The 57671-nt window shown below is 63.7% G+C and carries 55 protein-coding genes and 1 riboswitch (1 of these 56 running past the window's edge); of the genes, 19 read left to right on the top strand and 36 right to left on the bottom strand.

The window, feature by feature from the left end:
- From cobA to G474_RS0112935, 15 genes are all read right to left on the bottom strand, one after another.
- Window positions 1–560, bottom strand: the 5' portion of a protein-coding gene (gene cobA / locus G474_RS20750) for a uroporphyrinogen-III C-methyltransferase (protein ID WP_043464365.1). 184 nt of this gene lie to the left of the window's left edge; only the first 560 of its 744 coding nucleotides appear in the window; it begins with the start codon at window positions 558–560; its stop codon lies beyond the left edge, outside the window.
- Window positions 557–958 carry a (2Fe-2S) ferredoxin domain-containing protein gene (locus G474_RS20745; protein WP_051282278.1) on the bottom strand — a complete coding sequence of 134 codons (402 nt, stop codon included), beginning with the start codon at window positions 956–958 and terminating at the stop codon, window positions 557–559. Before G474_RS20745 ends, cobA begins: the two co-directional genes overlap by 4 nt.
- Window positions 955–1950, bottom strand: a complete 996-nt coding sequence (gene cobJ / locus G474_RS20740) for a precorrin-3B C(17)-methyltransferase (protein WP_084513755.1) — start codon at window positions 1948–1950, stop codon at window positions 955–957. The genes G474_RS20745 and cobJ overlap by 4 nt, the downstream gene beginning before the upstream one ends.
- Window positions 1951–1991: 41 nt before the next feature.
- Window positions 1992–2384 carry a cobalamin biosynthesis protein gene (locus tag G474_RS0112990; RefSeq protein ID WP_026687359.1) on the bottom strand — a complete coding sequence of 131 codons (393 nt, stop codon included), beginning with the start codon at window positions 2382–2384 and terminating at the stop codon, window positions 1992–1994.
- A gap of 340 nt (window positions 2385–2724) precedes the next feature.
- On the bottom strand, window positions 2725–3498 hold the full coding sequence (locus G474_RS0112985; RefSeq protein ID WP_026687358.1) for a cobalamin biosynthesis central domain-containing protein: 774 nt from the start codon (window positions 3496–3498) through the stop codon (window positions 2725–2727).
- A gap of 44 nt (window positions 3499–3542) precedes the next feature.
- A complete protein-coding gene (cobI, locus tag G474_RS0112980; RefSeq protein WP_026687357.1) occupies window positions 3543–4334 on the bottom strand; it encodes a precorrin-2 C(20)-methyltransferase in 792 nt (263 codons plus the stop codon).
- A 2-nt stretch (window positions 4335–4336) separates the two neighbouring features.
- Window positions 4337–5629: a bifunctional cobalt-precorrin-7 (C(5))-methyltransferase/cobalt-precorrin-6B (C(15))-methyltransferase gene (locus G474_RS0112975; RefSeq protein WP_026687356.1), complete on the bottom strand. Its 1293-nt coding sequence runs from the start codon at window positions 5627–5629 to the stop codon at window positions 4337–4339.
- On the bottom strand, window positions 5622–6818 hold the full coding sequence (locus G474_RS0112970; protein ID WP_051282277.1) for a cobalt-precorrin-5B (C(1))-methyltransferase: 1197 nt from the start codon (window positions 6816–6818) through the stop codon (window positions 5622–5624). The genes G474_RS0112975 and G474_RS0112970 overlap by 8 nt, the downstream gene beginning before the upstream one ends.
- Window positions 6808–7488, bottom strand: coding sequence for a precorrin-8X methylmutase (locus tag G474_RS0112965; RefSeq protein ID WP_026687354.1), 681 nt, complete (start codon window positions 7486–7488; stop codon window positions 6808–6810). The genes G474_RS0112970 and G474_RS0112965 overlap by 11 nt, the downstream gene beginning before the upstream one ends.
- 3 nt (window positions 7489–7491) lie before the next feature.
- Complete coding sequence (locus G474_RS20735) at window positions 7492–8481, bottom strand: sirohydrochlorin chelatase (protein ID WP_043464362.1); 990 nt, start codon at window positions 8479–8481, stop codon at window positions 7492–7494.
- A 4-nt stretch (window positions 8482–8485) separates the two neighbouring features.
- A complete protein-coding gene (cobM, locus tag G474_RS0112955) occupies window positions 8486–9265 on the bottom strand; it encodes a precorrin-4 C(11)-methyltransferase (protein ID WP_026687353.1) in 780 nt (259 codons plus the stop codon).
- Complete coding sequence (locus G474_RS0112950) at window positions 9262–10122, bottom strand: energy-coupling factor ABC transporter ATP-binding protein (RefSeq protein WP_026687352.1); 861 nt, start codon at window positions 10120–10122, stop codon at window positions 9262–9264. Before G474_RS0112950 ends, cobM begins: the two co-directional genes overlap by 4 nt.
- Window positions 10119–10856, bottom strand: coding sequence for a CbiQ family ECF transporter T component (locus G474_RS0112945; RefSeq protein WP_026687351.1), 738 nt, complete (start codon window positions 10854–10856; stop codon window positions 10119–10121). Before G474_RS0112945 ends, G474_RS0112950 begins: the two co-directional genes overlap by 4 nt.
- Window positions 10846–11181, bottom strand: coding sequence for an energy-coupling factor ABC transporter substrate-binding protein (locus tag G474_RS0112940; RefSeq protein WP_026687444.1), 336 nt, complete (start codon window positions 11179–11181; stop codon window positions 10846–10848). The genes G474_RS0112945 and G474_RS0112940 overlap by 11 nt, the downstream gene beginning before the upstream one ends.
- The gene (locus G474_RS0112935) at window positions 11178–11855 is read right to left on the bottom strand and encodes an energy-coupling factor ABC transporter permease (RefSeq protein WP_026687350.1); all 678 of its coding nucleotides are present in this window, start codon (window positions 11853–11855) and stop codon (window positions 11178–11180) included. The genes G474_RS0112940 and G474_RS0112935 overlap by 4 nt, the downstream gene beginning before the upstream one ends.
- Before the next feature lie 120 nt (window positions 11856–11975).
- Window positions 11976–12191, bottom strand: a riboswitch (cobalamin riboswitch).
- Window positions 12192–12334: 143 nt separating this feature from the next.
- On the opposite strand from G474_RS0112935, the gene G474_RS0112930 reads away from it, so the two are divergent.
- Both G474_RS0112930 and G474_RS0112925 read left to right on the top strand, forming a co-directional pair.
- On the top strand, window positions 12335–13837 hold the full coding sequence (locus tag G474_RS0112930) for a DUF898 family protein (RefSeq protein WP_051282276.1): 1503 nt from the start codon (window positions 12335–12337) through the stop codon (window positions 13835–13837).
- 2 nt (window positions 13838–13839) lie between these two features.
- Window positions 13840–14850, top strand: coding sequence for a M48 family metallopeptidase (locus G474_RS0112925; RefSeq protein WP_026687348.1), 1011 nt, complete (start codon window positions 13840–13842; stop codon window positions 14848–14850).
- On the opposite strand, the gene G474_RS20730 is transcribed toward G474_RS0112925, so the two are convergent.
- Window positions 14797–15729 (bottom strand): LysR family transcriptional regulator, encoded by a 933-nt coding sequence (locus G474_RS20730; protein ID WP_245589361.1) that lies wholly within the window; start codon window positions 15727–15729, stop codon window positions 14797–14799. The two genes, G474_RS0112925 and G474_RS20730, sit on opposite strands and share 54 nt — an antisense overlap.
- A gap of 107 nt (window positions 15730–15836) precedes the next feature.
- Here G474_RS20730 and G474_RS0112915 point away from each other — a divergent pair, with 107 nt between their 5' ends.
- Window positions 15837–16565, top strand: coding sequence for a DUF554 domain-containing protein (locus tag G474_RS0112915; protein WP_026687347.1), 729 nt, complete (start codon window positions 15837–15839; stop codon window positions 16563–16565).
- 33 nt (window positions 16566–16598) lie between these two features.
- Here the strand turns inward: G474_RS0112915 and dtd are convergent, their stop codons facing one another.
- Complete coding sequence (dtd, locus tag G474_RS0112910; RefSeq protein WP_026687346.1) at window positions 16599–17051, bottom strand: D-aminoacyl-tRNA deacylase; 453 nt, start codon at window positions 17049–17051, stop codon at window positions 16599–16601.
- A gap of 213 nt (window positions 17052–17264) precedes the next feature.
- On the opposite strand from dtd, the gene G474_RS0112905 reads away from it, so the two are divergent.
- The 10 genes from G474_RS0112905 to G474_RS20720 all read left to right on the top strand — a co-directional run bounded on the left by G474_RS0112905 (window position 17265) and on the right by G474_RS20720 (window position 27338).
- Complete coding sequence (locus tag G474_RS0112905) at window positions 17265–17525, top strand: hypothetical protein (protein ID WP_026687345.1); 261 nt, start codon at window positions 17265–17267, stop codon at window positions 17523–17525.
- Between the two features lie 8 nt (window positions 17526–17533).
- Entirely contained in the window at window positions 17534–17980 is a 447-nt protein-coding gene (locus G474_RS0112900) for a lysozyme inhibitor LprI family protein (protein WP_026687344.1), read from the top strand.
- Window positions 17981–18184: 204 nt separating this feature from the next.
- Window positions 18185–19447 (top strand): sensor domain-containing diguanylate cyclase, encoded by a 1263-nt coding sequence (locus tag G474_RS0112895; protein WP_026687343.1) that lies wholly within the window; start codon window positions 18185–18187, stop codon window positions 19445–19447.
- Window positions 19434–19979 carry a YfiR family protein gene (locus tag G474_RS0112890; protein WP_026687342.1) on the top strand — a complete coding sequence of 182 codons (546 nt, stop codon included), beginning with the start codon at window positions 19434–19436 and terminating at the stop codon, window positions 19977–19979. Before G474_RS0112895 ends, G474_RS0112890 begins: the two co-directional genes overlap by 14 nt.
- Window positions 19976–22360 (top strand): TonB-dependent receptor plug domain-containing protein, encoded by a 2385-nt coding sequence (locus tag G474_RS20725; RefSeq protein ID WP_051282275.1) that lies wholly within the window; start codon window positions 19976–19978, stop codon window positions 22358–22360. The genes G474_RS0112890 and G474_RS20725 overlap by 4 nt, the downstream gene beginning before the upstream one ends.
- 94 nt (window positions 22361–22454) lie before the next feature.
- Complete coding sequence (locus tag G474_RS0112880) at window positions 22455–23627, top strand: glycosyltransferase family 4 protein (RefSeq protein ID WP_026687341.1); 1173 nt, start codon at window positions 22455–22457, stop codon at window positions 23625–23627.
- Window positions 23628–23633: 6 nt separating this feature from the next.
- On the top strand, window positions 23634–24395 hold the full coding sequence (locus G474_RS22845) for a class I SAM-dependent methyltransferase (protein ID WP_084513752.1): 762 nt from the start codon (window positions 23634–23636) through the stop codon (window positions 24393–24395).
- Between the two features lie 9 nt (window positions 24396–24404).
- On the top strand, window positions 24405–25391 hold the full coding sequence (galE, locus tag G474_RS0112870) for a UDP-glucose 4-epimerase GalE (protein WP_026687339.1): 987 nt from the start codon (window positions 24405–24407) through the stop codon (window positions 25389–25391).
- A 52-nt stretch (window positions 25392–25443) separates the two neighbouring features.
- The gene (locus G474_RS24455; RefSeq protein ID WP_026687338.1) at window positions 25444–26484 is read left to right on the top strand and encodes a glycosyltransferase family 4 protein; all 1041 of its coding nucleotides are present in this window, start codon (window positions 25444–25446) and stop codon (window positions 26482–26484) included.
- Entirely contained in the window at window positions 26481–27338 is an 858-nt protein-coding gene (locus G474_RS20720; RefSeq protein ID WP_043464358.1) for a glycosyltransferase family protein, read from the top strand. The genes G474_RS24455 and G474_RS20720 overlap by 4 nt, the downstream gene beginning before the upstream one ends.
- Here the strand turns inward: G474_RS20720 and G474_RS22840 are convergent.
- Window positions 27321–28313: a glycosyltransferase family 2 protein gene (locus G474_RS22840; protein WP_169729523.1), complete on the bottom strand. Its 993-nt coding sequence runs from the start codon at window positions 28311–28313 to the stop codon at window positions 27321–27323. The genes G474_RS20720 and G474_RS22840 overlap by 18 nt on opposite strands.
- Window positions 28314–28317: 4 nt before the next feature.
- Here G474_RS22840 and G474_RS22835 point away from each other — a divergent pair, with 4 nt between their 5' ends.
- Window positions 28318–29100, top strand: a complete 783-nt coding sequence (locus G474_RS22835; protein ID WP_084513750.1) for a methyltransferase domain-containing protein — start codon at window positions 28318–28320, stop codon at window positions 29098–29100.
- 8 nt (window positions 29101–29108) lie between these two features.
- On the opposite strand, the gene G474_RS0112855 is transcribed toward G474_RS22835, so the two are convergent.
- The 18 genes from G474_RS0112855 to sucC form a co-directional block, all read right to left on the bottom strand.
- Complete coding sequence (locus tag G474_RS0112855) at window positions 29109–29930, bottom strand: FkbM family methyltransferase (protein ID WP_169729522.1); 822 nt, start codon at window positions 29928–29930, stop codon at window positions 29109–29111.
- A gap of 42 nt (window positions 29931–29972) precedes the next feature.
- Entirely contained in the window at window positions 29973–31208 is a 1236-nt protein-coding gene (locus G474_RS20715; RefSeq protein WP_084513749.1) for a lipopolysaccharide biosynthesis protein, read from the bottom strand.
- A 358-nt stretch (window positions 31209–31566) separates the two neighbouring features.
- Window positions 31567–32949 (bottom strand): sulfatase-like hydrolase/transferase, encoded by a 1383-nt coding sequence (locus G474_RS23440; RefSeq protein ID WP_156919254.1) that lies wholly within the window; start codon window positions 32947–32949, stop codon window positions 31567–31569.
- A gap of 158 nt (window positions 32950–33107) precedes the next feature.
- Window positions 33108–33968, bottom strand: coding sequence for a glycosyltransferase family 2 protein (locus tag G474_RS0112835; RefSeq protein WP_026687333.1), 861 nt, complete (start codon window positions 33966–33968; stop codon window positions 33108–33110).
- A 104-nt stretch (window positions 33969–34072) separates the two neighbouring features.
- Window positions 34073–34429, bottom strand: coding sequence for a pilin (locus tag G474_RS24450; RefSeq protein WP_026687332.1), 357 nt, complete (start codon window positions 34427–34429; stop codon window positions 34073–34075).
- A 68-nt stretch (window positions 34430–34497) separates the two neighbouring features.
- Window positions 34498–36333 (bottom strand): hypothetical protein, encoded by a 1836-nt coding sequence (locus G474_RS0112825; RefSeq protein WP_156919253.1) that lies wholly within the window; start codon window positions 36331–36333, stop codon window positions 34498–34500.
- Window positions 36334–36423: 90 nt separating this feature from the next.
- Window positions 36424–36789, bottom strand: coding sequence for a pilin (locus G474_RS24445; protein ID WP_043464352.1), 366 nt, complete (start codon window positions 36787–36789; stop codon window positions 36424–36426).
- 146 nt (window positions 36790–36935) lie between these two features.
- The gene (locus G474_RS0112815) at window positions 36936–38516 is read right to left on the bottom strand and encodes an HD family phosphohydrolase (RefSeq protein WP_026687330.1); all 1581 of its coding nucleotides are present in this window, start codon (window positions 38514–38516) and stop codon (window positions 36936–36938) included.
- A gap of 17 nt (window positions 38517–38533) precedes the next feature.
- The gene (locus tag G474_RS0112810) at window positions 38534–40885 is read right to left on the bottom strand and encodes a GspE/PulE family protein (protein ID WP_026687329.1); all 2352 of its coding nucleotides are present in this window, start codon (window positions 40883–40885) and stop codon (window positions 38534–38536) included.
- Between the two features lie 24 nt (window positions 40886–40909).
- Window positions 40910–41941: a cyclic nucleotide-binding domain-containing protein gene (locus tag G474_RS20705; RefSeq protein WP_026687328.1), complete on the bottom strand. Its 1032-nt coding sequence runs from the start codon at window positions 41939–41941 to the stop codon at window positions 40910–40912.
- Entirely contained in the window at window positions 41938–42714 is a 777-nt protein-coding gene (locus G474_RS0112800) for an MBL fold metallo-hydrolase (protein WP_026687327.1), read from the bottom strand. Before G474_RS0112800 ends, G474_RS20705 begins: the two co-directional genes overlap by 4 nt.
- 4 nt (window positions 42715–42718) lie before the next feature.
- A complete protein-coding gene (locus G474_RS0112795) occupies window positions 42719–44929 on the bottom strand; it encodes a CHASE2 domain-containing protein (protein ID WP_043464349.1) in 2211 nt (736 codons plus the stop codon).
- A gap of 14 nt (window positions 44930–44943) precedes the next feature.
- Window positions 44944–45690, bottom strand: coding sequence for an FHA domain-containing protein (locus G474_RS0112790; RefSeq protein ID WP_026687325.1), 747 nt, complete (start codon window positions 45688–45690; stop codon window positions 44944–44946).
- A 12-nt stretch (window positions 45691–45702) separates the two neighbouring features.
- Window positions 45703–46503 carry a Stp1/IreP family PP2C-type Ser/Thr phosphatase gene (locus G474_RS0112785; RefSeq protein ID WP_211228114.1) on the bottom strand — a complete coding sequence of 267 codons (801 nt, stop codon included), beginning with the start codon at window positions 46501–46503 and terminating at the stop codon, window positions 45703–45705.
- A 9-nt stretch (window positions 46504–46512) separates the two neighbouring features.
- A complete protein-coding gene (locus tag G474_RS0112780) occupies window positions 46513–49029 on the bottom strand; it encodes a CHASE2 domain-containing serine/threonine-protein kinase (RefSeq protein ID WP_026687323.1) in 2517 nt (838 codons plus the stop codon).
- A gap of 1 nt (window position 49030) precedes the next feature.
- Complete coding sequence (locus G474_RS22155; RefSeq protein ID WP_169729521.1) at window positions 49031–49852, bottom strand: CZB domain-containing protein; 822 nt, start codon at window positions 49850–49852, stop codon at window positions 49031–49033.
- Between the two features lie 209 nt (window positions 49853–50061).
- Window positions 50062–50955: a succinate--CoA ligase subunit alpha gene (sucD, locus tag G474_RS0112770; RefSeq protein ID WP_026687322.1), complete on the bottom strand. Its 894-nt coding sequence runs from the start codon at window positions 50953–50955 to the stop codon at window positions 50062–50064.
- 11 nt (window positions 50956–50966) lie between these two features.
- A complete protein-coding gene (sucC, locus tag G474_RS0112765; protein ID WP_342663583.1) occupies window positions 50967–52175 on the bottom strand; it encodes an ADP-forming succinate--CoA ligase subunit beta in 1209 nt (402 codons plus the stop codon).
- A gap of 337 nt (window positions 52176–52512) precedes the next feature.
- Between sucC and G474_RS0112760 the strand changes: the two genes are divergently transcribed.
- From G474_RS0112760 to G474_RS0112740, 5 genes are all read left to right on the top strand, one after another.
- Window positions 52513–52878, top strand: a complete 366-nt coding sequence (locus G474_RS0112760; RefSeq protein WP_026687320.1) for a response regulator — start codon at window positions 52513–52515, stop codon at window positions 52876–52878.
- 7 nt (window positions 52879–52885) lie between these two features.
- Window positions 52886–54157, top strand: a complete 1272-nt coding sequence (locus G474_RS0112755) for a methyl-accepting chemotaxis protein (RefSeq protein WP_026687319.1) — start codon at window positions 52886–52888, stop codon at window positions 54155–54157.
- 9 nt (window positions 54158–54166) lie between these two features.
- Window positions 54167–54472, top strand: a complete 306-nt coding sequence (locus tag G474_RS0112750) for an STAS domain-containing protein (protein ID WP_026687318.1) — start codon at window positions 54167–54169, stop codon at window positions 54470–54472.
- Between the two features lie 14 nt (window positions 54473–54486).
- Complete coding sequence (locus G474_RS0112745; protein WP_026687317.1) at window positions 54487–56718, top strand: chemotaxis protein CheA; 2232 nt, start codon at window positions 54487–54489, stop codon at window positions 56716–56718.
- Window positions 56719–56754: 36 nt separating this feature from the next.
- On the top strand, window positions 56755–57671 hold a 917-nt coding region (locus tag G474_RS0112740; protein ID WP_026687316.1), incomplete at its 3' end, for an MCP four helix bundle domain-containing protein.

Genomic DNA, 57671 nt, shown 5'->3' with positions numbered 1-57671 from the left:
GCCGCGATGGTCTCCAGCCCGGCAATGCCCATGTAGAACACCAGGGTCTGACCGGGCCGGGCCAGGGCCGGCCAGTCCAGGTTCACGCTGTGGTCCTTCAGGTGGCCGGTGACGAAGACGCAGCTCTGGGCGTGGTCTCTATGCGTCAGGGGAAAGCCGAAGGCGGCTCCGGCCCCCAGGGCGGCGGTGATGCCGGGCACGATCTGCACGGGGATGCCGGCCGCCAGCAGCACCTCCATCTCCTCCCCGCCCCGGCCGAAAACGAAGGGGTCACCGCCCTTCAACCGCACCACCCGCTTGCCCTCCCGGGCCAGCCGCAGCAACAGGGCGCTGATTTCCTCCTGGGGCAGGGTGTGGTTGGAAGCCTTCTTGCCCACGTAGATGCGTGCCACTGCCGGGGGAATCATGGCCATGATGTCCTGGCCCACCAGGTTGTCGTGCACCACCACATCGGCGGCCTGGATCAGGCGCAGGGCCTTCAAGGTCAGGAGTTCCGGGTCTCCGGGGCCGGCGCCCACCAGGGCGACGGAACCAGGAAGGAAGGAGGAGGGTGTTGTCATGATGGTGTGGATTCGGTGGGAGGATTCATGGGTTTGACTTCCTGGCCAGGCAAACATTCTGCCGCTGCCGGCCCCTGGTGGAAAACCAGATCGTCCACGGGGCGGCCGTGCTTCAGGTGCTCCTCGACGATGCGCTCCAGGTTGTCGGCGGTGACGTTGTAGTACCAAGTGCCGTCGGGCTGCACGCACATCACCGGGCCGCCCTTGCAGGCGGCGAAGCAATTGACGCGGGAACGCTTGACCCGCAGCTCGCCCTCGGTGAGGCCGGCGGCCTTGAGCTTGTCGCCCAGGGAGTCGAAGAGGGCCTGGCCCTCGCCGTTCTGGGTGCAGCGGGGGCCGGTGCACACCAGCAGGTGGCGGCGGTAGTCGCCGATGCGGGGCTTGCTGACTTCGCTCATGCTTCCGCCTCGGCCTCGGTTTCGTCTGCCGCTTCCGGGCCGGCGGCCAGGGCGGCGGCGATGTAGTCCTCCGGCAGGCGGTATTCCACGGCCAGTTCGGCGGCGCTCTTGCCGCTGTCGCGGATGGCTTCCAGCCAGCCGTTGAGGCCGGTGGACAGGGAGCGGCCGGCCTGCTCGCCGCCCTTGGTGGAACGTTCACCCTCGGCCACGTCGTACTTGTTGGCATAGCCCCGGGGGGTGACCATCAGGCCGTCCCGGATGAAGGTGTTGGAGTTGCCGATGAGCACGGTGGACAGCATGCCGATGTCGGCCTCGGCCATCTTTTCCAGGGTGGTGAATTCCAGGCGCTGCTTGGGGCGGAAGGCGCTCTTGACGATGGCCACCGGGGTCTTGGGATCGCGGTGGCGCAGGAAAATGCGCTGGGCTTCCTGGATCTGGCGGGTGCGGCGACCGCTCTTGGGGTTATACAGGGCCACCACGAAATCGGCGTAGGCCACCGCATCCAGGCGGCGGGCGATGGTGGGCCAGGGGGTGAGCAGGTCGGAGAGGGAGATGGCGCAGAAGTCGTGGGTCAGGGGCGCGCCCACCAGGGCGGCGCAGGTGTTCAGCGCCGAGGCACCCGGCACGATTTCCACCTCGATGTCCGATTCCGGGGTCCAGCCGGCCTGGAACAGCACTTCGAAAGTGGGGCCGGCCATGCCGTACACGCCGGCGTCGCCGGAGGAAATCAGGGCCACCTTCTTGCCCTGCCTGGCCCGGTCCAGGGCTTCGATGGCCCGGTCCAGTTCCTCGGTCATGGACTTCTTGATCACTTCCTTGCCGTCGATCAGGTCGGCCACCAGGCGCACATAGGTGACGTAGCCGATGATGGTGTCGGCTTCGGCGATGGCGGCCCGGGCGCGGCCGGTCATGTGTTCCACGGCGCCGGGGCCCAGGCCCACCAGCATGATCTTACCGGTCTTGGCCGGGGCGTTGGTTTGAATGTCGGTCATGAAATCGTTCCTCGGAAATTCAGTGAATGCAGTTGTGGGGCTCAGGGCAGCAGGGCGATGGAGACGGTGGCGTTGCGCCCGTCCGGACCCCGCAGCTTGTGTTTTTCGATCAGCAGCCGGCTCATGTCGGTGCCGGCGGCCAGCAGGGCGGCGGCTTCCGACACCGACGGGGTGCCGGTGTACTTGCGCACCGTCTCGGAGGGATGGGGAACCGGCACCTGGGCCAGCTCCGCCGCCGGGTAGAAGCGCAAGGTCCAGCCCTGGCGGGCGGCCAGCTCCAGCAGCCCGGCCTCGTCCGCCTTCAGGTCGATGGACGCGGCGGCGGCCACCTGGGCCCAGCAGGCGCCGCAGGCAGCCAGGGCCTCCGCCACAGCCTGCTCCAGGGTGGCAGCGGGCGTGCCCCGGTCGCAGCCGAGTCCCAGGGCAATCTTCATGGGCGGGCTCCGGGATGAGAGGGGAAAGCCCCTGACATGGCAGGGCCCCCACGCCTTTCCCCCTTCGCGAGCGCCGAGCAGCACAGCCGCCCCGGGAGCAGTCGGCTCCCGTTGTCCGAGCCGCAGGCGAGTTCAGGGAGCCGCCCGGGGCGGTGAGCAGCGCAGGGAACCGGGCTGAAAGCCCGGCGCGAGGGCCGGGGTCGCCTTTCTTTGCTTACTTTCTTTGGCGAAGCAAAGAAAGTAAGCCGCCGCTCAACGGCGGAACCCCACCGACAAACAGGGAGCCCCCCTTGCGACGGGGAATAAAACCGGGTGCCAGTGGCCAGGTCGTGCTTGGGGCTCAAGCCTGCTCCTCCGGTGGGCGGTAGGTGACCAGCCGGCCTGCCAGACGGGGCGCCAGTTCTGGCGGCAGGGGGCGGTGGCTGATCCACAGCACGGCGGCGACGCTGTCCAGGTCCACCTCTTCCAGGCGGCTGAACTGCTTGATGTTGGCGGGCACCGGGCCGCTGCGGCCATTGGCGTGGCGCGGCCACCAGTCGGGGCTGCCGGCTTCCTGCACCAGGGCCACCGGCTCGTCGTTCACCACGGCGGCGCTGGCCTTCACCACCTCGTCGTGGGTCGCTTCAAAGGTCCAGCCCAACTCCCGGCCCAGCAGGTCCACGCCCAGGGTCTGGCGGGAGTCGGAGGCGGTGGTGAGCACCGGGGTGGCGCCCAGGCTGGCCGCCAGGATGCCGGCCAGGGCGTTGGCGCCGCCCAGGTGGCCGGAGAGCATGGGAATGGCAAAGCGCCCGGCCTCGTCCACCACCACCACCCCCGGGTCCTGTTCCTTGTCCTTGAGATGGGGGGCGATGAGGCGCACCAGGGCGCCCAGGGAGACGATGGCGACGATGCCGTCGAAGTTGGCGAAGAGGGCAGGAATCTGGTCGCCGGTCTTGCCGTTGTAGCAGGAGGTGGCGCCGGGAGCCGCGGCCTCCGCCTCGGCCCGGAATTTCTCCGGGGCGAACAGGCGGGCGCCGGGCAGGGCCGCCACCACCTTGCCCGCCAGGGCAATGCCGTGGCGGGTGATGGAGACGACGGCGATTCTCTCGTTGGGGAAGGGGAGGTGTTGGAGCATTTGTGGTGAGAGTCGAGAGTAGAGAGTTGTGAGTCGAGCGACATTCAGGACGCCGCTTCGCTCTGCTGTTCGGCCTTGCGCTTGCGGCAGCCCCGGCGCAGTTCGCCGCGCTGGCGCTTGGGGTTCTGCACCAGCATGAGGGAGAGGTAGTTCACCTTCTCGCCCTTGAGGGAGGCCACGTCGCGCACGATGCGCTCGTCGGGGGAACCCACCTTCTCGATGAAGCAGCTGGTGGTCAGCAGCTCGCGCCGCTCCAGGAGTTCCAGCACTTCATCCACCAGGGGCTTCACCTTGAGCAGCACCAGGGTGTCGAACTCGTCCAGCAGGTGGTCGATGACTTCCACCCCGTAGGCGGCGGGGATCACCGCCAGGGTTTCGTCTTCCTCGGCCAGGGTGGTGCCGGTGGTGGCAGCGGCGGCGGCAAAGGAGGAGACGCCGGGGATGGTTTCCACCTCAACTTCCGGCACCAGTTCCCGCACCACCCGGGCCAGGTGGCCGAAGGTGGCGAAGGTGGAGGCATCGCCTTCCACCAGGAACACTAGGTCCCGCCCCTCGGCCAGCAGTTCCACGGTGCGGGCGGCGGCCCGGGCCCAGGCCTTGGTCAGGATCTCCGCGTCCCGGGTCATGGGGAACACCAGTCCCTCGGCGTCGGCGGGTACTTCCAGGCCGCCCCGGGTGACGATGGAGAGGGCGTAGGAGCTTTCCTCGGCTTTCTTCACCGGATAGAGCCAGCGGGCATCGCCGTTGAGCACGGCCCAGGCGCGGCGGGTGATCAGTTCGGGGTCGCCGGGACCCAGGGAGGCGCCGATGAGGCGGCCGTATTTTCTGTCGGTCATGTTTAGCTCTTCTTTGCGGAGACTATCCAGATGGGGTTTTGTGCGGCCATGCGGTGCATGTCCAGGATGGGCTGGCTGCGGGAGGCCTGGAGCTGGGTCACGTCCCAGTTCGCTCCGAATTTCTCCACCGCAGCGGCCAGGGCGGTGGTGGCCGTGGCCAGGTTTTCCAGGGTGACGAAGTTCATCACCAGGCGGCCGTTGGGCTTCAAGCGGGTGAGGATCAGCTCGATGAGGGCCGCCAGTTCGCCGCCGGAGCCGCCGACGAAGACCGCGTCCGGATCGGGCCAGGTCTCCAGCCCTTCCGGGGCCTTGCCATGGCGCAGGGTGTAGTTGGTGGCCTGGAAACGCAGGGCGTTTTCCCGGGCGTTGGCGGCGTCGCCCTCGTTCTTTTCGATGGCATAGACGTGGCCGTGGCGGCACAGGCGGCTGGCCTCCAGGCCGACGGAGCCGGAACCGGCGCCGATGTCCCACACCACGCTGTCGGGTTTGAGACCCAGCTTGGCCAGGGATAAAGCCCGGGCTTCCAGCTTGGTGATGAGGCCCTTCTCGGGCTGACGCTGGACGAAGTCCAGGTCGTCGAAGCCGAAGATGGCGCGCGGGTCGGCCACCTGGCGTTCCACCAGCACCACATTGGGGTCGGGGAAGCTCAGGTTGGCGGCCTGTTCCAGGGAGAGGTCGGGGAACAGTTGCTCGTCTGGCAGGGCCAGCTTGGCCGCCACCGAGAGGCGGACCTCTTCGCCATAGCCCGCCGCCAGCAGGGCCCGGGCCAGGCGGGCCGGGTTGTTGTCCGGGCCGGTGAAGGCGGCCACCTTGGGGTATTCGGCGATGGCCCGGATCAGCTTGTAGAGGCCGTTGTCCGGGGTGGTGCCGAACTGCCATTCGCCCGCATCGGCGGTGTGGCAGGTGGAGATGCGGTAGTCCTGCCAGGGCCGCTGGAAGCGGGCGAAGGCCAGTTGCAGGGTGGAGGGGGCGGGCAGCACGGTGACCGCTTCGGCCCCCAGCTTGCCCACCAGATAGCTGGCCATGCCGTGGCAGAGGGGATCGCCGGTGGCCAGCACGACGGTGTGCAGGCCGTCAGCGGCAGCTTGTTGAATCCAGCCGGGCACCTGGCCCAGCTTGCCGTCCATGTCTTTCAGGCTCACGCCGGCGGTCAGATGGGGCTGCACCAGTGCCAGGGTGCGGCCGGCGCCGACGATGAGGCCGGCGGATTGCAGGCAGTGGCGGGAGGAATCCGGCAGGCCGGCCCAGCCGTCGTCCAGGATGCCGAGGACGGTGCAGTAGGGTTGTTTAGACACTTTCGCCCTCTTCGACGCGACAGATGAACTGGCCTTCGAAATCGCAGACCAGCACGGTGAGTTGGTAGGGGCCCGGGTGGCAGGCCCGCAGGCTCTGCATGGCGTGGATGGCCAGGGCCCGGTGGAAGGGCACGGTGAGGCCCAGCAGGGCCAGGCGCTCAGCGGCGAAGCGGGCCGTTTCGGCGTTGCGGATCTCCTCCACCAGATCGGCGGGGGCGCCCACTTCGGTGGCGCAGGTGGCCAGCAGGTCCCGGTCGATCTCCTGCTTCCAGGCGTGGGTCACGGCCAGGCCCTGGCCCATCTTGGTCAGCTTGCCCACCATGGCGCCGATGTAGACGTGCTGCATCTTGCGCTTGATGGCGCTCTGGAAGGCGGCCTTGACGAAGTCCCCCATCTGCACGAAGCAGGCTTCCTGCAGCTGCGGCAACTGCTTCATGGCGAATTTTTCGGTGCGGCCGCCGGTGGTGAACACCACGCTGGTCTGGCCCTGGCGCGCCGCCACGTCCACCGCCTGGACCACGCTGGCGCGGAAGGCGGCGGTGGAATAGGGGCGCACGATGCCGGTGGTGCCGAGGATGGAGATGCCGCCCAGGATGCCGAGGCGGGCATTGAGGGTCTTCTTCGCCATCTCCTCGCCGCCGGGCACGGAAATGGTCACCTCCAGGCTGTCGCCGGCAGCCAGGATGGAAGCGCCGGCCCGGGCCACGTTGTCGCTGATGTTGCGCCGGGGCACCGGGTTGATGGCCGGGCCGCCCACTTCCAGGCCCAGGCCTTCCTTGGTGACGACGCCGACGCCCGGGCCGCCCTTGAGGATGACCTGGCCGCCGCCACCGGGAATGCGCACCACGTCGGCGGTCATGTGGGCGCCGTGGGTGGCGTCCGGATCGTCGCCCGCATCCTTGATGCTGACAGCGTGGGCCCGCAGGGGCATGCCTTCGCCCTCGACGCGGCCGTCGGTGATCTGGAAGGGCACTTCCTGGCCGTTGGGCAGGCGGCAGAAAATCTGGGCCGGCACCTGGCCCTGGACCAGGCCCTGGGTGGCGGCCACGGCCGCCGCCGCCGAGTTGGCGCCGGTGGTGAAACCGGTGCGGTTGCCCCGTTCCCGCTTGGCCGTGCCCTTGCGGACCTTCTCGGCCGGCGGCGGCGCTTCGCTGTTCACGGGAGCGCTGTTGGCGGCTTCAGGCGGCATTGCGCTGGCGGGCTTCGGCGACGCCGAGGAGGGCGTGGATGGCCGCCACCACCAGGGTGGAGCCGCCCTTGCGGCCACGGATGACGATCCAGGGCACGTCCTGCACCTCGGCCATCAGGTCCTTGGATTCGGCGGCGGAGACGAAGCCCACGGGCATGCCGATGACCAGGGCCGGACGGGCCCCTTCTTCCTTGATCAGGCGCACCACTTCGATGAGGGCCGTGGGGGCGTTGCCGATGCCGACGATGGCCCCGTCCAGCAGGCCCTGGCGATGGGCCTTGCGCATGGCCTGCACGGCCCGGGTGGTGTCCTCGGCCTGGGCCTGGGCGATGACGTCGGCGTCGGAAATGAAGTGGTGGGTGGTGACGCCGAAGTGCTTGAGGCGGCTGGCGGAGAGGCCGACGCAGATCATTTCCACGTCCGCCACGATGGGGGTGCCGCCCTTGAGGATGGCGGCCAGGCCCGCTTCCACCGCTGCCGGATGGAAGTCGGTGAGGCCGTTGAATTCGAAATCGGCGTTGGCGTGGATCATGCGCCGCACCACCGGCCACTGGTCGGCGCTGTAGGCGTGGGGGCCGGCTTCGGCATCGATGATGGCGAAGGAATCGTGCTCGATGGCGCGGCCGGCGGCGGTGAGCTGTTCGGTGACGACGTTGGCGTTGTGGTTCATGGCTTACCCGTGGGAGTGATGATCGTGGGAGTGATTGTGCCCATGGCAATGGCCGTGGGAACTGGCAACGGCGTGATCGTGCTCATGTTTGCCCCCATGTGGATGGCCGCAGCCGCCGTGCTCATGTCCGTGCTCATGTCCGTGCTCGTGGGTGGCGGTGTGGCTGTGGTCGTGCAGGTGCTCGTCCTCGGCGGCCAGGCGATACTTGCAGCCGTCGCATTCGAGTAGGCTGCCCTCCTCCAGCTCCCGCCCTGCCACCCGGGCGTCCAGGAGGTCGAAGATCAGGGGATCGAAGCCGAAATGCCCGGCCTGGGCGAAGGCCACCTGGGGATACTGGCGCTGCAGCCGCTCCACCTGGGCCTTGATGCGCTCCATGAGCACCCCGGTGAACAGATACACGGGGATGATGCAGATCTGCATCATCCCCAGCTTCACCTGGCGCTGCACCACGGTCTCCAGGCGCGGCCAGGTGACGCCGGTGAAGGCCAGGTCCACCAGCTCGTGCTCATGGGCCTCGAAGATCCAGCGGGCCATGCGGGCCAGCTCCCCGTTGGCGCCGGCATCCGAGGAGCCGCGGCCGAGCAGGATCACCCCGGTGTTCTCCGGCGCCGGCACGGCCAGCGCCTTCATCAGCCGGTCGAGCTGGCTCTGTAGCACGGCGAAGATCTCCCGCCCCATGCCCAGGTGCCGGGTCACGTCGAACTGCACTTCCGGATGGCGCTCCCGGGCCCGGCCCAGGGCGGCAGGCAGTTCCATCTTCACGTGCCCGGCGGCGTTCAGGATGAAGGGAATGGTCAGCACCCGGGTGGCGCCCCGGGCCGCTCGATCCAGGCCCTCGTCCAGAAGCACTTCCGCATGTTCGATGAAGCACACCTCGATGCGCCACTCGGGATGGCGTTCCCGCCACTGGGCAGCGAAGTGGAGAATCTCCTTGTTGCCTTCCCGGTTGCGGGAACCGTGGCCGACGAGCAGCAGGGTGGTGTTGAGGTCCATGGTTTTACTCCGATGCCCGCCGGAAGCGGTGTGAAAAGGATGGGTCGTAGAGTTTGGAGCGGGCCAGCTCCGGCCAGTCGGCGGCCCCCAGGGTGGGGCTGGCGATGATCATGGCCTGGGCGGCAATCTTCTCCGCTTGGCACTTTTTCTTGATGTCCGCGATGGTGCCGCGCACGATCTTTTCCTCCCCGGGCCAGGAGGCCTTCTGCACCACCAGGATGGGTGCATCCTCGGCCCAGCCGGCGGCCAGCAGGGCGCGCTGCACCTCGTGCAGCAGGGTGATGGAAAGGAAAATGCAGAGCGTCGTGCGGTGGGCTGCGAGCGCCTCCAGCTCCTCGCCGGGCGGCATGGGGGTGCGGCCGGCGACCCGGGTGAGGATCACCGTCTGGGTCACTTCCGGCAGGGTCAGGGTCTCGCCGGCGGCGGCGGCCGAGGCGAGCGCCGAGGAAACCCCGGGCACCACCGCCCACTCGATGCCAGCGGCAGTGAGGGGGCGGGTCATCTCGATCAGGGCGCCGTAGAGGCCCGGGTCGCCGGTCTGCAGGCGCACCACGGTGGCGTGGCGGGCGGCGGCGTCTAGCAGCCAGGCGGTCATTTCCTCCAGGGTCATGTCCTTGGAGTCGCGGATTTCGCAGCCCGCCGGGGCGTAAAGCGTGGCGGCCTGGTCCACCAGCGAGCCGGCGAACAGGATGGCGCCAGCCGCTTCCAGCAGGCGGCGGCCTTTCACGGTGATGAGTTCCGGGTCGCCGGGACCGGCGCCCACGAACCAGATTTTTCCGGTCATGCAGGATTCCTTTTCAGATCGGGAGCGGCCCCATCCAGGGCCGCCAGCAGGGCGTCCAGGCTGCGGGGCGGTTCGTCGGGCAGGAGGCCCAGGTCCGCCAGGCGCCGGTGCAGGCCCAGCACGGCAGGCAGGGCCTGCCCGGCTGCGGCCAGGAGGGCTTGTTGCCGGGGCAGCTCCCGGGCCGGGAAGGAGGCCAGGCAGCGGCCTTCAGCCAGCAGATGCAGGTCGTCAGCCCAGCGGTAGGCAAAATCCACGTCGTGGGTGCTGAGCAGGATGGTGATGCCCTGCCCGGCCAGCTGCTCCAGGAGGGCCTCGAACTCCCGCCGCATGGGGCCATCCAGGCCCGCCAGGGGTTCGTCCAGGAGCAGCAGCTCGGGCTCCATGGCCAGCACCCCGGCGATGCAGACCCGCTTCTTCTGGCCGAAGCTGAGCTGATGCACGGCCCGCTCCCGGCAGTCGGCCAGGCCCACCGCTCCCAGGGCCGCCTCCACCCGCTGCCGCACCTGGGCCTCGGGCAGGCCCAGGTTGAGAGGACCGAAGGAGATATCTTCGTAGACGCTGGCAGACAGGAGCTGCCGCTCCGGGTTCTGGAACACCAGGCCGACCCGCTGGCGCAGCTGGCGCAGGCCGGCCCGGCCGTAATCCAGGGGGCGGCCCTGGAATTCCACCTGTCCCCGGGCCGGACGCAACAGGCCGACCCCATGCAGCAGCAGGGTGGTCTTGCCGGCCCCGTTGGGCCCCAGCAGGGCATTGCGGCTGCCCGGGCGGATGCTCAGGCTGCACTCCTCCAGCCCCCGGCTGCCATCCTCGTAGCGCTGGCAGACGGCGGCGAAGCGCAGCAAGGCCTCACCGCTCACGCCAGGACTCCCAGCCCCAGCAGCAAGCCCAGGCTGCCGGCGGCCGCCCAGGCCAGCTCCTGCCGGGCCCGTGGAAAGCTCGGGGCGAGAAAACGCAGGGGCCCGTCCCCCAGGCGCAGCAGGGCCGCCTGGTGCAGTTCCAGGGCCCGCAACCAGACCTGGGGCAGCAGCCCCGCCGCCAGCAGGCCCAGGGAACGCAGGCTGCGCCGGGCCCCCGCGTGGCCGAGCCGGGCCGCCTGGGCGGTGCGCCCATCCCGGAACACGGTGGCAAAGACGAACAGCATCCGGTAGCAAAGCACCATCAGGTCGAGCAGCACTTCCGGGCAACGCAGCTGCCGCAGCAGGGCGATCAGATGCGGCAGGGGAGTGCTCAGCACCAAGAACAGCAGGGCGGCCAGGGCCGCCAGGGAACGAGCCCCGAGCCGGGCCGCCGGGTCCAGGGCCTCGGGCAGGAAGCGGGGTGCCAAGCCCCCCGGCCCGCCCAGGGAAAACAGCAGGGAGGCGCAGCCCAGGGCCAGAAACCCCAGGGCCGGCGCCGCCGCCCCCAGGTAATCGGGCAGAGGCACCCGGGCCCCGGCCAGGGTCAGGAGCACCAGCCCCAAGGCCAGTCCCAGGGCCAGCCCGGGGCTCGGCGCCAGATAGGCGCCGAGCAGGGCCGCCAGGGCGAACAGTCCCTTGGCGGCCGGACTGATCCGGCGCCAGGGGCTGGCGTGGGCGCAGCGATCAATCAGCATCGCCGCCCGGCCCCTCCCTGGAGGCGGACTGCCGCTCCCGGCGCTGCTTTTCCCGGGTCACGGAAACCCCCAGCCAGTAGCCGATGACTCCGGCCCCCAGGGCGGCCTGCAGGGCGAACAGCAGGGATTCCACCTCGCCCCCGGCCGGCTCCAGCAGGGGCGAGAACCAGGGGGTGTAATCCGGCGCAATGTCGGTGATGGCGGATTCGGCCTTGCCGTCGGCGCCGGAGAAGGCTTCCTCCCCTTCCGGGGGGGCCGGCACCAGCCACAGGGGCAGGGCCACGCACAGGAAGATCACCGGGAAAATCCAGAATGTGCGCTTCATGCCCGAGCCTCCTGGCCGGGCAGCAACTTCAGGCGGCGCAGTTCCTCGCCGTTGAAGCGGGCCAGGCCGTTGAAGATGGCCACGGTGAGCAATCCTTCGACGATGGCCAGGGGCACCTGGGTCAGGGCGAAGATGCCGGCAAACTTGGCGAAGGAGGCGGCAAAGCCCCCCACCGGGTCGGGGAAGGCCCAGGCCAGCTGCACGGAAGTGGTGAGGTAGGTGGCCAGATCCCCCAGGGCGGCGGCCAGGAACACGCCCAAGGCCAGGGAAGCGCCCAGCCCCCGCAGGGCCCGGAACACCCCGGCGGCCACGAAAGGCCCGACGATGCCCAGGGAGAACAGGTTGGCGCCCAGGGTGGTCAATCCCCCGTGGGCCAGCAACAGGGCCTGGAACAACAGGATCACGAAGCCCACGGGCACCATAGCCAAGGGGCCGAACAGGACCGCCCCCAGCCCGACCCCGGTGGGGTGGGAGCTACTGCCGGTCACCGAAGGCAGCTTCAGGGCGGACAGGATGAAGGCGAAAGCGGCGGCCACCCCGAGCAGCATGCGCTGCTCCGGTTGTTCCCGCAGCCGGCGGCGCAGGGAGATGAGGCCCCAGGCCAGGAATGGCGCAGAGGCCAGGGTCCACCCGGCGGCATGGGCCACGGGCAGGAAACCTTCCATGATGTGCATAAACGTCCCCTCGACGAACTGTCGGAAGACACCAGGCGGGGAAGGGGAAAACTGCTCAGGACGGGGGCGGAATGCAGGCGGGCCGTAGGTCGTCACAAGCCGTCCCTCACCCCGGGGAATGGTGTCACTCGCTTTCGGGCCGGTCTTCTGGCTCATCCTCAACCTTCCCCGCCGGCCTTCCCGTGCGAAGCACAGTGGCGTGATGGCGGGGTCGTCGGACTTACAGCAGCGGGGGCTGCGCCGGAATGGCTGGATATGGCATCCAGGGGCACCGGACTTCCCGTTTCACCTGCAGACCATGAACTGGTCCCAGGCACCCGAAGGGGCGGATTGTATCCCAGCCCCCCGGCCCTCATGCAAGTCGCAACAACGAGGGCCGGGCCCGACCATATGCCGCTCGGGCCCGATGGCCGGCATTGCGCAGGACGCTAACATGAATTTACATTCCCTCCATTGCCCTCCTCCTGGAGCCCCCGGCCTTGAACGCCCCGGACCTGAAAAACCACTACCTGACCCTGGGGCTCCCCGACGGCGCCTCCCCCGACGCCGTCCAGATGGCCTACCGCAAGGCCATGCAGCGCTTTCTCCAGCACCAGCAGCAAGGCCGCCCCCTGCCCGCCGCCGACTTCGACGCCCTGCAGGAAGCCTTTGCCCACCTGAAGGACCCGGTACTGAAAGCCGACTACGACCGGCAGTTGCTGGGGGAACAGCCCCCCGCCGCTGACGACAGCGCCCCGGCGCCCATCGCCCCAATTGCGCCCATTGCACTGGCGCCCACCACCACTAGCGCCGACACCACTGGCGCCGACACCAGCCGGGCAACCCCGGCCGTGGCCCCCGCCCCCCTGCCAGAGGCCGCGCCGGCCATCGCCGGCCTCACCCTGGAACCGCCCCCGCCGCCCCGGGAGCCGCCCCCTGCACCCCGCAGCGGCGTGCCGGAAATCCGCGACCCGGTGCAGCACAACTTCCAGTTCACCGGCTCCGGCGGCGAGTATTTCCGCATCTGGATCGTAAACCTGGCGCTCTCCATCCTCACCCTGGGCATCTACTCGGCCTGGGCCAAGGTGCGCCGGGAGCAGTACTTCCACCGCAACACCCTGCTGGATGGCAGCGGCTTCGACTATCACGGGGACCCCAAGGCCATCCTCAAGGGCCGCGCCATCGCCTGGACCCTGCTGCTCATCCTGAGCGCCACGGAAAACCTGGCGCCCCTGCTCCACCCCATCCTGCTGATCCTGCTCATGCCCGTGGTGCCCTGGCTGATCCAGCGCTCCCTGGTGTTCCGGGCCCGCAACACCTCCTACCGGGGCCTGCGCTTCGACTTCCATGGCAGCTACATGGAAGCCCTCAAGGTCTTCCTCGGCTACGGCCTGCTCACCATGGTGACCTTCGGCCTGGCCCTGCCCGCCTTCATCCGCCGCGTCAAGCTGTTCCAGCTCAACAACCTGTCCTTCGGCGGCCAGCGCTTCAGCAGCGACCCCAGCCTGGGGGCTTTTTACGGCATCTTCCTGCGCGCTTCCCTGATCGCCGTCCTGCCGATGCTGATCGCGGGTATCGTCGCCGGAATACTGATGGCCGGCCTGCAGGGCTACGGCATCCCGGTCTTGTTGGCCATGATGGGCGGCGCCTTCCTGGCCATGGGCCTGGTGTACCTCTTCCTGCTGGCGGTGGTGCAACCCTACGTCCAGGCCCGCACGGCCAACCTGGTGTGGAACCACACCCGGGTGGGCGAGCACCTGTTCGCCAGCGACCAGGGCTTCAAGAGCCTGTTCGTGCTGTTCTTCGTGAACTGGCTGCTGACCCTGATCACCCTGGGCCTGTACTGGCCCTGGGCCAAGGTCCGGCTGGCGGCCTACCGGGCGGAACATACCGCCCTGGTCACCCAGGACAGCCTGGATGACTTCATCGGCAAGGCGGTGGAACAGCGCCGGGCCGTCGGCGAGGAAATCGCCGACGCCTTCGACCTGGACATCGCCCTCTGAGCATGGAGGCCGCCTACTTCGATGGCCGCAGCTCCCGCCGCCAGCGGGTACGGCTGCGGGCAGAAGCCGGTTTCCTGCTGCTGGCGGGGGAAGGGGTGGAGCGCCGGGTGCCCCTGGCGGAGCTGGAAATCTCCGAACCCCAGGGCCGGGCTCCCCGCACCCTGCGCTTTGCCGACGGGGCCTACTGCGAAGCACCTCAGGATGCGGCGCTGCTGGCCCTGCTCGAGGAACTGGGCCACCGGGAATCCGCCACCGTCAGGCTCCAGGGACGCTGGCGCTGGAGCATTGGCGCCCTGGCCGCCATCGTCCTGATCCTGGCCGGTTTTTACCAGTGGGGCCTGCCCTGGAGCGCTCAGGTGGTGGCCCCGCTGATTCCCGCCGCCGCCCTGGAACAGGTCTCCAGCCAGACCCTGACCGCCCTGGACAAGGGGATGCTCAAGGAAAGCCGCCTGCCCGCGGAGTACCAGGAACGGCTGACCCGGGACTTTCTCGCCCTGGCCGCCGCCGACCCGGCCCTGGAACCCTACCGGAAGAGCCTGAAACTGCATTTTCGCAGCGCCCCCCGGATCGGCCCCAATGCCTTTGCCCTGCCCGACGGCCAGGTGGTGCTGTTCGATGAACTGGTGCAGATGCCCGCCAGCGACGCAGAGGTCCTGGCGGTCCTGGCCCACGAACTGGGTCACGTGCGCGAACGGCACGGCCTGCGCCAGCTGATCCAGTCCTCGGTGGTGGCCGCCTTCACCGCCGCCTACCTCGGGGACGTCTCCTCCCTGGCCGCGGGCCTCTCCACCCTGGCCCTCACCTCCAACTACTCCCGGGACATGGAACGGGAGGCCGACGACTACGCCGCCGCCACCCTGCGCCGCCAGGGACGCTCCCCCGCCGAGCTGGGCAGCGCCCTGGAAAAACTGGCCCGGGCCCATGCCGACGAGGACGAGGAGGGAGACGGCAAGGACTGGCTATCCTCCCACCCGGACACCCGGGAGCGGATCCGCCGCCTGAACAGCCAGTAAGCCCCCTGCCTGCCAGACTTCCAGCAGGCGGGCCGGAACCGGCCCCGCTGCATCCTCCTGGCGGCACACCAGGGAAATCCGGTAGTCGGGCAGCGGCACGTCCAGCCCCAGCACCAGGAACTCCCCTTCCATCTCCCGGGTTTCCGTTTCCGGCACCACCGCGATGCCGGCAAAGCCCTGGCGCAGGAGGTCCAGCAGCAGATCCACGTCGGAACTGTAGAGGGCCACCCGGGGCGTCAGCCCCTCATCGTGGAAATGCTGCAACAGCCGCTCGTAACTCCCCACCCCCACGGAGCGGCGCAACAGCAGCAGGGGATGGCGGGCCAGCTCCGCCAGGGACAGGACGGCCGCAGCCCGGGGCAGCAGGTTCCGGGGCACCAGGGCCACATGGCGGCTGGTGGCCAGGGGGTGGACGACGAAGTGTTCGGGCTCCAGGGGCGGCACCATGAAGGCCGCATCGAGCTGGCCCCGGGCCAGCAACTGTTCCAGCCAGCTGGAATCCCCCACCACCAGCCCGATCCGGTGCCCCGGAAAAGCCGCCTGCAGGGCGTCGAAACGGGACAGCCAGAGGCTGCGGCAGGTGGGCGACAGGCCCAGGCGCAGGGTGGGGCCGGACTGGGAGGCCAGGCGCAGCACCTCCTCCCGGGAGGTTTCCACGGCCCGCAGGATGCCCCGGGCGCGCCGGTAGAACAGGGTGCCGGCCTCGGTGAGCAGCAGCTTGCGCCCCTGACGCTCGAACAGGGGGGTTCCCAGTTCCGCTTCCAGCTCCTTGAGGCGCTGACTCAGGGGTGGCTGGGCCATGTGCAGCAGCTTCGCCGCCCGGCTGATCTGCCCCTGCTCGGCGATGGTGCAGAAATAATGCATGCGCTTCAGGTCCACGGCTCACTCCATATCAATCCGATATACCAGACAATATAAATGGTATTTTCAAGCGCGCCACGCCTTGGATAAACTCACCGGCCCATATCGCCAACTGGAGATTCGCTATGCTAGGCCCCCTGGTGGACAGTGCCGTGATCTTCCTGGGCGGCCTGGGTGGAGCCGCCCTGGGGCGCCATCTCCCGGCCCGGGTGCGGCTGGCCATGCCCCTCACCTGCGGCATCATCGCCATCGGCCTGGGCGCCCTGCTGGTGACCCGGGCCCAGCATCTGCCCGCCGTGGCCCTGGCGATGCTGCTGGGGGCCTTCATCGGCGAACTCCTGTACCTGGAACGGGGACTGGAGCTGGCCATAGGCTGGGCCCAGCGCCAGGCCGAGCGGGCCTGGCCGGCGGACAAGGGTAATCCGCGCATGGAGGGCTTCGTGGCCCGCTACGTGACCGTGCTGGTGCTGTTCTGCGCCAGCGGCATGGGCATCTTCGGCTCCATCAACGAGGGCATGACCGGCCAGGCCACCATCTTGCTCACCAAATCGGTCCTCGACCTGTTCACCGCCCTGATCTTCGCGGCGGAACTGGGCCTGGCGGTGGCCCTGATCGCCCTGCCGCAGCTGTTGATCCAGGGCGGCCTGTACCTGAGCGGCAGCCTGATCCTGCCCCTGGTGAGCCCCGCCATGCTGGCGGATTTCTCCGCCTGCGGCGGCATCATCCTGCTCGCCACGGGCCTGCGCATCTGCGGCATCAAGATCTTCCCCATCGTGAACATGCTCCCGGCCCTGGTCCTGGCCCTGCCCTGCGCCTGGCTGTGGTCGCGCCTAGCGCCGCTCTTGGGCGCCTGAAACAGCCGCCGGCGCCAGCCGCCTGTCGGCCGCTCACTCCGGCTGGCGGGAATCCATGACCAGGGTGACCGGCCCGTCATTGACCAGGCTCACTTCCATGTCGGCACCGAAGACCCCGGTGGGTACCGGCCTGCCCAGCTGCCCGGCCAGCACGGCAACGAAACGCTCGAACAGGGGACCGGACACGGGCCCCGGGGCCGCCCTACCCCAGGAGGGACGATTCCCCTTGCGGGTGGAGGCATACAGGGTGAACTGGGAAACCGCCAGAATTTCCCCGCCCGCCTCCCGCACACTGCGGTTCATCACCTGCTCCCCGTCCGGAAAAATGCGCAGCTGCACCAGCTTGCGGGCCATCCACTCCAGGTCGGTCTCCTGATCCTCCGCTTCGAACCCGGCCAGCACCAGCAGCCCCGGCCCGATCCGCCCCGTGACCGCCCCCGCCACGCTGACACTGGCCTCCTGCACCCGTTGCACCACCACCCGCATCTTGCCTGTCTCCTGATTCCGCAGCCCCCGGTCGGGAGCCCAGACCACATTTTGCCCGGCTCCGCCCTTTCCTCCCACCCCCGGTCCAGGCCGCATCACCCCATGGGGCGCAGAAGACCGCCACACCTCGATCCGCCCCCAGTTCCAACGCCAATGGAATATGCGATATGATTGCCCCACCATAACCCCGGGACCCGTACCCCCGAACATGTCATGACCGCCTGGCTCCTCCTGCTGCTCACCGTCATCTTCGTGCATCTGACCTACGACACGCTGTCCGCCGCCACCCCGGCCCTGGCTTACCAGGAAACCGCCCGGGCCTTGGGACTGGGCTTTTCCCACGCCAGCCCCGGCCACCGGAGCAGGTACCAGCCCCCCATCCAGCGCCTGGAAAACAGCAGGCTGATCGCCTGGATCTTCGGCCTTGCCGCCACCGCCTTCGGCTTCGCCACCCTGCACGCCTTCATTCGCTGAGCCTGTCCATGGGCCGCTCCCGTTGCCGCGGCCTCTGGCTGCTGGCCATCCCCTTGAGCAGCCTGGCCCAGGAGGCTGCCCTCCCGGATTACGAGGTCCAGGCCGCAGCCTGTGTCGAAGCCCATTCGGGAGCCGAAGCCCAGGATTGCCTGAAACAGTGCTTCCTGGCGTCCCGGCAAGCGCTGACACGGGAAGAACAGGCCATCCTCGCCCGCCTGCAGGAGCTGCGCAACCAGGATGAGCTCGGCCACACCCACTACGCCCTGGCGGCAGCTGCGCTACGCAAGGCGGGTGCCGGACACCAGGCTTACGCCGCGGCCCACTGCGATTTCGCGGTGGGCGCCAGCGGCGCCGTTGCCTCGGGCAGTGCCCTGGTACGCTGGCGCTGCCTGATAGAGCTGAATCAGCAGCGCCTCAAGCTGCTGCAATCCCGGCGCCAGCCCACCACCCCCTGAGCTCCCCGCCCGCCGGGAAGCGCCGCTCCTGCAGGCAAAACCGCCCTGGGCTTGAGGTAGAATCGGCGACACCCGCTCCTACCCGGCCACCACCCCTGCACGGACATGCCCCATACCGACACCAGGCCCCCTGCTCGCCCCCAGTCCCCCGGCAGCGCCCCCGTGCAAAACGCGGCTGGCGCTCAGGAGGCCTGACAGGTGCCCATGCTCGAGAGGATCTCCATCCGCCACAAGCTGGCCATCCTGCTGGGGCTGAGCGCTGCCCTGGCGCTGCTGATCTCCTCGGTCGCCACCATCTATTCCACCTACCTGAGCGAATCCCGGGCCTCCCTGAGGGTCCTGCACCAGCTCACCGACGTGATCAGCGAAAACATGCGGGCGGCCCTGGCCTTCAATGATGCGGACAGCGCCCGGAAGATTCTCGCCTCCCTGCAGGCAGACCCCCACATCCTTTACGCCGTGGTCAGCGACGACAGGGGCCAGCCCCTGGGGGAATACCGCTCCACCCAGCTCCCGTCGGCCCAGGAAGACTGGTTCCGGCGGCACCTGCAGAACAACATCAACAGCAACCGGGAGCTGCTGCGCCGGGAAGGCAGCTCCACCCAGCACATGGACAGCCACACCATGGGCGTGCTGCGCCCCGTTTTCTTCGAAGGCAAACCCATCGGCACCCTGGCGATCATCTCGGACACGCAGCAGCTGTGGGCCCGAATCCAGGAATTCGTGCTGATGCAGATGGGGGTTTCCCTGCTCGCCCTGCTCACCCTGATGCTCCTTTCCTTCAAGCTCCAGTCCCTGTTCACCCGCCCGATCATGGGGCTCATCGACGCCATGCAGCAGGTGGCCCGCACCAAGGATTACCGGACCACCCTGGAATCCCGGCGCCAGGATGAATTCGGCAACCTCTACGCCGGGTTCAACGCCATGCTGGCGGACATCCGCGAGCGGGACGAACGGCTGAGCCGGCTGGCCACCACCGACTCCCTCACCGGCCTGGCCAATCACCACCAGGCCATGGAAACCATGCAGAACATGATCATCCGGGCCGAGCGCAAGGGGGAATCCCTGGGGGTGATCATGCTCGACATCGACTTTTTCAAGGCCGTCAATGACCGCCACGGCCATCCGGTGGGAGACCGGGTGCTGCAGGAGATCGCCCGGGTGCTGCAGGCCTGCGCCCGGGAGTACGACCTGGTGGCCCGCCTGGGAGGCGAGGAATTCCTGGTGCTCTGCGACGGCGGCACCCGGGAAATCACCGTGGCGGTGGCGGAGCGCATCCGCACCGGCATCGAACAGCACCCCATCGAATACCAGCCAGGCCAGTTCCTGCAGGTCACCGTCAGCCTGGGGGTGCACGCCTCGGTACCCCAGTCGGCGGAACAGCCCCTGGCGAGCATGATCAAGGCCGCCGATGCGGCCCTGTACCGGGCCAAGGCGGCCGGCCGCAACTGCCATGTGCTGGCTTAGGGAAAATCCCTGGCGGGCGCTGCTCTGGCTAGGGCTGCTGCTCGCCCTGCTGCGGGCGCCGGGAGCCCTGGCCGGCGACGAGGAAAGAAAGCTGGAGGCCGTGTTCATCGGCCGTTTCGCCAGTTACATCGAGTGGCCAGCCCGGCAGCGGGAACGCTTCGTCATCACCCTGCTGGACGAGAACCCCTTCGGCAACCTCCTGGACGAGCTATACCGGGACAAGCGCATCCACGACAAGCCCATCGAACTGCGCTACGTGAGCCGCCTGGACCAGGTGGGCGACACGGACGTGCTGTTCCTCACCCTGAACAGCGCCGCCGCCCGGGCTGCCGCCATCGACTATGCCCAGAAGAACGGCATCCTGACCATCAGCACGGCCAAAGGCTTTGCCGACAGCGGCGGCATCATCCAGCTGGACTTCGTGGAACAGCGGGCCCGCATCAAGATCAACCATGCCGCGGCGCTCCGCTCCGGCCTCAGGATCGGCGCGCCGCTGCTGTCGATTGCCACCGTGCTGCGGGAAGCACCATGAAACACATCCTCTGCGCACTCCTGTCCCTGACCTGCGGCGCCGCCGCCGCCGAGAAGGCGGTCGAGGAAAGCAACGACTACTACCAGCGCCCCCTGGAGCAGCTGTTCCAGGTGGAAACCCAGGCCAAGGCCGCGGTCGGCTCCCGCAGTGGCAACCGGAACGCCCTGGACGCCGAGGTGCCCATCGACATCATCACCGCCGTGCAGCTGCAATCCACCGGCCAGACCGAGCTGACCCGGGCCCTGGCGGTGCTGGTGCCCGGCTTCAACGCCCCCCGCCCCAGCATCGCCGACGGCACCGACCACGCCCCGCCCTTCACCCTGCGCGGCCTGGGGCCCGACCAGGTGCTGGTGCTGGTCAACGGCAAGCGGCTGCACCAGAGCTCCCTGCTGCACAACAACGGCACCGTGGGCCGGGGTAGCTCCGGGGTGGACCTGAACACCATTCCTCTGCGCGCCATTGAGCGGGTCGAAGTCCTGCGCGACGGGGCGGCGGCCCAATATGGCTCCGACGCCATCGCCGGGATCATCAACATCATCCTCAAGGGCTATGGTCAGCGCAGCCAGGCCAGCGTCAGCTACGGCCACAGCAGGGAAGGCGACGGAATCAGCAAGCATGCCAGCCTGTTCCAGACCCTGCCCCTGGCCGGTGACGGCTTCCTGAACCTGACCGCCGAATGGCGCGACCGGGGCCCCACCAACCGGGCCGGCCCCGACGCCGGGGACGGCGGCCGCATCAACACCCACTTTGGCGATGCGGACACCCGGGACGCCCTGCTCGGACTGAACGCCGAACTGCCCCGGGGCGACACCACCCTCTACCTGCACGGCCTGTACGACCGGCGCCGCAGCAGCGCCGGGGCCTTCTACCGGCACGCCGACGATTCCCGCAACATCAGCAGCATCTACCCGGACGGCTTCCTGCCCCTGATCGAGCCCAAAATCCTCGATTTCTCTGCCACCGCTGGCATCCGCGGCATCACCGTCAGCGGTCTGCGCTGGGACCTGAGCTACACCCACGGCCACAACGACTTCCATTTCTACGTCAACGACAGCCTCAACACCTCCCTGGGCAGCGACAGCCCCCGCTCCTTCGACAGCGGTGCCAGCCGCTACACCCAGCAAATCCTCAACCTGGACCTGAGTCAGAAGATAGGTCCCCATACCCTGGCCGGGGGCTACGAGTTCCGCCAGGAGCGCTACCGCATCGTGCCCGGGGAACCGGCCTCCTGGATGCTCGGCCCGGAAAACAACTATGCCTACGGGGCCCAGGGCTTCCCCGGCTTCAGCCCGGACAACGAAGTCTCCGCCCGGCGCCGGGCCCACGCCCTATACGGGGACCTGAAATACGCCCTCAGCGACAGCCTGACCCTGGACAGCGCCGCCCGGGCCGAAAGCTACAGCGACTTCGGCTCCACCCTGAACGGCAAGCTCGCCCTGCGCTACCGAGCCCGGGACAACCTGCTGTTCCGGGCCAGCGCCAGCAGCGGCTTCCGGGCCCCCTCCCTATCCCAGAGCCACTTCTCCTACACCGGCACCTACCGCAACAGCGACGACACCGCCGCCCAGTTCTGGGGCAACTACGCCGTGGACCACCCCATCGCCCGGGCCCTGGGCGCCACCGACCTGAAACCGGAAAAATCCCGCCACTTCACCCTGGGCCTGGTATTCCAGCCCAGCACCCAGCTCACGGCCAGCGCCGATGTCTTCGTCACCGACATCGACGACCGCATCATGCCCACCGGCTACATCTCCGCCTGGAACCTGGGCAGCCTGAGTCCCCAGGCCGCTGCCATCCTGGCCCAGAACAACATCGACGGGGCCGTGTATTTCACCAACGCCATCGGCACCCGCACCCGGGGCTTCGACCTACGCCTGGACTACAAAAAGGAACTGGAAAACGGCGCCCGCCTGAAGATGGTGGCCGCCTACCAGCGCAGCCGCACCCACATCACCCAGGTGAACGCCTCCCCGGGCATCCTCGGGGTGCCCATGACCGACCTGATCCTGGACCCCTTCACCCGGGGCCTGATCGAAAACGCCCAGCCCGTGGATTCCTTCAAACTCTGGACCCGCTACGCCACCCACGACTACGAACTGGTCCTCAACCTGAACCGCTTCGGCAAGTTCTCGAGCGTCCAGGCCTACCAGCCGGTCACCTTCGGCGCCAAATGGACCGTGGACGCCGAATTCACCTACCGGCTCACCCGGGACGTCGCCCTGACCCTGGGCGGCGCCAACCTCTTCAACACCAAGCCCGACACCTGGGGCAAAACCGAAGACAGCCTGGCCGGCGCCGGCAAGGTCATCCAGTACTCCCAGTACGCCCCCTTCGGCTACAACGGCGCCTATTACTACCTGAGGGTGGGGGTGGAGTTTTGAGCAGGGACGGCCTAACGGGAAAAAGCCCCAGCAGACGATGCCAGGAGGTTAGGGTTATGATAATCAAGCTCCCCGCCCACACCATACAAAAACCTTGAACGCCCCCACGCCCACACGCATCCTTCACATCACCCGCAACCTGCCGCCACTGGTTGGCGGTATGGAGCGCCTGAACTGGCACATTGCCGATGAACTTTCGCACCATGCCCAGGTGCTGTTGATCGGCCCTAGAGGTAGCGCAGAACAAAGTCCCGCTGCGGTTCCCGTGGTGGAAGTCCCCTTACGGCCGCTGCCCCGCTTTTTGCTCGCATCCGCCTGGCAGGCCGTAGCTGTGGCACGGCGCTTCAAACCCCACATCGTGTTGGCAGGTAGCGGCCTGACAGCCCCTGCCGCCTGGCTGGCCGCACGTGCGAGCAAGGCCCGTGCTCATGTGTATCTGCACGGGCTTGATGCTGCCGTACAGCACCCCGTTTACCGCGCCCTGTGGCACCCGGCCATCCGGCACATGGATGGCGTCATCGCCAATAGCCGCCCTACCGCTGATCTGGCCCGCAAGCTGGGGGTGGATGCAGGAAAAATCAGCATCGTTCACCCTGGTGTGACCTTACCTGCAGCCCCGCAAACAGCTGAATCGCTACAGGATTTCCGACTGCGCCATCGCTTGGGTGATAAGCGCCTGCTACTGTCGGTAGGACGCTTGACCAGCCGCAAGGGCCTACGCGAATTTGTCCAGCATGCATTGCCCAGCATTATTCAGGCAGCACCCGATACTTTGCTGGTGATCGTGGGCGACGCTCCGACCGACTCCCTGCACGCCAGCATACAAACCCGTACCAGCATACAAGCCGTGGCGGATGCAGCAGGCATCGGCCAGCACCTGCGCTTTCTGGGAGTAATCACAGATGCGCAAGAACTTGCCTGCGCCTACGAAAGCGCTACCTTGCACATCTTCCCCGTACGCCAGCTACCAGGTGACCCCGAAGGCTTCGGAATGGTCGCGATCGAAGCCGCTGCCCATGGTCTGCCCACAGTGGCTTTTGCGACCGGAGGCATTGTGGATGCGGTGGCAGAGGGACAATCAGGGCATCTGGTTGCACCCGGCGACTATGCCGCACTGGCTCAGGCTGCGGTGAGAATGCTTGCCGACAGCCCCTATGCATGGCAGACCCGCGCCAGCACCTTTGCAGTGCAGTTTGCCTGGCAAGCCATGGGCCACAAACTGTGGGACATACTGCAAGAGAGCGTCATCCCGCAGTCCAAAGATTGAAACGCCATGCCCACCACGAACAAGTTTGTACGCCAGCCCCATGCCGTCACTGACCTGGCCTCACGCCGCTTCAAGGCGCTGAAAATTGAACGCCTGCTGGGATTGCAGCACTTTCCCCTGCCGATACGCCTGCTGGAAATTGGCTGCGGCTCTGGCGGCATAGCGCACTACTTTGCAACACACCCCAGCTTACAGTGCATCGTGACTGCGGTGGATGTGCACGACAACCGCCAAGTGCACGATGGTTACATCTATCACAGCGTGCAAGGCGTGCAGCTGCCTTTCGAAGATCAGCAATTCGACGTAGTCATCAGCAATCACGTCATTGAACATGTGGGCGACACAGCAGCACAGCTGGTGCATTTGCAGGAAATACGCCGAGTACTGACATCTACAGGCAAAGCCTATCTGGCCGTACCCAACCGGTGGATGTTGACCGAGCCCCATTACCGCCTGAAATTTCTGAGTTGGTTGCCGCATGCATGGCGTAGCCCCTATCTTCGCTGGATGGGGAAAGGTGAGGTGTACGACTGCGAACCACTGCAAATGCACGAACTGGAGCGCATGCTTGCAACCGCCGACTTGCAGTATCACAACCAATGCGTGGAAGGCTGGCGCGCCACCTTTGAAATTGAACACCCCACGCACTGGAGCAACCGTGTGTTGGCTTGCTGCCCTGACTCTGTACTCAAACCCCTGACCCCAATTGTCCCCACACTAATCTACCGGTTAGAGCGGGGCATTCGAACGGCACGTCCTGAGCTATAAACAACCAAAATGAAGTCCAAAATTTTGATCGTTGGTGGTGCTGGCTATATCGGCTCCCACATGGTGTTGCGACTTGCCCAGGCTGGATACGAAGTCGTGGTGTTTGACAACCTGAGCAATGGCCATCGCGATGCCGTGCTGGCTGGGGATCTGGTGATTGGCGACTTGGCCGACCGTGCCGCACTGGCAAGCCTTTTCACGGACCACCGCTTCGATGCCGTGATGCACTTCGCGTCCTCTATTCAGGTGGGGGAGTCCATGCAGTTGCCGGCACGCTACTACGCCAACAACGTGGGCAATACCATCCACTTGATTGAAACCATGATCGAACACGGTGTGCAGCACCTGATCTTTTCTTCGAGTGCCGCCATATTTGGTGACCCGGTCCACATTCCCATCAATGAATCTCACCCACGCCAGCCTATCACCCCCTATGGCTGGAGCAAATGGATGGTGGAACAGATTCTGACCGACTGTGATCGCGCACACGGCCTGCGCTATGTGGCCCTGCGCTATTTCAATGCTGCTGGTGCACAGCCTGAGGGCTTGCTTGGCGAACGCCATGAGCCCGAGACGCACCTCATCCCCCTGATACTCCAGGCCGCATCCGGGCGGCGCGCACACATTAGCGTGTTCGGCACCGACTACAACACACCAGACGGCACCTGCATTCGTGACTACATCCATGTACAAGACTTGGCCGATGCACACCTATTGGCGCTCGATTGGCTGATGCAAGGTAAGGGCTCATCAGCCTTCAACCTGGGCAACGGGAGCGGCTTTTCGATCCGTGAAGTCATAGGTAGCGTGGAAGAAGTCACTGGCCAGCGCGTGGCCGTTCAAGCCCTTCCCCGCCGCTCCGGCGATCCAGCGGTGCTGGTGGCAGACAGCACCTACGCCCGCGCAGCACTGGGTTGGCAGCCGCAGTACACCAATCTATATGAGATCGTCCAACACGCCTGGCGGTGGGAAAACAAGTGCCCTCCGCCTCTTTGATGTGCGGCGCATCCACATGCCCCCGCACTGACTTACCCATTGCCCCCCGCCCATGAACACTGCAACACCCAGTATCTGGTTCCCCACCGTTCGTACCGGAACGGGCACGGACGTGTTTACAAAACGCTTGGTAGCCGATCTGCGCAAGCACGGACTGCAGGCAGAAATCACCTGGCTACCGCTGCGCGCCGAATACGCCCCCTGGACTGTAGCCATACCCAGCCCCCCCTCCTGGGCCACAGTGGCACACGTAAACACTTGGTTGCACACACGCTTCATCCCCCGCGGCCTACCCATGGTGGCCACCATCCACCACGCCGTACACCATCCGGATGCCAGCACCTATAAAGGCCCACTGCGCGCGGCATACCACCGCTGGTGGATAGCGCCCAACGAGCGCCGTGTATTGCGCCATGCCCAGCGCGCGATAGCTGTAAGTCAGTTTGTGGCAGACAGCGCCCGACACAGTCTGTTGGACGTGCCCATGCAAGTCATCTATAACGGCGTGGATACTGAGCACTTTTGCCCCGGTACGCGTCAGCGCCAGCCCGGTGAGCCTTTCAAGTTGCTCTTTGTGGGCAGTTGGATGGCGCGTAAAGGAGTGGATTTGCTGGCCCCCATCCTGAGCCAACTGGGAGAGGGCTTTCTACTACGCTATACCGGCGGCCCGGCAGCAGAAAAAGACAAGGCCAAGATGCCCCCCAACATGATCGACATTGGCCGCCTGCAAGGGGATGGAGCCGTGGTGGCCGAGATGCAGAGCGCAGATGCGCTGCTATTTCCATCACGTAGCGAGGGGCACCCATTGGTAGCCATAGAAGCCATGGCCTGCGGCTTACCCATTATTGGAATGCACGGGTCGTCCGTTTCCGAAGCCGTCGCCGACGGCCAAACCGGCCTGCTCTGTCCCCAAAATAATGTTCCAGCGTTTGTTACCGCCATCCGCAGCCTGGCTGCTGACGGTGCCTGGCACGCCAGTCTGGCGCAAGCCGCGCGGGTACATGCGGTTAAACAGTTTTCAGAAACAGCGATGACGTGCGCGTACATGCACTTGTACCAATGCACCGCTATCGATGCCCAAGGTGCCAAGTGACCGCCGCCATCACCATTCACTTCAGAAACCCCAAGCTCACCAGTGCTTGTATCGACAGTTTGTTGGCCGATGGCTGGGCCCCCATTCTGGTTTGGGATAATTCAGCAGACGCAGGGGCCAGCTTGCGAGAACTGCAAACCCGCTATGCGCTGGAGCCCCGTGTAGTGCTAGCCGCCAACCCGTGCAATCTAGGTTTTAGCAAAGGCATGAACGCGGCCCTGAACGCCTTGGGGCACTATGGCTATGCAGGGCCGGTGCTGTTGGTCAATAACGATGCCCAAGTGCAAGAGGGCTTACGCTTGGCACTGGAGGCGCAACTGACGCACACCAGTACTCCCATGCTGATTGCCCCACGCCTGATGCAGGACGGCAAAGAACAAGGCTGGCTGTACTACCAACCGTGGCTAGCATTAGTCACTAAGCACCCCGTTTTGGGCAGTTTTGCCTACTTGAGCGGCTGTTGTCTGCTAGTGCAAAGGCCTGACAACACCCAGCCGTTGTTTGACGACAGCTTCTTTATGTATGGAGAAGACGTGGAACTGTCCTGGCGAATACGCCGCCAAGGTGGGCAATTGGTGCTGATTGACCGCGGTTATGTGCACCACGACGGATTGGCCAGCAGCGGCCATGCTAGCGCTGCTTATGAGCAGTATCTAGTGCAGTCCCACTGGCTGCTGGCGGGAAAACTGGCGCCCAATGCCTTTTCTGCAATCATGATGCGAGTATTGCGTATTCCATCTTTACTGGCTCGCGCCTGCTTGCGGTCGTGGCGGTATCGGTCATGGGTGCCATTGCGGGCAATTTTGAAAATTGCTCAAGCTAAAATCTGTCAGAAGTCACCTTCCCCGAAGTGATGCACTTCTCAGCCACCAAGAAATTCGCCTATAGCCACGAGTAATATACCTAGGACCAAGCATCACCCATTCTATTACAAGCAGTTTTCTAGCAAGCCAAGGATATTTTATAAACATAGACTGCATGGGGTGAGCATTTGAGTCCATCTTCTGAGCTTTTTTAATTAATTTACCAAAAAATATTGGAGCCAACGGAAAGACAGAATGAGCATGAGTGAGCAAAGCGGCAGCGACGGCGGAAGATCGTTCAGGCGAACCTCTACCTGTAGCGAGCAAATCCTGATGGAGCAACAATATTGAATTTACCAAAACCCTTGAATTATCCATTGTGCGCCTTACACGAGAAAGCCGCTCAGCATCATGCTGGACATAAACAGCAACAGGAAAAAATTCCATTAACACCAACTTCTCTTCACCCGCTCCAAACCCTAGCATCCAAAGGTAATCATCATGAAGAACCACATCTTCACGCCACGCTCTTCCGCCTATCGCAGACTTAAGAAAAATACATCCGGCGGTCATATTGCTTATAGAAATAGAAAGAAGTACCGCACAAACAAAATCTTTTGTTTCTGGCAGCCCCTGCAACTCCTTGAACCCACTACGCTGATTGAAAACCACGAGGGGAGCAACCGAAATATCCGCCCCCGATTCTTTTATTCTTTTTAGTTGCTCTGCAGACGAAGGCAACAAATAGTCATCATCATCAAGAAATCTGACGTATAAGCCTTTTGAATTTGCCAAACCATAGTTTCTAGCTGCGCAAGCATTGCCGAGATCAATATGAAACCATTTCACCCTATCATCTTTGCAGTATTTGCTTTTCACAATCTCCCATTTTCTATGCGGTCCGTTTGGAACCACAACAACCTCAATCCTTTCACCCCCACAAGCATTAAGCGCACTCTCAATTGCTCGGTCTAGCATATCAGTACGATTGAAAGTTGGGATAACTATAGAAAGTAAAGGATTCATACCGATGCCCAAAATAACGTTAAAAAAAATCATTAAAGCACTTAAAAACCTAGCCCTTGGATGGACTCCCGGAGGATCTTTCAAGTGCAATATATGCCAAAATAACGTTTGGGGATTTACAAAATATCGAGATGGCTTCAGAGTTGAGTCTATGGATGCACTTGGATTCGTCAATGGAAGCCCAGAGACTTTTGCTTGCCCTCGATGCGGCTGCCATGATCGCGAGAGACACTTGGTTTTATTTTTTGAAGCTTCAAAAATTTCAGAAAAATTCACCAAATCAAAAATATTGCACTTTGCACCAGAGCACCATCTTAGCCAGTGGATAAATTCGTTATCCCCATCAGAATACATTCTATGCGACCTGAACCCAAAATCCAAAAAGATCGAAAAGATAAATATAGAAGAAATCCCATACCCAGAAAAACATTTCGATTTTGTGATAGCAAATCACGTCTTAGAGCACGTCAACGATGACTTCCGCGCACTTTCCGAAATCAGAAGGGTATTAAAAATTGGTGGCCAAGCAATACTCCAAACACCTTTTAGCTCGGCAATTACTTCCACTTGGAGCGACCCGGGAATAGCAAGTGAAAACGAAAGGCTACACGCCTACGGACAAGAAGACCACGTCAGGTTATACGGGCGAGATATTTTCAACAGATTTTCAAACAGCGGCCTTGCTTCTCGGAAAAAAACGCACACAGAGCTACTTGGAAACATTAACTGTGCCCCTTATGGAATCGGAGAAGAAGAACCACTCTTTCTATTTGAAAGAATAGACTAAACAAAATTTTAAACTGCCAGTATATCCGTGAAGCAACCACCATTGGAAATTTTCAGAAAAATGTTCCTTATAGATGTTTCATCGACAAACTTTTCACCCAAATCAAAAATCCTTCTATGCTTAAGAGCGTCTTCAAAAAAACTTAGCCCCCCAGCCCTCATCAAAAATAAAGGGTTAAACTCACAAACAACGGGCATACCTGAGGCTAACAGGTTTTGAGCACCGCGCAGGGCATGCCCCTCATAGCCTTCAACATCCATCCACAGCAGAGCACTCTCGTATGGGCACTCCACGTCGTCAAGACGACAGGAAGGGACAGGCAGGCCTGTACGCCCAATCGAATGGTTGCCACTATTGGTCGAAGACTCTGTAAGAAATAACAAGGCATTGGACTCTGCCCCCACCGCCTGTGCCAGCACGCGCACGCGCTCAGACAACCCATTAAGGGCCAAGTTGGCGCGCAGGAGTCGAAGGTTGGTTGGGTGCGGTTCGATGGCAGTGGCCGATTGCATCAGTCCACGCGCCAATGCCGGAATAACGATGGAGCCGATATTGGCACCTACATCGATCAAATGCTGCGGAAGGGGCAAGCCCTCTCGCTCAAGGATGGCTAAGGCCGTTTGCAACTTGGCAAAGTCAAACTCGCCGTGCAGAAATAACTCGCGGCCTATTACCTTGTCCGCTGTCGAAACAACAAAATGCTCGGAATGCCCGGCCACCAAAAATGGCACAGGCATAGCGTCGTAGGCTGCTCGACGTAACAGCCCTGGCCCTGTCTTCAACAGCGAAAACAGAAAGCGGCTTGCAGCTAGCAAGGGACGGCGCAACATCTTGGAATTGTGAATGGAAGGCAAAGGCATACAAGGCTTTCATCAAACAGGAGACAGGTGCGCGTATATCGCACCAAAAAACAAAAATATCGCCATCGCGGCCTCCGCTACGTAACTAGCCCATACAGCCCCGGTCAGGCCATACACAGGAACCAATACAGCTATGCTCACCACGCTAACCACCCCGCCAATAGCATAAGCCCAGCCAATCTGCTGCATTCGCCCAGCATGGATGGCGTGAAAATTGAGCAGCGCACGCAACACTTGCAACAACGGCAACCAGGCCAGCATGCGTAGCACCGCCACTGCATCGGCAAAATCGGCACCGAACACCACTGGCAACAGCGGAGCCACCAACCACAGAGCCCCCCCCACAGCCAACGCCAGCAGTAGCAGCGCCAACCCAGTGCGGCGTAACTGCCGTGCTGGGTTGGCTTGGGCATACAAACGCGGCCACAACGCTTCTTGCAACGCCAAAACAGGCAGACTGGCCATATCTACAACTCGCTGGGCCACGTTGTAGGCGCCTGCCAGGCCAAACCCTGCTTGTGCCAACATGGGTTTGTTGAACTCGTTTTGCAATTTGGCAGCAAAAGTGGCCAGGCTGAACGGCAGCCCGCTGTACGCAGTCATCGGCTCAGGTAACACTACGTCAGGTGCTTTAGCTGCCGTACGCAAGGGCATCCATATCAGCGTGGCATAGACTAAACCGCTGACGGCGTAAGTCCATAGCACAGCAAGGATTCCCACGTCCCCCAGGCCCACCCACAACAGCCCCAATGCCAGCAACCGTACGCCAGGCAAACCCGCGTGCACTGCGCCAACAGCGTGGGTTCGCTGCTGCGCTTGCTGGTAGCGAGCGCACAACTCAGTCAGCGAGGTCGCAGCTAACTCGGATGCGGCTACCACCGCGAGGGCAAGCAACGCTACGCGCCCTGGCAATAACCACATGGCAACCACCACCGATGCTGCCACACACGGCAGAAGTGTGCGAAACCACCAGTGCAGCGCACGCGCCAAGTAGTTACCAGCATGTGTAGGATCACGCGCCGCATTGCGCAGCAACATGTGCGATAAACCCAAGCCAACAAACGGGGTGAGAAAAGAAGATACGGCCACCACTACAACAAACTGCCCATAAGGCTGTGCCCCCAGTTGTCGTGCAAGCCATACTACCGTAGCGGCCTGCATGGCGGCCCGTAACAGCATCCAGCCAAGCAAGACGAAGCCATTACGGGCCATGCGACCAGGGCGCCAGCGGGTAAAAAACTGGCTCATGCGCCCTCGTAAGCCTGTTTCCGCTCAGCTTGCTGGGCCACCCACCCACATGACCACTGATCAACCCCATCCCCCCCTCGCATCCCCGAGCTGATCAGGTGGGCTAATGGCAGACGTTGCATTGCAATGCAATCGCGCTCGGATGTTCGTCTTGGCCGAACATCAACACGCCTTTTACGCACAGCAAGGCACCTCACTAGGCGCAACTGATCGAGAGTTGGAAGCGCCTTCTGTATTCGCATGAGCACATGCACATCAAACACCAATTCCATGCCCCCCCAAAAAGCAACCTTAGACAAACCGGACAAAAAGTCCAATACACTGCCAAAAATCAAAAAATCCAGAATAATGCAAAAAACTATTTGACACGCAAGTGAACCTGGGAAACGACACCATCCTCGACATGCTTTTTATACTCATTTTTATCAAGAATAGGAGGCGGATGATCTCCTACCAACAGGACTTCCACTCCGCTCATTGCTGGATTGGAGAGAATCTCGGCAAAACCATAAAAAAACTGAGCGTGCAGCTTATTTACTCGGCATATCTCGCTATCTTCTTCAAGCTGAAAATCAAGACAATTAAAGTAATCTTTGTGAATATCTCGCTTGTCGTAGAGAGTATGAGTATTGAGCGTTAGCCAATAGACAAAAGTTTTACTATCTCCCAAAAAAGCACGCGATATATAATTCTCCATTATTTCGCTATCACAGACCCCTGGAAAAGAAAAGCAACGCGTTTTCCATGAATCTGTTTCTTGGAAATGCACCTCATCAAACCCAGCACGCGGATACCAGTGCATGCGGCCGTACATTGCACTCGTAGCACCATGAACAGCAGCTGTTTTGTATCCCATCTTTTTTAATCGCCACGGCAGGCAATTCTCAAAACCTTCTTTAACCGCCTTCATATCGAAATAACGAGTTTTAAGGCCACAAAGCTTCTCTAATTCAGCAGCAACAGTTGCGTTTTCGCCAGGCACCGCCTCCACCTTGATCCAGTCATAGTAAGGACTCTTGGCGAGCACAGGTTTCAATAGTGCCTGCTGAATACGCTCATCTCTCATCACCCCCCAAGACTCAACAATAACCAGTAGCATTTTATTATTTAACCGCTCAGGATTAGCTTGCACCCATTGAGCTGTCTCACCTTTGAACCCCTCCGGAACCAGGGGGTTTATGTTTTCAAAAATACTATCGAAAGCTGCGACGGCCCCCATGTTGGCAAAATACGATAACTGACTGCCTGTTGCCGTACTTTTCACTCGATAAAAGTCAGAATTCAACTCATCCAGACTGACCTGAACAGCATAAACAGAGACGCCAAAAAATAGCAAGACCAATGTAGCCAGACGATTGGCCTTGCGCCCAAATAGAAACAAGATCGCGACAATAAAACCCAGAGCCAGCAAAAGTCCTACTGCTGAAGCCTGCCAGACAAAACCAGCGTAAGGAAGCATGGATAGCAGATAAATTCCATCCTGCAAACGAAATACGGGATAGGCCAGCCCCCCAAGCACTAGCAAGTCTGCCAACAAAAAAACAACAAAAATCAAGCAGGAAAACTTCCGCCAACCGTAAATAAATATTACGCCAGCAATCAGATAGTCAATATTTACGATCGGCCTCTCGATTTTCAAGGCATGCGCAACAAACCAGAACAAAAAATTAGGAACGACGATATATAACCCTATCGCCACCAATAGCGACTTTCCAGCAACACAAAATCTATTCAGCACCATTTAAAATACTTCACCGAACCCTTTCCAATACTTGGCAGGCACAACCAAGCTTGATTTTAACAGGACAACAACGACTCGCTTGAGCCAACTGTCTATCCGGACAGATTTCGATGCAAAAACCAGGACATCCCATTGGATTGCAACGACAATCCCGAACATCAATCTTTATCCTTATACATCAGCGCCGTAATCTGTTCTGAAATCAGCCCCATCAAGAAAGTAATCACGCAGCCTGTATAGAGAAGAGCACTCATGTTGGTAAATTTGTGAAGCGTGTAAAACGTCCATCCATACCAGCCGCTGGCCAACAGAAACATCAGCAGCGCCACCGGCGCAAAAATTTTCAGCGGCGAAAACAAAGTGCCGATCTTAAAAATGATGAGCAAGAAACGCGTGCCATCGCGCACTAGGCGGATATGACTCTTGCCAATGCGCCTAGCGGCGTAAATGGGCGTATAGGCCACCGAGTAGCCAACCCGGAAGAAAGCCATAGTGCTGGTGGTGGGATAAGAAAAACCGTTAGGCAGTAGATAAAGAAACTCGCGAAACTTCTCCGCCCGCACCGCACGAAAACCGCTGGTAAGGTCTTCCACCTTATGCCCAGTCATCCAACTGGCTAGACGATTGTAAAACCCATTGGCTAGACCGCGCCCAATACTGGCCTGAGACCCCTTCTGCCGGGCACCGACCACCATGTCGTAGCCTTCGCTCAGCTTATTCAGCAAACGGGAAATGTCTGCTGGATCATGCTGACCATCTGCATCCATGAAGACAAGAATGCCCCCCCTAGCCTCCCGTGCTCCTGTTTTGATGGCAGCACCATTCCCCTTGCTGTAGGGGTGATTCACGACGCGCGCGCCAGCAGCTGCAGCAACCTTAGCTGTGTCGTCGGTAGAGCCATCGTTGATTACCAGCACCTCCATGTTCGCCGTACCAGAAAACCGTTGGTGTATGTCTTTGACTGTAATGCCAATGGCGGCCGACTCATTTTTGGCGGGGAGGATGATGGATAGGTACATGCAGATGATTGCAAGAAAGGTTAAGGCCGCAGGCTAACGCAATAAATAGGCGCCTGTCTGAAATTTTCAGCGGTCCATCCAGCAGAAATGCTGGAATGCAAGGCTCAGGGTTGCAAGACACAGACCGAAGTGCCGACGTGGCATTCGGTGTCTCTTTTCAAGCCGCCAGTCCCGCGAACCCTGGCGACAAACGTGACCGTATTGCCGCTCAGATAGTCGTTCACCACAGGTGCCGTGCCACTTGCACAGGCCGTAGCCGAAAAGGGCGGAGGCGTCATATTTTCAGCAAAATTGGCAACCGCCGAACTCATATAGATCTTTGCTTCAGCCAAGCATGCGCTATTGGCGCTTCTTTGCATGTAGTCCCGGTACATGGGCAAGGCAATCGCAGCGAGAACACCAACAATCGCCACCACGATCATAAGCTCGATCAATGTAAAGCCGTGTTGTACTGTTTTCATGGAAACCTCTGGAGCCCAAGGAAGCATAGGTAGATATCAGCAAAAAACATTCCATGCAAAGACAAACTCTATATGCTCCCACGTTTATCCAATAATGCCTGCAACTCAGCAGCCATCTCAGGGTGCCCCTGTTGGACCAGATCCCCCATCAAGCGCTTTAAAGTGGGTTCATCGGGACTGGACACTAGAGCAGCTCGCCGAAAAAAAACCATGGCCTCCAGCGGCATCCCTGCCTTGTAGGCATAAACCCCCATGCGCATGGCCTGGGTAAAACCCGGGGGTTCTACCACCAGCATCAACTGCATGGCCTTCACCACCTCGGCCCTCTCGTGGACAAAGTTTTTCTCGGGATGAGTCATGAACATCTCCATGGCCTGCCCACGCTCCCCCCCCGGCGGACTGCCACGCAATATCTCGTAAAAACGCTGCCAGTCTGATTGCTCGAGGTTACCTAGTATTGACTTGAACAACAGGATGTTGCCCGCAACAGCCACTGAGGCAGTGTGCTCAAAACTGCGCTCTGCCACATCGACAGCGTAGTACAGGTACTGAGTATCCTTGGTTTGTTTGTAACGGGAAAACCAGAAATTACTCCACCCAATCCAGGAGCGGTTCGACTGGGGCGCTAGACTGGCCGATTTTTCGGCAAAGCGGAGCGGGTCCCCCCACATGTAAGCACGCATCAGGGTAGCCGCACTGACAAACACCAGGCACAGGGTCAAAGCAGCCAGCAACGAAGGACGGTTCAGTTGCAGGCGGTTGACCACCAACAGCAACAGATCAGCCAGCGCCAGAAGCATCCCCAACAGGGGAAGATGATTCCGATGCTCAAACACCAGTTCCAAGCCAATCACATTACTGGCCAGGAAATGCCCGGCAAAGAAAAATAAAATACCAAATGCAAACAACGGCTGCCGGTGGCGCCAGCGCCAAGCCCAGAACAGCATTGCAAACAGGATTGCCAAAGAAGGCAGCGTAGTCCAGGGCTGCCAGAGGCTGCGCGACACCTGATAGTTGTCATAGTAGAAAGGCATCCAGTCCGGCCAAGGCAACAGAATCTGCCCCAGATACATGACCAGGACCCGCCCCTGGGTCAGGAGTCGCTCGGAGCTGGAAAAATTACGGCCCGGATAGGCATCCCAATGCCAGTAATGTGGCAAGGCATAAAAAACAAAGAGCAGCCCCCCGAGCACCAGCATCAAGCCGTAGCTCTGGCGCAAGCCCCTGGCTACCACCCTTTGACCAGCGGCAAAGCGCAGCAACGTCAACTCCAGAGCTAAGGTATAGACCGGCAAAAGCACCGCATCTTCCTTACAGGCCAAGGCCAGAAGCCAGACCAGCACCAGCAGCCCCCCCTGCAGCCGTCCACGGCCTCCGGCAAGTTGGGCCTCCCGCATGGCCACATAGGCCCAGAGCGCCAAAATGATGAAGAAGCTGGACATGGTCTGCATGCGCTGCACCACATAGAGCACAGAAGACACCTGCAAAGGGTGGATGGCCCAAGCTAGCGCCACCAGCAAGGCCCCCCAGACGGCCCGCTGCTCCGACCACTGCGCCAGCCGGAACAGACGGCGAAGAAAGAATGCCAGCGCCAATGCCGTCAGGCCATGGACACCGATATTGGTGAGTTTGAAGGCCTCCACATCCATGGCCCCCGCCCGCCAATAATCAAGGGCAAAGGTCAGCATGGGCAGGGCACGTGAGCCAGTGCCATCATGGAAACTCAGCGCCGCATAGACGAACTGCTCCACATCGAAGCGATCCACATAGAGGATACGGTTCTGCAGGATATTGGCCCCGTCATCCAGCACGAAGCCGCCAGGCAACCCTGGGACAAAGACTGCCATGCCCAATACAGCAAAACACAGGGTCAATAACAAAAAAGGTGGCGCGAAACGATTCACTTGGGGGCCTAACCAGAATGAGGGTAATGCATTTTATGAACAAAAGAAAAAGCGCCTTGCGGCGCTTTTTTGTTCATGACACAAAAGCAATCAGGGAGCAATATTGCAGGAACCGGTTCCTGCGTTGCAGATCGTATTCTTTTTGAGAGTCGAAGTGCCTTTGGCCTGGGGGGTAAAGGTCACATCGGTACCGCCAGTATACTCAGCGATCGTCACATTATGACCAGTCGCACATGCGCGGGTGGGCTTGGTGTAATAGTTATTAGGAGTCCGGCCATCGGCAGCGTCGGCAACGGCGGAATTCATGTAGCCCTTGGCTTCGGCCAGACAGGCACCGTTGGCGGAACGCTGCATGTAGTCGCGATACTGGGGCAGGGCGATGGCAGCCAGGATACCGATGATGGCCACGACGATCATCAGTTCGATCAGGGTAAAACCTTGTTGTACCTTCTTCATTTCAACTCTCCTTTAGGGAAAAAAGCGGAAACCGCTGGTGAAGTATATTCAGGAACCATGCCAGCTGGAAATCCCCCTGTTCATGGGGGCAGGCACACGGCGAAGTGACAATTTACGGCAGCCACCTGTCGCTGCTGGTCAACACATCACAGATCCACCTGTTCAGCATGCAGGAACCACTTGCCGTATTCCTGGGGCACACCTGCGGCCAGGAAGACCTGGAACAGGTCCGGGTCGATGTGGCCGTTATCGCGGAAGTTCTCCATGATGGACAGGGCCTGGGAGAGCTTCATGGCCGGCTTGTAGGGGCGGTCGCCGGCAGTGAGGGCTTCGAAAATGTCGGCGATGCCCATCATGCGGGCCTGCCAGCTCATGTCCTCGCGGCGCAGCCCTTTGGGATAGCCTTTGCCGTCCATGCGTTCATGGTGGCCGCCGGCGTACTCGGGCACCCGCTTCAGGTGTTTGGGCCAGGGCAGGGCCTCGAGCATGCGGATGGTGGCGACGATGTGGTAGTTGATGATTTCCCGCTCGGCCTGGGTCAGGGTGCCAGCACGGATGCTCAGGTTTTCCAGCTCGTTGGGGCTGAGGAAGGGTTGCAGCCGGCCGCTGGCATCGCGCCACTGATAACCTTCGGCCATGGCCTGGACCCGGGCCACGTCCGCGTCGCTCATCCGTTCGCCACCAATGTTGGCCTTATGCAGGAAGGCCCGGTCTTCATCCAGCTGCCGGCAGCGGGCGGCATATTCCGCCTCGCTGGCCTCGGCATCCGCGCCGGCCAGGCAGGCTTCGAGCATGGCGATCCGGGCATCCCGGCGCAGCACTTCGAAGCGGGTGTCGATCAGGTGGATGCGGTCGAACAGGGTCTGCAGCTTGGTCGCCTTGTCCACCACGTGCACCGGGGTGGTGACCTTGCCGCAATCGTGCAGCAGGGCGGCAATCTTGAGCTCGTAGCGGTCCTGGTCGGAGAGGGAGAAGTCCTTGAGGGGGCCGTCGCGGGCCTGGTCAGCGGCCTCGGCCAGCATCATCGTCAGCTCCGGCACCCGCTGGCAGTGTCCGCCGGTGTAGGGGGATTTCTCGTCGATGGCGATGTTGATCAGGTTGATGAAGGCTTCGAACAGGGTTTCCAGTTGCTGGATCAATTGCCGGTTGGTGAGGGCCACGGCAGCCTGGGAGGCCAGGGATTCGGCCAGCCGCTGATCCTCGTGGCTGAACTCCACCACCTGCCCCGCCACCATGGCGTTGATCAGCTGCAGCACGGCGATCACCTCTCCCTCGTGGTTCTTCATGGGCACGGTGAGGAAAGAACGGGAGCGATAGCCGGTGCTGGCGTCAAACCGGCGGGTGCCGGAGAAATCGAAGCCGTCGGCGTCGTAGGCATCGGCGATATTGACCGTCCGGGCGTGCAGGGCGGCGTAGGCGGCCACCATGCTGTTGTTGGGCTGCCCATCCTCGCCGTGGAGCGGCAGGTCCCGGAACTTGTCGGGCAGGGGCTGGCCGCTGGTACCGCCAAAGGCGATGCCCAGGCTGTCGTTCCTGACGATGGCAAAGGACAGGAAACGGCGGTCCTCGCTGACCCGGTACAGGGTGCCGCCGTCGGCCCGAGTGATGGTCTTGGCGGCCAGCAGTATCTTTTCCAGCAGCCCTTCGATATTGCGTTCGCTGGACAGGGAGGCGCCGATGTCGTTCAGCTGTTCGAGGCGCCGGAACAGGTCCTGGGCAGTATCCATGGCAGGCTCCTTCTGTCTTACTTGATGCACACGGCCCGTACCTGGGCCAGGTCGGTAATGCCCTGCAGCACCTTTTCGATGCCGTCCATCTTCAGGGTGCGCATGCCCTCATCCAGGGCACAGGCCAGGATTTCCGCCACCCGGGCCTTTTCCTGGATCAGTTTCTTGACCGGGTCGCTGCCCACCAGCAGTTCGTGCAACCCCACCCGGCCCTTGTAGCCGCTGTCGTTGCAGACGGGGCAGCCCCTGGCCCGGCACAGGGTCAGTTTGCCGTCCTTGCCCCAGTTCTGCAGCCATTCCTGGCGGATGGCCTCCCGGGCGACCTGGGGGTCCTGACGCCAGGGAGCGGTGCCCCGCAGCTCCTCACAGTATTCGTCGAGCAGGTGCTCGATTTCCGCCGCCTCCGGCTGGTAGGCTTCCTTGCATTCCTTGCACAGGCGCTTGCCCAGGCGCTGGGCCAGGATGCCCAGCAGGGCGTCGGCGAAATTGAAGGGGTCCATGCCCATGTCCAGCAGCCGGATCACCGACTCGGGGGCGGAATTGGTGTGCAGGGTGGCAAACACCAGATGCCCGGTCAAGGAGGCCTCGATGCCGATGCCCGTGGTCTCCGCGTCCCGCATTTCCCCCACCATGATGATGTCCGGATCGGCACGCAGGAAGGCCCGCATGATGGTGGCGAAGTCCAGCCCGGCCTTCTTGTTGATCTGCACCTGACGCAGCCCCTTCTGGGTGATTTCCACCGGGTCCTCGGCGGTCCAGATCTTGGTGTCCGGGCGGTTCAGGTGCCCGAGCACCGAGTGCAAGGTGGTGGTCTTGCCCGACCCCGTGGGACCGCAGACGAAGAACAGGCCGTAGGGCTTCTCGACGCAACGGATCAGCCGGCTGTAATTGCCGGCGGAAAGGCCCAGCTGGGCCAGGGGAATGGGTTCCCCCGCCGCCAGGATGCGCATCACCACATCCTCCATGCCGCCGGCGGTGGGTAGGGTGGCCACCCGCAGCTCGATGTCCAGGGGGCCATACTTCCTGAATTTGATCTTACCGTCCTGGGGCCTGCGCTTTTCCGAAATGTCCAGATCGCACATGATCTTGAGCCGGGTCACCAGGGGCGCCCGGAAGGAGGCGGGAATCTCGATGTAGGGCACCAGGGAACCGTCCTTGCGCAGGCGGACCAGGGTCTTTTCCTTGCCGGGCCGGGGCTCGATGTGAATATCCGAGGCGCCCTGCTGGTAGGCGTCCACGATGATCTTGTTGACCAGCCGCACCAGCTCGTTGTCGGCCGCCGCCGAGACTTCATCCCCGACCAGTTCCCCGCCGCCGCCCTCCTCGCCCCCCATGTCGGACAACAGCTCGCCGACGCTGCCCATGTCCGACAGGGCGCCGAAAAACTGCTCCATCAACTGGCGGAACTCCTGGGCCGTGCTCACCCGGTACTCGATCCGGCGCTTGGGGAAGACGTTATTCACCACCCGGGCATTGCGCACCCGCTCCGGGTCCAGGGCCACCACCACCACCCCTTCGGGCAGTTCCTCCACCGGGACCCAGCCCCCCTCTTCCAGGTAATCCCGCTTCAGGTGGCGCAGCAGTTCCACGGGCTTGATCCGCCCGGACTGGAAGGGCTCGTAGGGCACCCCGAAAAACTCGGCCAGGGAGGCCCCGATGGCGGCCGGCTTGACCTTGAACTGCTGGATCAGCAGCGACTCCAGCTCCCGCTCCTGTTCCCGGGCCAGGCGGTGGGCCTCCTCCAGCTCGGAAACCGAGAGCACCGCGGCGCTCACCAGCCCGTCGTAGCGGGAGCGGGGCCCCGGAGGACCTTTCTGGCGCTGGGTCAGGGCCACGGCCAGGGTGGCCGCCAGATCCGCCACGCCTTCTTCGGTCCAGTCGGTGAAGGGCTGATCGTCCTTGCTGTTGAGCAGCTGCACCACCCCCAGGAGCTCCCCCGCCGCATCCAGGATGGGGGTGGCCAGCATCTGCTTGGAACGGTAGCCGGTGCGCCGGTCCACTTCCTTGAGGAACTGCATGTGGGGGCTATAGAGGCGCAACTCCACCTCGTCGTAGACGTCGCGGATATTCACCGTCTTCCGGTGGGCTGCCACATAACCGGCGATGCTCTGGTCGCCGATGGGCAGCTTCAGCTCCCGGGCCGTATGCAGCCCGGTCTTGACCCGGGAAACGATGTTCTGTCCTTCATCAGCCACCACGTAGAGGGTGAGCCGGTCGGCGTTGAACAGGCGGCAGATGTCCTGGGACAGCTCCAGCATCAGTTCATCCACGTTGTGGGTGGCGTGGATCTTGTTGGTGACCGTCTGCAGGTCCTTGAGGAACATCAGGCGCTGGGCCACGTTGCTGGTGGTGGTGACGGTAGTTTCCATGGTCTTGGCTGGGCTCACGAGGGTTCAGACAGCAGTATCCAACGGCAGGCCCCCTTCCAGCCAGCGGGCATCAAAACCCTGCTGGGCCAGGAGGAAGGCAGCGGCGGCACTGCGCCGCCCGGTACGGCAGTAGACCACGTAGGGCCGCTGCCGGGACAACAGGGGAAAGGCATTGCGGATTTCGTTGAGGGGAATGTTCAGGGCGCCCCGCAGACCATCCCGGGCATACTCCACCGGGTAGCGCACATCCAGCCAGCAGGCCCCCTGGGCCACCAGCTGCCGGGCCTGCTCCAGCCCCACGGCCTGGAGCAGGGGGGCCTTGAGAAGGGCGGCAAACTCGGGCTGGGCCAGGCAGAGCAGGCGGCCGTCACTCTTCATGCGCACGCTGGCATTGCGCCGTTCGCCGGAAACCAGGGCCTCCTCGCCAAAGGACTGGCCGGGCCCCAGTTCCGCCACCGGCAGCTCGCTGCCGCCCACCTGGCGCACCACCTCCACCCGGCCGGACTCGATCAGGTAGTAGGCATCCCCCTCTTCTCCCTCGCGGATCAGCACCTCCCCGGCCTGGACGGAACGGGGCTGGAAAGCCGCCAGCAGGGCCTGGATATGGGCCGCAGGCAGGCGGGCAAAAGCGCCCCGGGTCAGGAGGGCGGGGGGAATCTGCCGGGGCGCAGGCTGTTCCCCGGCAGCCGCCCCGGGAGGAAACTGGTTCCAGGTCAGCAGCTGGTCCAGGGCCGGGGCTTCCACCCGGATCAGGGTCAGGTCGGTGATGGCCAGCCCGCCGCCGGGATGGGCGGCGGCCGCTCCCAGGGGCCAGCGGGCCTTGCCGCAGCTGCCCACCAGGACTTCATTGCTGCCGTCCGGGTAGGCCACCAGCATCTCCCCGGCCGCAAGATAGAGGCAGCTCCCCGGCCCCGGGTCCAGGGCGGAGCGCGCCCCCCGGGGCAGATGCTGCTGCCGGCAGTGGGCCTGCAGCGCCTCCAGGTGCCCGGCCTCCAGGCTGGCCAGGGGTTGCAGACGCCGCAGCTGTGCCAGGGCGGGAGCGCTATCCGGGCTCATAGCTCGATCACCTGGTTGTTCTGCAGCATGCGCAGCCGGAAATTGCCCAGGCAGGTTTCGATTTCCTCCATGGTCAGCTCGATCTGCCCCGGTTTCAGGTGGGTCACATAGATGTCGCAATGATCCCCGTGGGCGAACTGCTGCAGCTCTGCCACCAGGGCGTTGGGACACAGGTGCCGGGAGACCCGGGCCAGGGCTTCCTCCCGGTTGGAAAAGGCACATTCGATGATCAGGGCGCGCAGGTCGGTACGCTGGTTCACCGCTTCCCAGAAGGCCGGGCAGCTGCCGGTATCGCCGCTGAAGGCCAGGCTGCCCTGGCCGGACTCCAGCAGGTAGCCCACGGCGGGCACCGTGTGCTCCGCCGGCAGGGGGGAAATCCAGCGTCCCTGGCCCAGATCCCGGCGCTCCCCGGGCTCGAAGGGGGCAAAGCGCAGGAAGGGCCGCTCCGGGTGGGGAATCTCCCGAAAATCCGGCCAGATGGACCAGTTGAACAGGTGCTGCCCGAGGATGGCCAGGGCCGCCTCGCTGGCATGCACGGTCAGGGGGCGGCCCCGCATGTCCCCCACGGTATCCACCATCAGGGGCAGGGCCGCCACATGGTCCAGGTGGGTATGGGTCAGGAAGACATGGTCGATGGCCGCCAGCTCGGCAATGGAAAGGTCCATCACCCCGGTGCCCGCATCGATCAGCACGTCATGATCGAGGAGCATGGAGGTGGTGCGCAGATGCCGGCCTCCGATCCCGCCGCTGCAACCGAGTATGCGTAGTCTCATGGTCCTATTTTCTCTGGTAGGTGGTGCAGCCGTCCCAGCCGGCCCCCGGGGGCGCCCGCCGCCACCGGGCAATGCGTTCAAGGTACAGGGTGGCAAGCCCGGCGTAGGCCGGGCAGGCCTCCTGCAGCGCCGCCAGACGGGTCGCTGCCGGCTCCCAGGCCTGGTTGCGGTAGTGGACCAGGATTTCCTGCCACAGGCCCAGAGATTCCACCGCCGGGCTGCCGGGCGCCAGGGGTTCGTAGAGACCGGCCCCCTGCTGCCGCCCCTTGACCCGGACCCGGTCCAGTTCCCGGAAGGGCAGCTCCGGCAGACTGGCCCGGGTCGCCTCGCCGACAATGATGCCCACCCCATACACCTTGGTGAGCCCCTCCAGCCGGGAGGCCAGGTTCACCGCATCCCCCATCACCGTGTAGGCCTTGCGCACCGGGGAACCCATGTCCCCGACGGTCATCAGGCCGGTATTGATGCCGATGCCCATGACCAGGGGCGGCCAGCCCCTGGCCCGGAACGCTGCCGCCAGCCCTTCCAGGGCGGCCTGCATCTCCAGGGCCGCCAGCACGGCCCGCCGGGCATGGTCCGGATCGTCCAGCGGCGCACCCCAGAAGGCCATGATCGCGTCGCCGATGTATTTATCCAGGGTGCCCCGGTGCCGGCGGATGACCCCGGTCATGACCCCCAGGTATTCGTTCATCAGGGCAGTCAGGGCCCGCGGCTCCATACCTTCGGAGATGCGGGTGAAATCGCGGAGGTCGGCAAACAGCACCGTCAGCTCCGCATTGCGCCCTTCCATGCTGTAGGCCCCTGGGTTGCGGGCCATCTCATCGACCAGCTCGGGTGGCACATACTGGCCGAACCGGGCGGCCAGCTGGCGCTTGGTCCTGGCCTCCACGAAATAGCCCCAGGCCATGTTCAGGCCGTACAGCAGCAGCACCAGGCTGGTCCCGGCCGCCAGGGGCAGTACCAGGCGGGCCTGGTGCCAGAGGCTGTAATCCAGGCCCCAGGTGGCCACCAGCACCGTGCCAGCCAGCAGGCTGGCGCCCAGGGGGGAGAGGCGGGGCAGAAAGATGCCCAGCAGCAGCCCCAGCAACAGGAGCACCAGGGCCTCGGCCGTGAAGATGTAGGGCGGCCTGGCCTGGACCCGGGCATCCAGGATGCCGGCGATCAGGTTGGCGTGGATTTCCACCCCGGGATAGGCGCTGCCCACGGGGGTGGCGCGCAGGTCCATGAGCCCCGGCGCCGAGGTGCCGACCAGGACGATGCGCCCGCGCAGAGCCTCCCTGTCCAGCCGGCCCTGCAGCACCTCGCTGGCCGGCACATAGGGGAAACTCCGCTCCGGGCCCCGATAGGGAATCAGCGCCGCACCCCGCTCATCCACGGGCACCCGGTAACGGCCCCGATCGCTGACCAGATCCAGCCACTCCAGTCCCACCACCGGGTCGGGAACCCCCGGCACCAGGGCGGCGCCCCCCAGGTAGGTGCGCAGCACCGCCAGGGCCAGGGCCTCGTAGTAGCCCCCCCCGTGCTCCACCAGCAGGGGCACCCGCCGGGAGATGCCATCGAAATCCACCAGGGGATTGAAGTGTCCGGCCCCGGCGGCGGCCGCCTGCAGCGTCTCCAGATTGGCCCCGTAGCTGGGCCAGGAGACAAAGGCAGAGCCGACACCGGCCAGGCGCTCCCCGGCCAGCACCGGTTCCGGCAGCTGCCCCACCGAAGGTCCCGCCTGGCGGGCGGAAAAGTAATAACCCAGCACCACCGGCCGGCCCTGCAGGGTCTGCGCCAGCTGCCGGTCATAATCCAGGGCGGGACGCAGGCGGCGCAGGGTTTCCTGGTAATCCCCGTTGCCCCGCAGGCTGCCCCGGGCCAGGGCCTCCAGGGTACGGATGCCGGAGCTCTCGTCCGGCTCGGCGAACACCACGTCGAAGCCCACCACGGCGGCCTGGTAATCGTCCACCAGCCGCTGCACCAGCAGCGCCACCTTGTCCCGGCTCCAGGGCCAGCGCCCTTCGGCGGCCAGGCTCTGCTCGTCCAGGTCCACGATCACCACCCGCCCATCCACGCCCCCCGGAGCGGACAGGCGTACCCGCACATCGTAGAAGTAGGCCTCCAGGACCTCCAGCAGGGGAATGCGCCAGAACTGGAAACCGTGTCCCAAAAAGGCCAGGACCAGCAGGCCGCCCAGCAGGTGGCGTACCCCTCTGGCCCCGATCCCCTTCATGGACGGCCCCGGGCTCAGGTCTTGAGGAAGAATTCCATCTTCACCCCGGAAATCTCGATCACGTCATGATCCTTGAGGGGATGGGCCTGGGCATCCAGGGTTGCACCGTTGAGCACGGGGTAGCTGGCGCCCTCCACGTGGGTGATGAAATAGCCGTTGGGCCGGCGGGCGATCACCGCCACCTGGACGCCGGGCTTGCCCAGGGAGGTGAGGGTCTTGGTCAGGGGCAGTTCCTTGCCCGCGTTGGCGCCATTGAGGATCTGGATCACCGCCGTGCTGACCGGCGCCGCTGGAGCGGCCTGGGACAGGGGGCCGATGCTGCTGATGGAGCTGCCGATGCCGGCGGGAGCCTGGGAGGGCGGCCCCAGAGGCGAGGCCGCCACGGCCTGGACGGCTTCCTGGGCGGCCGGCTTGATGCCCCCGGGACGCAGCACCATGGTCTTCTCGTAATCCGGGTTGTACCCGGCCTGGGGCTGGTCATTGAGGTACTTGAGCTTGTACTTGCCCAGCTCGATCACGTCGTTGTGCCGCAGGAAGTGCTTCTTCACCGGCTGACCATTGACCAGGGTGCCATTGGTGCTGTTCAGGTCTTCCAGGAAGGAGTCGTTGAGGATGGTCACCACGGCCGCGTGTTCGCCGGAGATGGCCAGGTTGTCGATCTGGATGTCGTTGTGGGGTTTGCGCCCGATGGTGATGCGCTCCTGCTCCAGGCTGATTTCCTTGAGCACCAGACCATCCATGGAAAGTATCAGTTTTGCCATTTTTATCGAACCTCACTTAAACCAGGCCAGCAGCTTCTGCCACCCGTTCCTGGGCCGCCCGAAGCGGCCGTTGATCTTCACCAGAATAACCGAAACATTGTCCCGGCCGCCGTTGTCGTTGGCCAACTGGATCAGCTGCGCCCCGGCCAGGGGCAGGTTGGCCGCCATGGTCTGCAGGGTCAGGCTCATGTCCTCCTCATCCACCATGTCGTTGAGGCCGTCGGAGCAGAACAGGTAAATGTCACCGGGATGCACATCATAACCAGTGAATTCCGGCTCCACCACGGCTTCCACCCCCAGGGCCCGGGTCACCAGATTCTTGTTCTGGGAGTAGCGGGCCTCGGCCTCGGTGATCATGCCGCAATCGATCTGCTCCTGGAGCAGGGAGTGGTCCCGGGTCAGGCGCTCCAGGGCCCCCAGACGCAGGCGGTAGCAGCGGGAATCCCCCACGTGGGCCAGCACCAGCCGGTCATCGGCAAAGCAGCCCAGCACCAGGGTGGTCCCCATGCCCGCATACTGGGGCTGGCTGTTGGAAGCCTGATAGATGGCCTGATTGGCCAGCTGTATCTGCTCCCGGAGCTGCTGCTCCACGAGTTCCGGGCTCATCTGCTGGAAATCCAGCCGGCCCAGGTGCTCCGCCAGCAGGGTGATGGTCATGCCGGACGCCACCTCCCCGGCGTTGTAGCCGCCCATGCCGTCGGCGAGGATCACCAGCCCCCGGCCCGGATTGGCAAACACCGCATCCTCGTTGTGGCTGCGGACCTGTCCCGGGTCCGTCAGGGTGACTATTTCCAGTGCATTGGCCAGTTCCATGGCTGTTCCTTATGTTTTGCTCCCCTGGGCCAGGGTCGCGAGGCAGGCTCGCAAGTCCCCGGCCATTTCCGCACCGCGCTGGTAACGCAGGCTGACATCCTTTTGCAGCGCCCTGGCGATGATGGCCTCCAGGCAGGGCGGTATGTTGCCATTGAATCCGCGTATCGGGGGCGGCGCTTCGTTGGCGATCTTGTACATCAGCTGGGCCATGGACTCCCCCACGAAGGGAAGACGGCCGCAACTGAGCTGATACAGGGTCACCCCCAGGGAGAACAGGTCCGAACGGCCGTCGATCCGGCGTCCCGCCAGTTGCTCCGGCGACATGTAGGAGGGCGAGCCCAGCACCATGCCGGTCCGGGTACGGGATGAATCGGTGATGCGGGCGATGCCGAAATCGGTGACCTTGACCTGGTCGCTGCCCGGGTCATACATGATGTTGGCGGGCTTCACGTCCCGGTGCACCACCTGATTCCGGTGCGCGTAGTCCAGGGCCTCGGCCACCCGGGCGCCGATCTCCAGCACCCGCTCCAGGGGCAGCAGCCGCTCCGGCTGGACATGGGGCACCAGATCCCCGCCCGGAAGGAATTCCATGGCGATGTAGGCCAGCCCCTCGGCCTCGCCGGCATCGAAGATGGTGACGATATGGGGGTGATTGAGACGCCCGGCGCTTTCCGCCTCCCGGAAGAAACGAGCCTTCACCTCCGCCAGGGCATCCGCGTCGAACTCCTGGGACAGGGCCATGGTCTTGAGGGCCACCACCCGGTTGATCCGGGTATCCCGCCCCTGGTACACCACCCCCATGGCGCCCTTGCCCAGCGTCTTTTCCAGCTGGTAGCGCCCGAGCATGGGCAGGGGCCTGGCCCCGCCCGAACCACCTACTGCACTGTCTCCCTTGCCGCCCCGGCCCCCGGCACGCTGCCTGACCCGTGCCAGGCGCTGCACCAGATCCCGGTAGTCCGGGTCATGCCCGGCCATGTGGCGCCACACGGCCTCCGCCTGTTCCAGCTGCTGCCGGCGCTCGTAATCCAGGGCCAGGTTGTAGAGGTTTTCCATCAGCCCCGGGTCCAGGGGGCACAGGCGGAACTGCTCGAAGGCCTGATCCAGCAGCCCCTGGCCCTGGAAAGCCAGGGCCCGCAGGCGGGGGGCCTCGGCCGAAGACGCCACCACCGCCCCGGCCGGGGCCGGCTGGACGGCGGCGCCCTGGGTCCCGGCCAGTGGCCTGGCCAGAAAGCGCCCGACCAGGAGCATGAGCTGTCCGCCACAGAGCAGCAGCGCCGCCCCCATGCAGTGCAGCCAGATACCAGCCCCGAGCAGCAGCCCGAAATGGACGCCCAGCAGCCCCAGCAACAGGAGGGCGGACACCAGGACGGCGATGCCGCTCGCCAGGCGCGGCAGGAGCAGGATCAGGTACAGGGCCACGAGCAGGAATGCCCCCAGCTCCACCCAGACGCCCCAGGCGGGGGTGAAGGCGTAGTCCCCCTGCAGCAGGCTGGAGAGGGTGTGGGCCAGGATCAGCACCGGGGCCATGTCGGGCAACAGGGGGGAAGCCTGCCCGGCGGCAGTGCTGCCGATCAGCACGATCCGGTCCCGGTAGCGGCTGGCGGGAATCCGCCCCGAGAGAACCTCGTGAAAGGCATCCACCGCAAAAGGCGGCTTGCCCTCCCGGGGCCTGTAGGAAAAGGGATGGATGCGGGCCTGGGCATCCGTGTTGATCCGGAGTTCCCCCAGGTTCAGGCCTTTACCCGGGGACAAACGGATGTCCGCCACCCCCAGCCCGAGGCTGCGGGCTGCCAGTACCAGGGCCAGGGAAGGGTAGTCCTTCCCCTGGTGCTCGATGACCAGGGGCACGCCATCCCCATCGGGGACAAGATTCAGGAACCCCAGGGCCAGGGCAGCATCCCCCAGGGCTTCCAGGGGCAGCAGCAGCCCGCGGGCGGCAAGGAGCTGTCCCTGGCCAGGCTGAACCTGCTGCAGCTGCTGACGGCCGAGATAGGAGGGCAGCTGCGGCTCACCCTCCCCTGGCAGCGGGGCCAACCGGAAGGCAAACGGCAGCACCACCCTGCCCGCCTGACGGAAACTGTCGGCCAGACGGGCGTCCGTATCCAGGGCGGCCTCCGCCACCTGGAGGCGGCCCAGCAAGGCCTCGGCCAGGGAGGCATCCACGGGCAGCTCCGCCAGCAGCGGGCGCAACTCCCGGAGCTGGGACAGGCCAGGATGCCGTTCCGCCCCGGCCAGCAGCTGGGTATGAGCGATCACCCGGGCGCCGGCAGCAGCCAGGATGTCGGTCATGCGGGCCTGCGCCTCCCGGCTCCAGGCCCAGGCCCCCAGCTCGGCCACGCTCGCCTCGTCGATGGCAATCACGGCAATCTGCTCCAGGGGAACCCGCCCGGCCAGGCTCAGCCCCAGGTCATGGGCCCTGCGCTCCAGCCCCTGGAACAGCCCGGCGCCTCCGGCCAGCAGCAGCATCAGGCTGAGCCCCAGCCCGAGCCAGGACTCCCGCCGCCAGAAGCCGCCCCCGGCCCCCACCTCAGTCCTCCGCGGCCGCGGCACTGACGCCGGTCAGGCGCGGCCAGTCCAGCACCGGCAGGGGCGAGGCCCCCGCTTCGATCAGGAAACAGCGGGTGGGCACCCGGTAACGCTGCAGCAGGGCCGCGTTGCAGGATACGGTTCCGGCATCGTAATGACGGATGTCCTGGACCCCATCGGCCCCCAGGGCATAGAGCGCCCCCTGGTGCCGCACGATCACCGCAATCTCCCGGCGGATCTGGACCAGGGTGTCCACAGTGCGGTCAAACAGGGAAAGCAGGGTGGCCAGGGTGCTGCGCTCTTCTTCCTGGTAGATGCCCAGGGCCTCCTCCAGCCGCCCGGCCGCCTTCAGTTCCAGCAACTGGTCGGCCAGGGCATGGATGCGCCGGTGGGGCGTGTCGAACTGCAGCAGCAACAGGCGCAGGCGCCGGTTGTCCGTGACGAAACCGTGATACCACTTGCCGAAAGCACACTCCAGGGGATTGCGGGCCCGGGTGAAGGGCACATCCTGGGTGAGGGACTGGGACAGGGCCCCCATCCAGTCCAGATGATCCTGCCGGCGGGCCTTGAGGGTCTCCGCCAGCTGGATGTATTCCCGGGACAGGGCCTGCTCCCCCAGCCGGGACCAGAGGGGCAGGAAAGCCAGGGCTTCACCCTCATAGGCAATCACGTCATCAGCCTCGGCAGATCCATCCTCGCCCCGGGCCGGCCGGGCCTGCACGGCATCCAGGATATGCACGACCTCGGCCATGGGCACCCCGACCCGCTGCTGCCCCACCTGCAGGGTGAGCACTTCCAGCCCCTGCTCCAGGGCCTGTCGCATCAACGCATCCGGCTCAAACTCCATGACCTAACCCCATTCCTGTCCTTGCCGCCAGCCCTGCGGGCCCCGGAAAACGTGAGCGGCGCCAACCACTGGCCCCATGGCCGCAACTCTAAAGGGCCGGACCAGGGCTGTCCATGCACCCGGCGCCCCTGGTAAACAAAAAAAAGGGTGGCCCGGGGCCACCCTTTCATGGACGCTCACGCGGCTTACAGCAGCGCCTTCAGCAGCTTGCCCATTTCGGAGGGGTTGCGGGTCACGGTGAAGCCGCACTCTTCCATGATGGCGAGCTTGGCGTCAGCGGTGTCGGCACCACCGGAAATCAGGGCGCCAGCATGGCCCATGCGCTTGCCCGCGGGGGCAGTCACACCGGCGATGAAGCCGACGATGGGCTTCTTCATGTTGGCCTTGCACCACATGGCGGCTTCGGCTTCATCAGGACCGCCGATTTCGCCGATCATGATGACGGCGTCGGTGTCGGGGTCGTCGTTGAACATCTTCATCACGTCGATGTGCTTCAGACCGTTGATGGGGTCGCCACCGATACCGACGGCGGAAGACTGGCCCAGACCGATTTCGGTCAGCTGGGCGACAGCTTCGTAGGTCAGGGTGCCGGAGCGGGACACCACGCCGATGCGGCCCTTGCGATGGATGTGACCGGGCATGATGCCGATCTTGATTTCATCGGGGGTGATCAGTCCGGGGCAGTTGGGGCCCAGCAGCAGGGTTTCCTTGCCGCCAGCGGCAACCTTCTTCTTCATCTTGTTGCGCACTTCCAGCATGTCCCGGACGGGAATGCCTTCGGTGATGCAGATGGCCAGATCCAGGTCGGCTTCGACGGCTTCCCAGATGGCGGCAGCGGCGCCGGCGGGCGGCACGTAGATGACGGAGACGGTGGCGCCAGTTTCAGCGGCGGCTTCCTTGACGGAACCGTAGATGGGCACGTCGAGGATCTTCTCGCCGGCCTTCTTGGGGTTCACGCCGGCCACGAAGCAGTTCTTGCCGTTGGCGTACTCGATGCACTTTTCGGTGTGGAACTGGCCGGTCTTGCCGGTGATGCCCTGGGTGATGACCTTGGTGTCTTTGTTGATCAGGATGGACATTCAATAACTCCTTACTTGACCGCGGCGACGATCTTGGTGGCGGCTTCGGCCATGGAATCGGCGGAGATGATGGGCAGACCGGAATCCTTGAGGATCTGCTTGCCCAGGTCTTCGTTGGTGCCCTTCATGCGCACGACCAGGGGAACGGACAGGTTCACTTCCTTGGCCGCGGTGACCACGCCGGTGGCGATGGTGTCGCACTTCATGATGCCGCCGAAGATGTTGACCAGGATGCCCTTGACCTTGGGGTTCTTGAGCATGATCTTGAAAGCTTCGGTGACCTTCTCGGTGGTGGCGCCGCCGCCCACGTCCAGGAAGTTGGCCGGCTCGGCGCCGAACAGCTTGATGGTGTCCATGGTGGCCATGGCCAGACCGGCACCGTTCACCAGGCAGCCGATGTTGCCGTCCAGGGAGATGTAGGCCAGGTCGAACTTGGAGGCTTCGATTTCGTCGGCGTCTTCTTCATCCAGGTCGCGCATGGCGACGATTTCGGGATGACGGAACAGGGCGTTGGCGTCGAAGTTGAACTTGGCGTCCAGGGCCTTGATGTTGCCGTTGCCTTCCAGGATCAGCGGGTTGATTTCCGCCAGGGAAGCATCGGTTTCCATGTAGCACTGGTACAGCTTCTTGAAGGTATCCACAGCCTGGGCGGTGGAAGCTTCGGGAACGCCGATGCCCTTGGCCAGCTCCAGGGCCTGGGCGTCGGTCAGGCCGGCGGCCGGATCGACGAAGACCTTGATGATCTTTTCGGGGGTGCTGTGGGCCACTTCCTCGATGTCCATGCCGCCCTCGGAGGAAGCCATCATGGCAACCTTCTGGGTGGCGCGGTCGGTCAGCGCGGCCACGTAGTATTCCTTCTTGATGTCGGCGCCTTCCTCGATCAGCAGGCGACGGACCTTCTGGCCCTCGGGGCCGGTCTGGTGGGTCACCAGCTGCATGCCCATGATCTGGTTGGCGTACTGCTTGACCTCGTCCAGGGACTTGGCGACCTTGACGCCACCGCCCTTGCCGCGGCCACCGGCGTGAATCTGGGCCTTCACCACCCAGACCTTGCCACCCAGGGATTCAGCCGCAGCGACAGCTTCTTCAGCAGTCGGGCAGAACACCCCGCGCGGAACATTCACACCGAACTTCCTCAGGATTTCCTTGCCCTGATATTCATGGATCTTCATGCGGTTTCCTTGCTTGATTTTGATTTGCGAGCAATCAGGCGAGACCATCACCGCCATCGGACCGGGTGTATCCCCGGCACCTCCAGCCAATCTCCCACCCACTTCCAGAATCGCCGGCAGCCTTACCTCCGCCACCCGCGACACCGACCTCCACCCACCCAGATGAGGTGTCATGTCAACGGGCGATGTTATCACAAAGCACGGCACCGAAAACGGGTCCGAAATTCATAATTACGGCGCAGCTTCCACTGCAACAGCAAGCGCTTATGTCATCAAATTGCAGCTTATAAAACCCATTTACGAGCCGCCATCCCTTACTGATTGCCGACCCCAGGCTTAACTGATAACTTTCGGGGATAACAACTTCCTGAACAGCACTAATTCCATGAAAACCATTTTTCTTGTCGATGACTCGGCCACCATCCTGCTCAGCATTTCCAACATCCTCAGCAAGGCCGGCTACGCCACGGAAAAGGCAGCCAACGCCGAGGAAGCCCTGAAGAAGTTCAAGGCCGGCGTCAAGGTGGACCTGCTCATCACCGACCTCAACATGCCCGGCATGAACGGCATCGAACTCATCAAGGAAGTCAGGAAGCTGCCCAGCTACAAGTTCATGCCCATCCTCTTCCTGACCACCGAATCCCAGCAGTCGCGCAAGCTCGAGGCCAAGGCCGCTGGCGCTTCCGGCTGGATCGTCAAGCCCGCCACCGCTGACGAACTGCTCAACACCATCAAGCTCGTACTGCGCTGACCCCCCCATGGAAATAACCGTACTGTTCCGCCGTGCCCTGCTGGTATTCGTCATCGTCTCCCTCGGGGCAGGAATGACGGTTTATTTCCTCAACGACTGGTTTCACAACGATTTTCTCCCCGGTGTCGGGCTGGCGGCCCCTCTGGGAGACGCCTTCGGCACGGTACTCATCGTCGCCGTGGCCTACCTGGCCCAGCGGGTGGTCTCCCTGGCCTTCTTCCGGGACTACATGTACGGCCTGTCCCGCAGCCAGGCCAAGGACAGCAGCCGCCTGGACACCTTCTCCCAGGTGTCCGAGGAAGTGGCCGGCGAACTCAAGGCCGTGCATGAATTCAATGGCGTGATCCGGGCCCAGCTGCATGCCGTCACCCAGGAAACCGAGAAGGCCGCCTTCTCCATCACCGAAAAGCTGCTCACCATCGACTCCGTGGTCACCGAACTGGACCAGTTCGTTTCCTCCAGCAGCAGCGAGTCGGCGGCCATGGTGCAGGACTCCGAGGCCCGCATCGTGCAGAACCAGGAAACGGTGGAAAAGATGGACCGCTACATCCAGCAGCGCCTGGAGGAAACCGAGCAGGACCAGCTGCGGGTGGCCCAGGTGGTTCAGGATGCCAAATCCCTGACCGGCTTGGTGAAGCTGATCCGCGACATTGCCGGCCAGACCAACCTGCTGGCCCTGAACGCCGCCATCGAGGCGGCCCGGGCAGGGGAAGCCGGGCGCGGCTTTGCCGTGGTGGCCGACGAGGTGCGCAAACTGTCCTCGGAAACCGAGGCTGCGGTAGACAAGGTCAACAAGGGCATCCAGTCGGTGGCCCGGAGCATCGAGATCCAGTTCCAGGAAAAACTCTCCCACTCCAACGTGGAGCGGGAGCGGGCCCTGCTCAACATCTTCTCCCAGCAGCTGGGCGATCTGAGCCGGGGTTACGAGGACCTGATGCGGCACGGGGCCGGGGTCCTGTCCACGATCCAGAACAACAGCTCCCGACTGGCCCAGATGTTCATGGAAGCCCAGGCCAGCGTCCAGTTCCAGGACGTCACCCGGCAGCAGCTGGAGCAGGTGATCGGCGCCCTCAACAACCTGGACGAACACGCCGGGCTCCTGGCCGACCGCCTGCGGGCCTTTGACGACCCGGACTTCACCTACACGCCCATCGCCCAGCACCTGTCGGCTCTCTATGACCGCTACGTGATGGAACAACAGCGCCAGACCCACCATGAAGCCGTGGGCGACGGCAACGTCAATGCCGGGGCTGCCAGCAACAAGATCGAACTTTTCTGAGGGGAAGCCATGCCCAACCGCCAGCGCATCACCCTGCAGGAGGACCTGACCATCTACCACGCCCTGGAGCAGAAGGGTCGCCTGCTCGACGCCCTGAACCAGGCCGACGAGGTGGAACTGGACCTGTCCCAGGTATCCGAGATGGACACCGCCGGCCTGCAGCTCCTGATCCTCCTCAAGCGCGAAGCCCAGAAAGCCGGCAAGCAGGCCATCATCGTGGCCCACAGCCAGGCGGTGCGCTCCGTGATCGACTTCTGCAACCTGGCGGCCTACCTGGGTGACCCCCTGGTCATCCCCGCCCAGGAAGCCCACTGACGCAAAGGTGACCCATGGATGAACTGACCAGCGTATTCGTGCAGGAAAGCCGGGAACAACTGGCCGACATGGAGGCCGGGCTGCTGCGCCTGGAGCAGGACCCCCAGGACGCCGACAACATCAACGCCATCTTCCGGGCCGCCCACACCATCAAAGGGGCCTCCGGCGTCATCGAATGCGGTTTCATCGAATCCTTCACCCACAAGGTGGAGAACATCCTCGACAAGCTCAGGAACGGGGAGATCACCGTCAGCGGCAATCTGGCCACCCTGCTGCTCGAATGCTGCGACCACATGGGGCACCTGATCGACGTCCTGGAAGCCGGCCAGCCGGCCCCGTCCCCGGAAGTGACGGCCCAGGCCGAAGCCCTGGGCGTCCGGCTGGACGCCCAGCTGGCCGCTGCCAGCGGCACCGAGGTACAGCAGGGGGCCGATGCCGGCAGCGTGCCCGTGGAGCATGAATCCCCGGTGGAAGTCTCCGGCGGCGGCGTGGTGATCACCGACGGCTGGCTGATCTCGGTGCGCTTCGGGCCCAACGTGCTGCGCGGCGGCATGGACCCCCTCTCCTTCCTGCGCTACCTCTCCAGCCTGGGCGAAATCCTCGGCATCGAGACCCTGCCGGACGCCATGCCCGAGGCGGAGGACATGGACCCGGAATCCTGCTACCTGGGCTTCGAGATCCACTTCCAGACCCGGGCCAGCAAGGCCGACATCGAACGGGTCTTCGACTTTGTCCAGGATGAATGCGAGCTGCGCATCCTGCCCCCCAACAGCAAGCTGTCCGAATACCTGAAGCACATCGAGGAACTGCCGGAAGACACCATGCGCCTGGGAGAAATCCTGGTGCGCTGCGGCGCCCTGACCCAGGCGGAACTGGATGAAGCCCTGCGCCTCCAGCATGACAGCACCTGCCAGCACCAGGAAGACAGCCAGGGGGAGGACGCCCATCCCCAGCAGCTAGGTGAAATCCTGGTGGAACAGAAGGTGGTGCAGAAGGCCCTGGTGGATGCGGCCGTGGGCAAGCAGACCCAGGTGAGCGAGAAGAAGGCCAAGGAATCCCGGATGATCCGGGTCCAGGCCGACAAGCTGGACCAGCTCATCGATCTGGTGGGGGAACTGGTGATCGCCGGCGCCTCCACCAACCTGCTCGCCAACCGCAGCGGCCAGAGCGACCTGGTGGAAGCCACCTCCATCCTCTCCCGCCTGGTGGAAGACATCCGCGACTCGGCCCTGCAGCTGCGCATGGTGCAGATCGGCGAGACCTTCAACCGCTTCCAGCGGGTGGTGCGGGACGTGGCCAAGGAGCTGGAAAAGAACATCGAACTGCAGGTCTCCGGCGGCGAGACGGAACTGGACAAGTCGGTGGTGGAAAAGATCGGCGACCCCCTGACCCACCTGGTCCGGAACTCCATGGACCACGGCATCGAAGCGGCGGAAATACGCCTGGCCCGGGGCAAGCCGGCGCACGGCACCCTGGGGCTGAACGCCTACCACGACTCGGGCAGCATCGTCATCGAGGTTTCCGACGACGGGGGTGGCCTGAAAAAGGACCGCATCCTGGCCAAGGCCATCGAGAAGGGGCTGGTCCAGAGCGGCCACAACCTCACCGACCAGGAGATCGTGAACCTCATCTTCGAGCCGGGCTTCTCCACCATGGAGAAGGTCTCCAACCTCTCCGGCCGGGGCGTGGGCATGGACGTGGTACGGCGCAACATCATGGCCCTGCGGGGCAGCGTGGAAATCGACAGCCGGCCGGGGCTGGGCACCACCATGCGCATCCGGCTGCCGCTCACCCTGGCCATCATCGACGGTTTCCTGGTGGGGGTGGACAAGGGCGCCTACGTGATTCCCCTGGACACCGTGGTCGAGTGCATCGAACTCAAGGACCAGCCCGACAGCCGCCACTACCTGAACCTGCGCGGCGAGGTCCTGCCCTTCGTACGCCTGCGGGAGGCCTTCAACATCGAGGGCGACATCCCGCCCCGGGAAAACGTGGTGGTGGTCCAGTACGCCGGGCAGAAGGCCGGCATCGTCGTAGACCAGCTGATGGGCGAATTCCAGACCGTCATCAAGCCCCTGGGCAACCTCTTCAAACATCTGAAAGGCATCGGTGGCTCCACCATCCTGGGCAGCGGCGAGGTGGCCCTGATCCTCGATGTCCAGGCCCTGATCCAGCGCTGCGCCAGCGCCGACGAACTGCGCATGCGCAACAGCAACCGCCTGCTCGGCGCCACCAACCTCAACTGAATTCCCATTTAGCCAGTCATCGCACAGGAGCTCTCCATGCTTAAGAACCTGAAAATCGGCACCAAAATCGGGCTTGGCTTCACCATAGCCATCCTGTTCCTGATCGCCATCTCCCTGATCAGCATTTCCCGCCTGCAGGAATTGAACACGGCAGTAGACACCCTGGTCCATGACCGCTTCCCCAAGACCGTCCAGGCCAACGCCATCATCGACAGCCTGAACCTGGCCGCCCGGGGCACCCGCAACATGCTCCTGGACTCCAGCGAAGCCAACATCAAGGCCGAGGAAAAGCGCATCACCGAAGCGGCCGGGGTGATCACCAAGAACATGGAAATCCTGGAAAAGAGCCTCACCGACCCCAAGGGCCAGGAGCTCTTTGCCATCATGGCCAAGAGCCGGACCGAATACCGGACCCACCTGTTGCGCTTCTTCGACCTGTCCAAGGCCGGCAAGCGGGAAGAAGCCACCCAGCTGCTGTTCGGTGACATGCGCGCCACCCAGGGCATCTACATGGAGGCCATCGACAAGCTGATCGTCTATCAGACCGAACAGGTCAACCTCCAGGGCGAATTTGCCCAGAAGACCGTGGATGCAGCCCAGACCCTGATCGTCACCCTGGCAGTCCTGGCCACCCTGCTCGCTGCCGTGATCGGCTTCGTCGTGGCCCGTGCCATCACCCGCCCCGTGGGCCAAGTGGTGGATGCCGCCAAGAAGATGGCCGTGGGCGACTTCAAGTTCGATCTCAAGTCCGATGCCCGGGATGAAGTGGGCGAGGTGGTCCGGGCCGTGGAGTCCGTGCAGCACGCCATCCAGTCCATGACCGATGACGCCAACCTGCTGGCCAAGGCCGCCGTGGAAGGGCGCCTGTCCACCCGGGCCGACGCGGACAAGCACAAGGGGGATTTCAAGAACATCGTCTCCGGCGTCAATGCCACCCTCGATGCCGTCATCGG

This window comes from Azovibrio restrictus DSM 23866 (assembly GCF_000429665.1).
In the GTDB taxonomy this organism is placed as follows: domain Bacteria; phylum Pseudomonadota; class Gammaproteobacteria; order Burkholderiales; family Rhodocyclaceae; genus Azovibrio; species Azovibrio restrictus.
The sequence above is the reverse complement of the archived record's forward strand: the minus strand, read 5'-3'. Positions and strand labels throughout refer to the sequence as shown.

Coding starts and splice junctions, on each gene's coding strand:
- G474_RS20745 (WP_051282278.1), bottom strand. CDS start 958: ATGAGCGAAGTCAGCAAGCCCCGCATCGGCGACTACCGCCGCCACCTG.
- cobJ (WP_084513755.1), bottom strand. CDS start 1,950: ATGACCGACATTCAAACCAACGCCCCGGCCAAGACCGGTAAGATCATG.
- G474_RS0112990 (WP_026687359.1), bottom strand. CDS start 2,384: ATGAAGATTGCCCTGGGACTCGGCTGCGACCGGGGCACGCCCGCTGCC.
- G474_RS0112985 (WP_026687358.1), bottom strand. CDS start 3,498: ATGCTCCAACACCTCCCCTTCCCCAACGAGAGAATCGCCGTCGTCTCC.
- cobI (WP_026687357.1), bottom strand. CDS start 4,334: ATGACCGACAGAAAATACGGCCGCCTCATCGGCGCCTCCCTGGGTCCC.
- G474_RS0112970 (WP_051282277.1), bottom strand. CDS start 6,818: ATGCCGCCTGAAGCCGCCAACAGCGCTCCCGTGAACAGCGAAGCGCCG.
- G474_RS0112965 (WP_026687354.1), bottom strand. CDS start 7,488: ATGAACCACAACGCCAACGTCGTCACCGAACAGCTCACCGCCGCCGGC.
- G474_RS20735 (WP_043464362.1), bottom strand. CDS start 8,481: ATGGACCTCAACACCACCCTGCTGCTCGTCGGCCACGGTTCCCGCAAC.
- cobM (WP_026687353.1), bottom strand. CDS start 9,265: ATGACCGGAAAAATCTGGTTCGTGGGCGCCGGTCCCGGCGACCCGGAA.
- G474_RS0112945 (WP_026687351.1), bottom strand. CDS start 10,856: ATGCTGATTGATCGCTGCGCCCACGCCAGCCCCTGGCGCCGGATCAGT.
- G474_RS0112940 (WP_026687444.1), bottom strand. CDS start 11,181: ATGAAGCGCACATTCTGGATTTTCCCGGTGATCTTCCTGTGCGTGGCC.
- G474_RS0112935 (WP_026687350.1), bottom strand. CDS start 11,855: ATGCACATCATGGAAGGTTTCCTGCCCGTGGCCCATGCCGCCGGGTGG.
- G474_RS0112925 (WP_026687348.1), top strand. CDS start 13,840: ATGGAGGCCGCCTACTTCGATGGCCGCAGCTCCCGCCGCCAGCGGGTA.
- G474_RS0112915 (WP_026687347.1), top strand. CDS start 15,837: ATGCTAGGCCCCCTGGTGGACAGTGCCGTGATCTTCCTGGGCGGCCTG.
- dtd (WP_026687346.1), bottom strand. CDS start 17,051: ATGCGGGTGGTGGTGCAACGGGTGCAGGAGGCCAGTGTCAGCGTGGCG.
- G474_RS0112905 (WP_026687345.1), top strand. CDS start 17,265: ATGACCGCCTGGCTCCTCCTGCTGCTCACCGTCATCTTCGTGCATCTG.
- G474_RS0112900 (WP_026687344.1), top strand. CDS start 17,534: ATGGGCCGCTCCCGTTGCCGCGGCCTCTGGCTGCTGGCCATCCCCTTG.
- G474_RS0112895 (WP_026687343.1), top strand. CDS start 18,185: ATGCTCGAGAGGATCTCCATCCGCCACAAGCTGGCCATCCTGCTGGGG.
- G474_RS0112890 (WP_026687342.1), top strand. CDS start 19,434: ATGTGCTGGCTTAGGGAAAATCCCTGGCGGGCGCTGCTCTGGCTAGGG.
- G474_RS20725 (WP_051282275.1), top strand. CDS start 19,976: ATGAAACACATCCTCTGCGCACTCCTGTCCCTGACCTGCGGCGCCGCC.
- G474_RS22845 (WP_084513752.1), top strand. CDS start 23,634: ATGCCCACCACGAACAAGTTTGTACGCCAGCCCCATGCCGTCACTGAC.
- galE (WP_026687339.1), top strand. CDS start 24,405: ATGAAGTCCAAAATTTTGATCGTTGGTGGTGCTGGCTATATCGGCTCC.
- G474_RS24455 (WP_026687338.1), top strand. CDS start 25,444: ATGAACACTGCAACACCCAGTATCTGGTTCCCCACCGTTCGTACCGGA.
- G474_RS22840 (WP_169729523.1), bottom strand. CDS start 28,313: ATGAATCCTTTACTTTCTATAGTTATCCCAACTTTCAATCGTACTGAT.
- G474_RS22835 (WP_084513750.1), top strand. CDS start 28,318: ATGCCCAAAATAACGTTAAAAAAAATCATTAAAGCACTTAAAAACCTA.
- G474_RS0112855 (WP_169729522.1), bottom strand. CDS start 29,930: ATGTTGCGCCGTCCCTTGCTAGCTGCAAGCCGCTTTCTGTTTTCGCTG.
- G474_RS20715 (WP_084513749.1), bottom strand. CDS start 31,208: ATGAGCCAGTTTTTTACCCGCTGGCGCCCTGGTCGCATGGCCCGTAAT.
- G474_RS23440 (WP_156919254.1), bottom strand. CDS start 32,949: ATGGTGCTGAATAGATTTTGTGTTGCTGGAAAGTCGCTATTGGTGGCG.
- G474_RS0112835 (WP_026687333.1), bottom strand. CDS start 33,968: ATGTACCTATCCATCATCCTCCCCGCCAAAAATGAGTCGGCCGCCATT.
- G474_RS24450 (WP_026687332.1), bottom strand. CDS start 34,429: ATGAAAACAGTACAACACGGCTTTACATTGATCGAGCTTATGATCGTG.
- G474_RS24445 (WP_043464352.1), bottom strand. CDS start 36,789: ATGAAGAAGGTACAACAAGGTTTTACCCTGATCGAACTGATGATCGTC.
- G474_RS0112815 (WP_026687330.1), bottom strand. CDS start 38,516: ATGGATACTGCCCAGGACCTGTTCCGGCGCCTCGAACAGCTGAACGAC.
- G474_RS0112810 (WP_026687329.1), bottom strand. CDS start 40,885: ATGGAAACTACCGTCACCACCACCAGCAACGTGGCCCAGCGCCTGATG.
- G474_RS20705 (WP_026687328.1), bottom strand. CDS start 41,941: ATGAGCCCGGATAGCGCTCCCGCCCTGGCACAGCTGCGGCGTCTGCAA.
- G474_RS0112800 (WP_026687327.1), bottom strand. CDS start 42,714: ATGAGACTACGCATACTCGGTTGCAGCGGCGGGATCGGAGGCCGGCAT.
- G474_RS0112795 (WP_043464349.1), bottom strand. CDS start 44,929: ATGAAGGGGATCGGGGCCAGAGGGGTACGCCACCTGCTGGGCGGCCTG.
- G474_RS0112790 (WP_026687325.1), bottom strand. CDS start 45,690: ATGGCAAAACTGATACTTTCCATGGATGGTCTGGTGCTCAAGGAAATC.
- G474_RS0112785 (WP_211228114.1), bottom strand. CDS start 46,503: ATGGAACTGGCCAATGCACTGGAAATAGTCACCCTGACGGACCCGGGA.
- G474_RS22155 (WP_169729521.1), bottom strand. CDS start 49,852: ATGCGACAGGCCCTGGAGCAGGGGCTGGAAGTGCTCACCCTGCAGGTG.
- sucD (WP_026687322.1), bottom strand. CDS start 50,955: ATGTCCATCCTGATCAACAAAGACACCAAGGTCATCACCCAGGGCATC.
- sucC (WP_342663583.1), bottom strand. CDS start 52,175: ATGGTCTCGCCTGATTGCTCGCAAATCAAAATCAAGCAAGGAAACCGC.
- G474_RS0112760 (WP_026687320.1), top strand. CDS start 52,513: ATGAAAACCATTTTTCTTGTCGATGACTCGGCCACCATCCTGCTCAGC.
- G474_RS0112755 (WP_026687319.1), top strand. CDS start 52,886: ATGGAAATAACCGTACTGTTCCGCCGTGCCCTGCTGGTATTCGTCATC.
- G474_RS0112750 (WP_026687318.1), top strand. CDS start 54,167: ATGCCCAACCGCCAGCGCATCACCCTGCAGGAGGACCTGACCATCTAC.
- G474_RS0112745 (WP_026687317.1), top strand. CDS start 54,487: ATGGATGAACTGACCAGCGTATTCGTGCAGGAAAGCCGGGAACAACTG.